At 67.0% G+C, this 57671-nt stretch carries 49 protein-coding genes (2 of these 49 cut by a window edge); 7 read left to right on the forward strand and 42 right to left on the reverse strand.

Features of this window, described 5'->3' with window-relative positions; translation table 11 throughout:
* A protein-coding gene (locus tag SMAL_RS09365; RefSeq protein ID WP_012510940.1) for a response regulator crosses the window boundary here: on the forward strand, window positions 1–2621 show its 3' portion. It extends 103 nt beyond the left edge of the window; the window shows 2621 of its 2724 coding nt (coding positions 104–2724); its start codon lies beyond the left edge, outside the window; the stop codon is at window positions 2619–2621.
* A 12-nt stretch (window positions 2622–2633) separates the two neighbouring features.
* Here the strand turns inward: SMAL_RS09365 and rpfF are convergent, their stop codons facing one another.
* The 5 genes from rpfF to betI form a co-directional block, all read right to left on the reverse strand.
* Window positions 2634–3503 (reverse strand): diffusible signal factor synthase RpfF, encoded by an 870-nt coding sequence (gene rpfF, locus SMAL_RS09370; RefSeq protein WP_006364532.1) that lies wholly within the window; start codon window positions 3501–3503, stop codon window positions 2634–2636.
* Between the two features lie 201 nt (window positions 3504–3704).
* Entirely contained in the window at window positions 3705–5381 is a 1677-nt protein-coding gene (locus SMAL_RS09375) for a long-chain fatty acid--CoA ligase (RefSeq protein WP_012510941.1), read from the reverse strand.
* Window positions 5382–5603: 222 nt separating this feature from the next.
* Window positions 5604–7286 carry a choline dehydrogenase gene (gene betA / locus SMAL_RS09380; RefSeq protein WP_012510942.1) on the reverse strand — a complete coding sequence of 561 codons (1683 nt, stop codon included), beginning with the start codon at window positions 7284–7286 and terminating at the stop codon, window positions 5604–5606.
* A 102-nt stretch (window positions 7287–7388) separates the two neighbouring features.
* Entirely contained in the window at window positions 7389–8861 is a 1473-nt protein-coding gene (gene betB / locus SMAL_RS09385; RefSeq protein WP_012510943.1) for a betaine-aldehyde dehydrogenase, read from the reverse strand.
* A gap of 38 nt (window positions 8862–8899) precedes the next feature.
* Entirely contained in the window at window positions 8900–9490 is a 591-nt protein-coding gene (gene betI, locus SMAL_RS09390) for a transcriptional regulator BetI (RefSeq protein WP_012510944.1), read from the reverse strand.
* 170 nt (window positions 9491–9660) lie between these two features.
* On the opposite strand from betI, the gene SMAL_RS09395 reads away from it, so the two are divergent.
* Window positions 9661–11211 (forward strand): BCCT family transporter, encoded by a 1551-nt coding sequence (locus SMAL_RS09395; protein WP_012510945.1) that lies wholly within the window; start codon window positions 9661–9663, stop codon window positions 11209–11211.
* Window positions 11212–11321: 110 nt separating this feature from the next.
* Here the strand turns inward: SMAL_RS09395 and acnA are convergent, their stop codons facing one another.
* Window positions 11322–14075: an aconitate hydratase AcnA gene (gene acnA / locus SMAL_RS09400; protein WP_012510946.1), complete on the reverse strand. Its 2754-nt coding sequence runs from the start codon at window positions 14073–14075 to the stop codon at window positions 11322–11324.
* 301 nt (window positions 14076–14376) lie between these two features.
* Here acnA and SMAL_RS09405 point away from each other — a divergent pair, with 301 nt between their 5' ends.
* The 5 genes from SMAL_RS09405 (at window position 14377) to SMAL_RS20605 (ending at window position 18672) form a co-directional block, all read left to right on the forward strand.
* Complete coding sequence (locus SMAL_RS09405; protein ID WP_006364928.1) at window positions 14377–14601, forward strand: AbrB/MazE/SpoVT family DNA-binding domain-containing protein; 225 nt, start codon at window positions 14377–14379, stop codon at window positions 14599–14601.
* 6 nt (window positions 14602–14607) lie between these two features.
* Window positions 14608–15006 carry a type II toxin-antitoxin system VapC family toxin gene (locus tag SMAL_RS09410; RefSeq protein ID WP_008267153.1) on the forward strand — a complete coding sequence of 133 codons (399 nt, stop codon included), beginning with the start codon at window positions 14608–14610 and terminating at the stop codon, window positions 15004–15006.
* 39 nt (window positions 15007–15045) lie between these two features.
* Window positions 15046–17637, forward strand: a complete 2592-nt coding sequence (acnB, locus tag SMAL_RS09415) for a bifunctional aconitate hydratase 2/2-methylisocitrate dehydratase (RefSeq protein ID WP_012510947.1) — start codon at window positions 15046–15048, stop codon at window positions 17635–17637.
* 193 nt (window positions 17638–17830) lie between these two features.
* Window positions 17831–18169 carry an energy transducer TonB gene (locus tag SMAL_RS09420; RefSeq protein ID WP_232274017.1) on the forward strand — a complete coding sequence of 113 codons (339 nt, stop codon included), beginning with the start codon at window positions 17831–17833 and terminating at the stop codon, window positions 18167–18169.
* Complete coding sequence (locus SMAL_RS20605) at window positions 18169–18672, forward strand: TonB family protein (RefSeq protein ID WP_012510949.1); 504 nt, start codon at window positions 18169–18171, stop codon at window positions 18670–18672. The genes SMAL_RS09420 and SMAL_RS20605 overlap by 1 nt, the downstream gene beginning before the upstream one ends.
* Window positions 18673–18725: 53 nt before the next feature.
* On the opposite strand, the gene SMAL_RS09430 is transcribed toward SMAL_RS20605, so the two are convergent.
* The 36 genes from SMAL_RS09430 to SMAL_RS09605 all read right to left on the reverse strand — a co-directional run.
* The gene (locus tag SMAL_RS09430; protein WP_012510950.1) at window positions 18726–19529 is read right to left on the reverse strand and encodes an alpha/beta fold hydrolase; all 804 of its coding nucleotides are present in this window, start codon (window positions 19527–19529) and stop codon (window positions 18726–18728) included.
* A 319-nt stretch (window positions 19530–19848) separates the two neighbouring features.
* Entirely contained in the window at window positions 19849–20922 is a 1074-nt protein-coding gene (locus SMAL_RS09435) for a protein-glutamate methylesterase/protein-glutamine glutaminase (RefSeq protein ID WP_012510951.1), read from the reverse strand.
* Entirely contained in the window at window positions 20919–21515 is a 597-nt protein-coding gene (gene cheD / locus SMAL_RS09440; protein WP_008264676.1) for a chemoreceptor glutamine deamidase CheD, read from the reverse strand. The genes SMAL_RS09435 and cheD overlap by 4 nt, the downstream gene beginning before the upstream one ends.
* On the reverse strand, window positions 21512–22381 hold the full coding sequence (locus SMAL_RS09445) for a CheR family methyltransferase (RefSeq protein ID WP_012510952.1): 870 nt from the start codon (window positions 22379–22381) through the stop codon (window positions 21512–21514). The genes cheD and SMAL_RS09445 overlap by 4 nt, the downstream gene beginning before the upstream one ends.
* 37 nt (window positions 22382–22418) lie before the next feature.
* Window positions 22419–24686, reverse strand: a complete 2268-nt coding sequence (locus tag SMAL_RS09450; RefSeq protein WP_012510953.1) for a methyl-accepting chemotaxis protein — start codon at window positions 24684–24686, stop codon at window positions 22419–22421.
* Window positions 24687–25416: 730 nt separating this feature from the next.
* Window positions 25417–27798 carry a methyl-accepting chemotaxis protein gene (locus SMAL_RS09455; RefSeq protein ID WP_006365151.1) on the reverse strand — a complete coding sequence of 794 codons (2382 nt, stop codon included), beginning with the start codon at window positions 27796–27798 and terminating at the stop codon, window positions 25417–25419.
* A gap of 101 nt (window positions 27799–27899) precedes the next feature.
* A complete protein-coding gene (locus tag SMAL_RS09460) occupies window positions 27900–28283 on the reverse strand; it encodes a hypothetical protein (protein ID WP_005409515.1) in 384 nt (127 codons plus the stop codon).
* A gap of 136 nt (window positions 28284–28419) precedes the next feature.
* Window positions 28420–28911, reverse strand: a complete 492-nt coding sequence (locus tag SMAL_RS09465) for a chemotaxis protein CheW (protein ID WP_006365152.1) — start codon at window positions 28909–28911, stop codon at window positions 28420–28422.
* Window positions 28912–29115: 204 nt separating this feature from the next.
* Entirely contained in the window at window positions 29116–29889 is a 774-nt protein-coding gene (locus SMAL_RS09470; protein WP_012510954.1) for a flagellar brake protein, read from the reverse strand.
* Window positions 29890–30041: 152 nt separating this feature from the next.
* On the reverse strand, window positions 30042–32279 hold the full coding sequence (locus SMAL_RS09475; protein WP_012510955.1) for a methyl-accepting chemotaxis protein: 2238 nt from the start codon (window positions 32277–32279) through the stop codon (window positions 30042–30044).
* Between the two features lie 392 nt (window positions 32280–32671).
* Window positions 32672–34666, reverse strand: coding sequence for a chemotaxis protein CheA (locus SMAL_RS09480; protein ID WP_012510956.1), 1995 nt, complete (start codon window positions 34664–34666; stop codon window positions 32672–32674).
* 45 nt (window positions 34667–34711) lie between these two features.
* Window positions 34712–35077: a response regulator gene (locus SMAL_RS09485; RefSeq protein WP_005409521.1), complete on the reverse strand. Its 366-nt coding sequence runs from the start codon at window positions 35075–35077 to the stop codon at window positions 34712–34714.
* Window positions 35074–35382 carry an STAS domain-containing protein gene (locus SMAL_RS09490; protein WP_006365253.1) on the reverse strand — a complete coding sequence of 103 codons (309 nt, stop codon included), beginning with the start codon at window positions 35380–35382 and terminating at the stop codon, window positions 35074–35076. The genes SMAL_RS09485 and SMAL_RS09490 overlap by 4 nt, the downstream gene beginning before the upstream one ends.
* A 285-nt stretch (window positions 35383–35667) precedes the next feature.
* The gene (locus tag SMAL_RS09495) at window positions 35668–36957 is read right to left on the reverse strand and encodes a chemotaxis protein CheW (RefSeq protein WP_012510957.1); all 1290 of its coding nucleotides are present in this window, start codon (window positions 36955–36957) and stop codon (window positions 35668–35670) included.
* Complete coding sequence (locus SMAL_RS09500; RefSeq protein ID WP_006365313.1) at window positions 36954–37736, reverse strand: ParA family protein; 783 nt, start codon at window positions 37734–37736, stop codon at window positions 36954–36956. Before SMAL_RS09500 ends, SMAL_RS09495 begins: the two co-directional genes overlap by 4 nt.
* A gap of 4 nt (window positions 37737–37740) precedes the next feature.
* Window positions 37741–38757 carry a flagellar motor protein MotD gene (gene motD, locus SMAL_RS09505; protein ID WP_006365315.1) on the reverse strand — a complete coding sequence of 339 codons (1017 nt, stop codon included), beginning with the start codon at window positions 38755–38757 and terminating at the stop codon, window positions 37741–37743.
* A gap of 1 nt (window position 38758) precedes the next feature.
* Entirely contained in the window at window positions 38759–39499 is a 741-nt protein-coding gene (locus SMAL_RS09510) for a flagellar motor protein (RefSeq protein WP_012510958.1), read from the reverse strand.
* 147 nt (window positions 39500–39646) lie between these two features.
* Entirely contained in the window at window positions 39647–41491 is a 1845-nt protein-coding gene (locus tag SMAL_RS09515; RefSeq protein WP_012510959.1) for a chemotaxis protein CheA, read from the reverse strand.
* A 2-nt stretch (window positions 41492–41493) separates the two neighbouring features.
* Window positions 41494–42099 carry a protein phosphatase CheZ gene (locus SMAL_RS09520; RefSeq protein WP_006365464.1) on the reverse strand — a complete coding sequence of 202 codons (606 nt, stop codon included), beginning with the start codon at window positions 42097–42099 and terminating at the stop codon, window positions 41494–41496.
* Window positions 42099–42491 carry a chemotaxis response regulator CheY gene (gene cheY, locus SMAL_RS09525; RefSeq protein ID WP_006365466.1) on the reverse strand — a complete coding sequence of 131 codons (393 nt, stop codon included), beginning with the start codon at window positions 42489–42491 and terminating at the stop codon, window positions 42099–42101. The genes SMAL_RS09520 and cheY overlap by 1 nt, the downstream gene beginning before the upstream one ends.
* Before the next feature lie 57 nt (window positions 42492–42548).
* Window positions 42549–43292 carry an RNA polymerase sigma factor FliA gene (locus SMAL_RS09530; protein WP_012510961.1) on the reverse strand — a complete coding sequence of 248 codons (744 nt, stop codon included), beginning with the start codon at window positions 43290–43292 and terminating at the stop codon, window positions 42549–42551.
* Window positions 43289–44176, reverse strand: coding sequence for a MinD/ParA family ATP-binding protein (locus SMAL_RS09535; protein WP_006365470.1), 888 nt, complete (start codon window positions 44174–44176; stop codon window positions 43289–43291). The genes SMAL_RS09530 and SMAL_RS09535 overlap by 4 nt, the downstream gene beginning before the upstream one ends.
* The gene (flhF, locus tag SMAL_RS09540; protein ID WP_006365472.1) at window positions 44163–45791 is read right to left on the reverse strand and encodes a flagellar biosynthesis GTPase FlhF; all 1629 of its coding nucleotides are present in this window, start codon (window positions 45789–45791) and stop codon (window positions 44163–44165) included. The genes SMAL_RS09535 and flhF overlap by 14 nt, the downstream gene beginning before the upstream one ends.
* A gap of 145 nt (window positions 45792–45936) precedes the next feature.
* Window positions 45937–47997: a flagellar biosynthesis protein FlhA gene (flhA, locus tag SMAL_RS09545; RefSeq protein ID WP_174238327.1), complete on the reverse strand. Its 2061-nt coding sequence runs from the start codon at window positions 47995–47997 to the stop codon at window positions 45937–45939.
* A 44-nt stretch (window positions 47998–48041) separates the two neighbouring features.
* A complete protein-coding gene (gene flhB, locus SMAL_RS09550) occupies window positions 48042–49172 on the reverse strand; it encodes a flagellar biosynthesis protein FlhB (protein ID WP_006365554.1) in 1131 nt (376 codons plus the stop codon).
* A gap of 118 nt (window positions 49173–49290) precedes the next feature.
* Complete coding sequence (locus tag SMAL_RS09555) at window positions 49291–51423, reverse strand: putative bifunctional diguanylate cyclase/phosphodiesterase (protein ID WP_012510963.1); 2133 nt, start codon at window positions 51421–51423, stop codon at window positions 49291–49293.
* Between the two features lie 164 nt (window positions 51424–51587).
* Window positions 51588–52379: a flagellar biosynthetic protein FliR gene (gene fliR, locus SMAL_RS09560; protein WP_012510964.1), complete on the reverse strand. Its 792-nt coding sequence runs from the start codon at window positions 52377–52379 to the stop codon at window positions 51588–51590.
* A gap of 13 nt (window positions 52380–52392) precedes the next feature.
* Window positions 52393–52662: a flagellar biosynthetic protein FliQ gene (locus SMAL_RS09565; protein ID WP_012510965.1), complete on the reverse strand. Its 270-nt coding sequence runs from the start codon at window positions 52660–52662 to the stop codon at window positions 52393–52395.
* An 82-nt stretch (window positions 52663–52744) separates the two neighbouring features.
* Window positions 52745–53524, reverse strand: a complete 780-nt coding sequence (gene fliP / locus SMAL_RS09570) for a flagellar type III secretion system pore protein FliP (protein WP_005409541.1) — start codon at window positions 53522–53524, stop codon at window positions 52745–52747.
* Between the two features lies 1 nt (window position 53525).
* Window positions 53526–53945, reverse strand: coding sequence for a flagellar biosynthetic protein FliO (gene fliO / locus SMAL_RS09575; protein WP_012510966.1), 420 nt, complete (start codon window positions 53943–53945; stop codon window positions 53526–53528).
* Window positions 53942–54277 (reverse strand): flagellar motor switch protein FliN, encoded by a 336-nt coding sequence (fliN, locus tag SMAL_RS09580; RefSeq protein ID WP_012510967.1) that lies wholly within the window; start codon window positions 54275–54277, stop codon window positions 53942–53944. Before fliN ends, fliO begins: the two co-directional genes overlap by 4 nt.
* Window positions 54274–55278, reverse strand: coding sequence for a flagellar motor switch protein FliM (gene fliM / locus SMAL_RS09585; RefSeq protein ID WP_012510968.1), 1005 nt, complete (start codon window positions 55276–55278; stop codon window positions 54274–54276). Before fliM ends, fliN begins: the two co-directional genes overlap by 4 nt.
* A 10-nt stretch (window positions 55279–55288) precedes the next feature.
* Window positions 55289–55804: a flagellar basal body-associated FliL family protein gene (locus SMAL_RS09590; RefSeq protein ID WP_012510969.1), complete on the reverse strand. Its 516-nt coding sequence runs from the start codon at window positions 55802–55804 to the stop codon at window positions 55289–55291.
* A 172-nt stretch (window positions 55805–55976) separates the two neighbouring features.
* Window positions 55977–57146, reverse strand: coding sequence for a flagellar hook-length control protein FliK (locus SMAL_RS09595; protein WP_012510970.1), 1170 nt, complete (start codon window positions 57144–57146; stop codon window positions 55977–55979).
* Entirely contained in the window at window positions 57146–57613 is a 468-nt protein-coding gene (gene fliJ / locus SMAL_RS09600) for a flagellar export protein FliJ (RefSeq protein ID WP_006365719.1), read from the reverse strand. Before fliJ ends, SMAL_RS09595 begins: the two co-directional genes overlap by 1 nt.
* Window positions 57614–57616: 3 nt before the next feature.
* Window positions 57617–57671, reverse strand: partial view of a FliI/YscN family ATPase gene (locus SMAL_RS09605; RefSeq protein WP_006365721.1) — the 3' portion only. It continues 1331 nt past the right edge of the window; 55 of the gene's 1386 nt are visible here — the last part of the coding sequence; its start codon lies off the right edge, out of view; the stop codon is at window positions 57617–57619.

Genomic DNA, 57671 nt, shown 5'->3' on the forward strand with positions numbered 1-57671 from the left:
TCTATGTGCTGCTGTCCGGAGCACGCCTCCACCGTCTGGAGCAGTACCAGGGCGTGCTGGCGACGGTGCTGACCGGATTGGGGCTTTCGCTGCTGCTGTTCGGTTGGCTGCTGTGGAAGCCGGAGCGCTCCGATCCGCGCCGGGTCGCCGGGATGCTGGCCGACTACGGCTTGATCGCCATCGGCATGATCCAGATGGGCGAGCCGCTGGCCTGGGTGTATGCGGTGGTGATGTGGGTGACGGTCGGCAATGGCCTGCGGTTCGGCTCGCGCTACCTGGCTGCGGCCATCGTGCTGGCGATGGCCAGTTTCGGTACGACCGTGTTGATGACCCCTTACTGGCAGGCCAACCTGGGCCTGGCCTTTTCCCTGTGGCTGGGACTGCTGGCGGTGCCGTTGTGCTGCTCGTCCCTGCTGCGCCGAAGGATGCGACATCCGACCATGGATACGACCCCCGCCGCTGCCTCCCCCAACCGCTCGTTGCTGGCCCGCTTCAAGCAGCGCCTGTCCGGGCGCGAGGACAGCGAGCACGCGCAGAACCTGATCCGCATCGTCATCACCGCGCTGTTCATCAGCTACCTGGGCTGGCGTTCGCTGAGCGGCGGTGGCGAAGCGCTGACCACGACCTGGTTGATCCTGGCCTTCGAGCTGACCATTTCCGCCGGCCTGCTGGCGGCGATCCTGGTCAATCCCGGCGCGTCGCATGTGCGCCGGGTGATCGGCATGCTGACCGATTACACCTGCATGGCCTGGATCATGACCATCCAGGGCGAACCGGCCGCGCCGCTGTACGCGGTGATGCTGTGGGTGACCATCGGCAACGGCATGCGCTACGGCAGTACCTATCTGCGCGTGGCCACCGCCATGGGCTGCCTGGCGTTCCTGTGTACGGTGATGCTGTCGCCCTACTGGCGTGGGCACGACTATCTGGGCTGGGGCCTGCTGCTGGGCCTGGGCGCGATCCCGCTGTACTTCGATTCGCTGCTGCATGCGCTCACCCGTGCAGTGGCCGAGGCGCGCCAGGCCAACGAAGCCAAGAGCCGCTTCCTGGCCAACATGAGCCATGAGTTCCGCACGCCGTTGAACGGGCTGGCCGGCATGACCGAAGTGCTGGCCACCACCCGCCTGGACGATGAGCAGCGCGAGTGCCTGAACACCATCCAGGCTTCCACCCGCAGCCTGCTGGCGCTGGTGGAGGAGGTGCTGGACATCTCCGCGATCGAGGCGGGCAAGGTGCGGGTGGAGTGGCACGAGTTCGCGCTGGCCGATGTGCTGCAGGCGATCAACCTGATCCTGACCCCGCAGACCCGCTCCAAGTCGCTGGATTACCGCGTGCATGTGGACGACAACGTGCCGCCGCGCCTGCTTGGCGATGCCGGTCATCTGCAGCAGATCCTGCTCAATCTGATGGGCAATGCGGTCAAGTTCACCGACAGCGGCTACGTGCATCTGCGTGTTTCCAGCCTGGACGCAGCGGGCAGCGAGCGGGCGCGCCTGCGTTTCGAGATTGTCGACAGCGGCATCGGCGTGCCGGTGGCGCTGCGCGGTCGGCTGTTCAATGCCTTCGAGCAGGGCGATGTCGGCCTGGCCCGTCGTCATGAAGGCACTGGCCTGGGCACGGCCATTGCCAAGGGCCTGGTCGAATCGATGGGCGGGCAGGTCGGTTATGCGCCGAACAGCCCGCGCGGCAGCGTGTTCTGGGTTGAGATCACGCTGGACGTGGCAGAGGCCTCATCAGCCCCGGCGGTTCCGTCCGAGGTTGCTGAAGCCGGCAATGTCATCGCATTTTCCAACCCCTTCCTGCGCCATCGTGCCCGGGTGCGCAGCCTGCGCGTGCTGGTGGCCGACGACCACGAGGCCAACCGCATGGTGCTGCAGCGGTTGCTGGAGAAGGCCGGCCACAAGGTCACCTGCGTCAATGGCGGCGCCGAAGTGCTCGATGCATTGGAGCAGGCCAGTTACGACGCAGCGATCGTCGATCTGCACATGCCGGGCATGAGCGGACTGGACCTGCTCAAGCAGCTGCGGGTGATGCAGGCCAGCGGCATGCCCTATGTGCCGGTGATGGTCCTCAGTGCCGATGTCACCCCCGATTCGATCCTGCGCTGCGAACAGGCCGGCGCACGCGCCTTTCTGGCCAAGCCGGTAGTGGCAACCCGATTGCTGGAAGTATTGGCCGATGTTGCTGCCAACATCCGCCCGGAATCCGGCATCCAGTCGGTTCCCGCACTTCCGGTGGGCGATGGCGTGCTTGATACGGCAGTGCTGGATGAACTGGCGTCGCTGGGCATGGGCGACGGCTTCGAGCGCAAGTTCATCGACCAGTGCCTGGTGGATGTCGATGCCAGCATGGGCCAGCTGCAGGCCTGCGGCGAACGCCAGGCCTGGGAGGATTTCCGCGAGCACGCCCACGCCCTGCGCGGGGTGGCGAGCAACCTGGGGCTGGTCCAGGTTGCTGCCTCCAGCGGCGAGATCATGCGCATGGCGGACTGGCAGTTGAAGGGCGAGTGGGTGGCCCGCCTTGGCAGTCTTGCCGCCGCCCTGCGCCTCGGCAGGAATGCACTGGTCGCCCGCAGCGCGGACATCGCGCGCCGTGACGACAGCGAGCGCAGCCCGTCCTGAACCGCCGCGCTGTCAGGCCGGGTCGCCATTGCGCCGGGCCTGTGCCCGCACCAACCGGTCCATGGTACGCAGGGACTTCTCGCCGAGCTGCATGGCGGTATCCACCCAGATCTCGGTGATCCGCATCATTTCGTGCAACGGCACCATGCTGGCGATCTCGTTGACCTCGCGCATCGCGGCCCAGGCATGCGGAATCCGCTTGCTGTCCTTGATCACCTGTTCGACGGCGGCAACGCCTTCGCCGACCGGCACCACGATGTCGACCAGCCCCATTTCCTTGAGCTGGCTGGCGGTGTAGAGGTTGCCCTCCAGCATGATCTTCTCGGCCAGGCGCGGGCTGATGCGCTGGCACAGGAAGGAGTAGGCGCCCATGCCGGGGAACAGGTCGAACAGCACCTCCGGCAGGCCCATCAGCACGCCTTCCTCGGCGACGATGGTGTGGCAACTCAGCGCAGCTTCGAAGCCGCCGCCCAGTGCATTGCCCTGGACCAGGGCGATGCTGTGCGCACGTGCGCCGAGCCCGGCATGGAAGGCGTGCACGCCGCGTACGCAGCGCTGGGCATAGTCGAGCAGGCGGGCGCGGTCGCCTTCGCGGATCAGCCGGCAGAACAGCTCGAGGTCACCACCCAGGTTGAACACGTCACTGTCCGAGGCCAAGACGACATGGGGTGACAGGACGTGCGAGGCGCTGAGGCGTTCGCCCAGTTCGCGCTGGTAGTCGACGATGTCATCGACCAGGCGCGAGGCGAAGCAGGGCCGGCCCGGCTGGTTGACCAGGTTGGCATGCATGTGGATCCAGTAGACATCCCGCTCGGGCTCTTCGGTAATGCGCAGGGTAGGGTGCAGCGAGGGGCGGGTGATGATGGGGCGTACTGCAGACATGGGAGTTCTCCGTGTGACCGTCCGGCCAACCGCAGAGCGGACGGAGAGGAGTGAGGGGAGGCGAGCTGAACGTGCGGCGGCGACTGATTCTATGCACCCGTCGTGAACCGCCCGCAAGCGCTGTGCCGGCCATGTTCCGGTAATAAAAAGACCCCGCCGTTGCCGGCGGGGTCCCTGTTCTGCTCGCTTGCCCGGAAACCCTTACGGGGCGGGCGTATCACGCAGCTCGCGACGGAGAATCTTGCCGACGTTGGTCTTCGGCAGCTCTTTTCGGAATTCTACGATTCTGGGGTGCTTGTAACCGGTCAGGTTTGCCCGCGCATGTTCCTTGACCATTTCCGCGGTCAGGTTCGGGTCCTTCTTCACGATCACGACCTTCACCACCTCGCCGGATTTTTCATCCGGGACGCCGACCGCGGCCACTTCCAGCACGCCCGGCATCATCGCGATGACGTCCTCGACCTCGTTCGGGTACACGTTGAAGCCGGACACCAGGATCATGTCCTTCTTGCGGTCGACGATGTAGAAGAAGCCCTGCTCATCCATCCTGGCCATGTCGCCGGTGTGCAGCCAGCCGTCGGCATCGATGGCGGTGGCGGTTTCTTCCGGGCGCTGCCAGTAACCCTTCATCACCTGCGGGCCCTTGATGCACAGTTCGCCCACTTCACCCAGCGGCAGGATGTTGCCGTTGTCGTCCTTGATGCAGGCATCGGTTGACGGGATCGGCAGGCCGATCGAGCCATTGTATTCGGGCAGGGTGAGCGGGTTGATGCAGGCCGCCGGCGAGGTTTCGGTCAGGCCATAGGCCTCGACCAGGGTCACCCCGGTGGTCTTCTTCCAGCGTTCGGCCACGGCGCGCTGCACCGCCATGCCGCCACCCAGGGTGAACTTGACCGAGGAGAAGTCGATCTCGTCGAAGCCCGGGGTATTGAGCAGGCCGTTGAACAGCGTGTTGACGCCGGTGATGGCGGTGAAGCGGGTGCCCTTGAGCTCCTTGACGAAGCCCTTCATGTCGCGCGGGTTGGTGATCAGGTGGTTGCAGCCACCGAACTTCATGAAGACCAGGCCGTTCGCGGTCAACGCGAAGATGTGGTACAGCGGCAGGGCGGTGATGATCACTTCCTTGCCCGGCTCGATGCCCGAGGTGGACAGCCACGCAGACGCCTGCTGCATGTTGGCGATCAGGTTGCGGTTGGTCAGCATCGCGCCCTTGGCCACGCCGGTGGTGCCACCGGTGTACTGCAGGAAGGCGATGTCGTCGTGGTCGATCTCGACCGCCGGAAGCGTGTGCCGGCTGCCCAGCTTGAGCGCCTGCTTGAAGCGGACGGCGCCCTTGATGTGGTAGTTGGGCACCATCTTCTTGACGTACTTCAGCACGAAGTTGACGATCGCGCCCTTGGCGCCGAGCAGGTCGCCCAGGCCGGTGGTAATGACGTGCTTGACCGGCGTATCGGCGATGACCTGCTCGACGGTGTCGCCGAAGTTGTCGACCACCACCAGGGCACTGACGCCGGCATCAACCAGCTGGTGCTTGAGTTCGCGCGCGGTGTACAGCGGGTTGACGTTGACCACGGTCAGGCCGGCGCGCAGCACGCCGAAGGTGGCCACCGGGTACTGCAGGCAGTTGGGCATCATCAGGGCGACGCGGTCACCCTTCTTGAGCTTGAGCTCACCCAGCAGGTAGGCCGCGAACTGGTTGACCAGCGTATCGGTCTCGCCGTAGGTGATGACCTTGCCGAAGCTGGAGTAGGCGGGACGGTCGCGGAATTTCGCGACGGAGGCGTCGAAGACCGAGGCGACCGAATGGAATTCGTTGACGTCGATTTCGGCGGGAACGCCTTTCGGATAGCTCTGCAGCCAGGGACGATCCAGACTCATATTCCCCCTCCAGGAATCGTGATGATTTAGGTTACGGCCCTGAGCGTATCGACAATGGCCGTTCATTGCAGCATACCCCGCCGTAGGGAAAACGCGAAGAGGCCCCGAGGGGCCTCTTTGCTTGGTAGTGCCGGCCGCTGGCCGGCATCTGCGCTCGATCGGGATTCCGGTGGATGCCGGCCAGCGGCCGGCACTACCGTGGCCCCAAGCGGGGCGCTTGCGTCAGCCCTGCTTACGTACCGGTGCGCCGTTGGCCTTGTAGTACGGCGCGGTGCTGCGGGCCAGCGGGGTACGGCCGCGGATCACGTCGGCCAGCTTCTCGGCGATCATGATGGTCGGCGCGTTGAGATTGCCGGTCACCACCTGCGGCATGATCGAGGCATCGACGATGCGCAGGCCTTCCAGGCCGTGCACGCGGCCCTGGCCGTCAACCACCGCCATCGGATCATCGGCGTGGCCCATCTTGTTCGAGCACGACGGGTGGTAGGCGGTCTCGGCATGCTCGCGCACGAATGCATCGATCTGCGCGTCGGTCTGCAGTGCGCTGCCCGGCGAGATCTCGCGGCCGCTGTACGGCGCCAGCGCCGGCTGCGCGAAGATCTCGCGGGTGATCCGGATCGCGGCACGGAACTCGCGCCAGTCCTGGTCGTGCGACATGTAGTTGAACAGGATGCTCGGGTGTTCGCGCGGGTCCTTCGAACGCACGTGGATGCGGCCGCGGCTGGGCGAACGCATCGAACCGACGTGCATCTGGAAGCTGTGCGCCTTGATCGGGTTGGAGCCGTTGTAATTGATCGCCACCGGCAGGAAGTGGTACTGCAGGTTCGGCCAGTCGAACTCGGTATCGCTGCGGATGAAGCCACCGGCCTCGAACTGGTTGCTGGCGCCGATGCCGGTGCCAAGGAACAGCCACTCGGCGCCGATCGCCGGCTGGTTGTAGAGCTTCAGTGCCGGTGCCAGCGAGACCGGCTTCTTGCACTCGTACTGCAGGTACATCTCAAGGTGGTCCTGCAGGTTGGCGCCGACGCCCGGCAGGTGGTGCACCAGGTCGATGTCCAGGCTGCGCAGCAGGTCGGCCGGGCCGACGCCCGAGCGCTGCAGGATCTGCGGCGAAGCGATGGCGCCGCCGCACAGCAGCACTTCGCGGCGGGCGGTGGCACGCTGCGGCTGGTCGTTGTGCAGCCACTGCACGCCCACCGCACGCTTGCCCGAGAACAGGATGCGGTCGGTCAGCGCGTGGGTGACGATGGTCAGGTTCGGGCGCGGCTTGGCCAGGTCCAGGTAGCCACGGGCGGTGCTGGAACGACGGCCCTTCGGGGTCACCGTGCGGTCCATCGGGCCGAAGCCTTCCTGCTGGTAGCCGTTGAGGTCGTCGGTGCGCGGGTAGCCGGCCTGCACGCCGGCCTCGACCATCGCAGCGAACAGCTCGTTGTTGCCGGCCTTGGGCGTGGTCACGCGCAGCGGGCCTTCGCCACCGTGGTAGTCGTTGGGGCCGATGTCACGGGTTTCGGCCTTGCGGAAGTACGGCAGGCAGTCCAGGTAGGTCCAGTCTTCCAGGCCCGGCATGCTGGCCCAGTTGTCGTAGTCCATCGCGTTGCCGCGGATGTAGCACATGCCGTTGATCAGCGACGAGCCACCCAGCCCCTTGCCACGGCCGCAGTCCATGCGGCGGTTGTTCATGAAGGGCTCGGGATCGGTCTTGTACGCCCAGTTGTAGCGCTTGCCCTGCAGCGGGAAGGCCAGTGCCGCCGGCATCTGGGTACGGAAGTCGAGCCGGTAGTCCGGGCCACCGGCTTCCAGCAGCAGCACGCTGACATCGGCATCTTCGGTGAGGCGGGTGGCCAGCACGTTGCCGGCCGAACCGGCGCCGATGATGATGTAGTCGTACTCGTTATGGGTGCTCATGGTTGCTCTCCTGCAGGCCGGGGCGCGCTGCATGCAGGCGTCCCGGCGGAATGTCGGATCGGCACGATGGCCGGACGTGGGGCGCGCCCGGAGGCGCGCCGGTCAGAACACGCTGGCGTAGTCGCCCAGTTCCACCTGCACCGACTTGATGCGGGTGTAGTGGCCGAGGGTGGAGAGGCCGTTCTCACGGCCGACGCCGGATTCCTTGTAACCGCCAACCGGCATTTCGGCCGGCGATTCGCCCCAGGTGTTGATCCAGCAGATGCCGGCTTCCAGGCGGTGGATGATGCGGTGGGCGCGGCTGACGTCCTTGCTGACCACGCCGGCGGCGAGGCCGAAGGTGGTGTCGTTGGCACGACGCACCACTTCGTCTTCGTCGTCGTAGGCAAGGATGCTCATCACCGGCCCGAAGATCTCTTCCTTGACGATGGTCATGTCATCGCGGCAGTCGGAGAACACGGTCGGCAGCACGTAGGCACCGTTGGCCAGCGCGCCTTCGGTGGCACGGCCGCCGCCGGTCAGCAGGCGGGCGCCTTCGGCCTTGCCGCTTTCGATGTAGCGCAGCACGTTTTCCATGTGCGGGAAGCTGGTGAGCGGACCGAAGTTGGTCTCGGCGGCCATCGGGTCGCCGATGCGGATGCGCTTGACGCGCTCGACCACGGCGGCTTCGAACGCGGCCAGCATGCTGCGCGGCACGAACACGCGGGTGCCGTTGGTGCAGACCTGGCCGGAGCTGAAGAAATTGGCCATCACCGCGATGTCGGCGGCGCGGTCGAGGTCGGCGTCATCGCAGATCACCAGCGGCGACTTGCCGCCCAGCTCCATGGTCACTTCCTTCAGCGACGAGGACGCGGCGCTGGCCATGACCTTCTTGCCGGTGGCGACGCCGCCGGTGAAGGAGATCTTCTCGATCACCGGGTGCTCGGTCAGCCACTGGCCGATCTCGCGGCCCGGGCCCTGCACGACGTTGAACACGCCGGCCGGCACACCGGCTTCGGTGTAGATTTCGGCCAGTCGGATCGCGGTCAGCGGCGTCACTTCGGACGGCTTGAACACCATCGCGTTGCCGGCGGCCAGCGCCGGTGCCGACTTCCACATGGCGATCTGGATCGGGTAGTTCCAGGCGCCGATGCCGGCGACCACGCCCAGCGGCTCGCGGCGGGTGTAGAAGAAGCTCGATTCGCGCAGCGGCAGCTGGATGCCTTCGATGGCGGTGGCCAGGCCGGCGTAGTACTCGACCACGTCGGCACCGGTGACGATGTCCACGGTGGTGGTTTCGGCCAGCGCCTTGCCAGTGTCCAGGGTTTCCAGGTGGGCCAGTTCGTCGTTGCGCTCGCGCAGGATCTCGACCGCGCGGCGCAGGATGCGCGAACGCTCCATGGCGGTCATCGCGGCCCACACCTTCTGGCCTTCGGCCGCGCTCTGCACGGCCCGTTCGACGTCGGCCTGGCTGGCGACCTGCACTTCAGCGATCACGTCACCGGTGGCCGGGTTGACGGTCCTGAAGGTCTTGCCGCTGGTGGCATCGACGCGCTGGCCGTGGATGTAGAGCTGTTGGACGGGCAGGGTGGTCATGGGGCGTACTCCTTGGAAGGGGGCGGGTGCTGCAACGCTTATAGCGCGGCAGCCTGCAACTGGAAGTCGATGTAGCCGTAAGCGATGCGCCGGGACTTCTCGGCATTGAACTGGCCGCCGACCAGGCTGCCGCGCAGCCACAGGCCGTCGATCATCGCGGCCAGGCCACGGGCGGCCAGGCGGGCCTGCGGGTGGGGCAGCAGGCGGTTGAACTGATGGCACAGGTTGGAGAACAGGCGCTGGTCGTTGGCGCGCTGCAGGCGGGCCAGTTCCGGCTGGTGCATGCTGGCGGCCCAGAAGGTCAGCCAGACGCGCATCGCGGTGCCGTTGATCTGGCTGTCGTCGAAGTTGCCGTCGACGATGGCGCGCAGCTGGTCGCGCGGGTCGTCGCCGGCGTCGGCGCGGTAGCGGGCGACCGCCTCCTTCAGTTCGCGCAGGATCTGCCGCATTGCAGCATTGAGCAGGCCGTCCTTGTCGCCGAAGTAGTGGGCGACGATGCCGCTGGACAGCCCGGCCTTCTTCGCGATGGTGGCGACGGTCGCATCGGCCATGCCGATCTCGTCGATGGTCTGGAAAGTGGCCCGGATCAGCTGCTCGCGCCGTACCGGTTCCACGCCTTTCTTCGGCATTGTCTCTCCACGGATTGCGACCCGAAGGATCGGGCTGCCGACCATTATGCTTTTTATTGATTGAACGTTCAATCAATAAACCCTAGGATGCGCTCGCGCCCCACGCCATGGGCCCGGTTTACCGGTCCGGCCCCGCCCATGTGCTCCCTCGGACTTGATGAGACGACCCCATGTCTTCCCTGGCTCATCCCAAGCGTTCGCCCCTGCGCTTGAACCGTTTTGTCTTCTTCAGTTCCTCGGTGTCGATCGGCATCCTCGGGCTGCTCACCGTTCTCTATCCCGAAGGCAGCGAGCACTGGCTGCAATGGGCGCAGGCCGAGGTCTCGGCGGCGTTCGGCTGGTGGTACATGCTGCTGATCGTGCTGTGCCTGGGCTTCGTGCTGTGGCTGGCGTTCTCGCCCTACGGCCGCATCCGCCTGGGCCATAACGAGGAATCGCCGGCCTTCGGCTACGTCGCCTGGGTGTCGATGTTGTTCTCGGCAGGCATCGGCATCGCGCTGCTGTACTACGGCGCCTACGAGCCGCTGGACCATTTCCTCAATCCGCCCGGGCAGCCCGGCGGAACGGTGGCAGCGGGCCGCGAGGCGATGGTGCTGACCTTCCTGCACTGGGGCCTGCACGGCTGGGCGCTGTACGCCCTGGTCGGCGTGGCGCTGGGCTATTTCGCCTACCGCCGGAACCTGCCGCTGGCGCTGCGCTCGGCGCTGTACCCGATCTTCGGTGAGCGCATCCACGGCCGCATCGGTGACATGGTCGATGGCTTCGGCATCCTTGCCACGCTGATCTCGATGGTGACCAACCTCGGCATTGGCGCGCTGGTGGTGCAGTCCGGCCTGGTCTACCTGTTCCACATCCCGGATACGCCGCAGGTGCTGGTGGCGATCGTGCTGGTGATGATGGTGGTGGCCACCATCGGCGTGGTGGCCGGTGTGGAGAAGGGCATTGCCTGGCTGTCCAACCTCAACGTGCGCCTGCTGTGCGGCCTGCTGCTGTTCGTGCTGGTCACCGGCCCGACCCTGCACCTGTTCGACGGCCTGATCCAGAACACCGGCGATTACCTCGGCGCGTTCGTGCGCAAGAGCTTCGACATGTACCTCAACGACCCGAAGGGCCGTGAGTGGATGGGCTCGTGGACGCTCTTCTACTGGGCCTGGTGGATCGCCTGGGCGCCGTTCGTGGGTCTTTTCGTGGCACGCATCTCGCGTGGCCGCACCATTCGTGAAGTGATCATGGGCGTGCTGCTGATCCCGCTCGGCTTCACCCTGGCCTGGCTGTCGATCTTCGGCAACACCGCCATCGACCTGGTGCTGAACCACGGCCAGGCGGTTCTTGGCGAGGTAGCCCAGCACGATGCGGCGATGACGCTGTTCAAGCTGCTGGAATACCTGCCCGGCGCGCCGTACGTGGCCGGTGCCGCGGTGGTGATCGGCTTCGTGCTGTTCCTGACCCCGGTCGATTCGGGCACGCTGATGATCGCCAACCTGTGCACCCGTCGCGTTGACGATGGCGTGGAAGACGGCCATGACGCGCCGATCTGGCTGCGCGTGTTCTGGGCGGCCGGCATCACCGTGGCCAGCGTCGGCCTGCTGCTGGCCGGCAACTTCAGTGCGATGCAGACGGCGGTGGTGCTGTGCGGCCTGCCGTTCTCGTTCACCCTGGCGTTCTACATGTGGGGCCTGCTGAAGGCACTGCGCACCGACCCGGACGCACCGCGTCGGTAGATAGCGCCGGGCCCTGCCCGGCAAACGCGAAAGCAAAGGGCCGGATCTGTGAGGATCCGGCCCTTTGCGTTTGCTTCCGGGATCCGCCGGGCATGGCCCGGCGCTACCAGTTACTTGGCTGCCAGCTGGCGCAGCACGTACTGCAGCAGGCCACCATGACGGAAGTACTCCACTTCCTTCGGGGTCAGCAGCATCACCGAAACCTCGAAGGTCTTCCTGGTGCCATCGGCCTTGGTCGCGGTGACGGTGGCACGCTTGCTGGCACCGTCCTGCAGGCCGGTGATGTCGATCACTTCCGAACCGTCCAGTCCCAGGCTCTGTGCGTTCTCGCCGTTGCGGAACTGCAGCGGCAGCACGCCCATGCCGACCAGGTTGGAGCGGTGGATGCGCTCGAAGCTTTCGGCGATGACCGCCTTCACCCCCAGCAGCAGGGTGCCCTTGGCCGCCCAGTCACGCGACGAGCCGGTGCCGTATTCCTTGCCGGCCAGCACCACCAGCGGCACCTTGTCGGCCTTGTACTTCATGGCCGCATCGTAGATCGCCAGCTTCTCCGGCTGGCCGCCGCCGGCCGGGTAGTACAGGGTGTTGCCGCCTTCCTCGCCACCGAACATCAGGTTCTTGATGCGGATGTTGGCGAACGTGCCGCGGACCATCACGTCATCGTTGCCGCGGCGGCTGCCGTAGCTGTTGAAGTCGGCCGGCTGCACGCCGCGCTCCTGCAGGAAGCGGCCTGCCGGCGAGTCCTTCTTGATGTTGCCGGCCGGGGAGATGTGGTCGGTGGTGATCGAATCGCCGAACAGGCCCATCACGCGCGCGCCGTGCACGTCGTCGATGCTGCCGGTCTGCATGGTCATGCCATCGAAGTACGGCGGGTTCTTGATGTAGGTGGAGGCATCGCTCCACTCGTACAGGTTGCCGTCCGGAGAAGCGATGGTGTTCCAGCGGGTATCACCCTTGAACACATCGGCGTAGTTCTGCTTGAACATCTCCGGGCCGATGGTGGCGGCGATGACGTCGCCGATTTCCTTGTTGCTCGGCCAGATGTCGCGCAGGAACACCGGCTGGCCGTCGCTGCCGGTACCCAGCGGCTGGGTGGTCAGGTCGATGTCGGTGGTACCGGCGATGGCGTAGGCCACCACCAGCGGCGGACTGGCCAGGTAGTTCATCTTCACTTCGGGGTGCACGCGGCCCTCGAAGTTGCGGTTGCCGGACAGCACCGAGGTGACCACCAGATCGCCGGTGGCGATGCCGGCGCTGACTTCGGTCGGCAGCGGGCCGGAGTTGCCGATGCAGGTGGTGCAGCCGTAGCCGACCACGTAGAAGCCGATCTTCTCCAGCTCCTTCAGCACGCCGGCCTTTTCCAGGTAATCGGTGACCACGCGCGAACCTGGGCCGAGCGAGGTCTTCACCCACGGCTGGCGGTTCAGGCCCTTGGTGGCCGCGTTGCGGGCCAACAGGCCGGCACCGATCATCACCGCCGGGTTGGAGGTGTTGGTACACGAGGTGATGGCAGCGATGACCACTGCACCATCCTTCAGGCGGACCTTGCGGCCTTCGGTCTCGATATCGGCAAAGCCCTTGGCCAGCTGCTCGTTGCCAACCGCAGCGCCGCCGCCTTCGTTGACGAAGGTGGAGACATCCTCGCTGCGCTTGTCGCGGTTGGCGGTCATGCCGACCAGTGCCTCGCGGTAGTTCTTCTGCACGTCTTCCAGCAGCACGCGGTCCTGCGGACGCTTCGGGCCGGCCAGCGACGGCTTCACCGTGCCCATGTCCAGTTCCAGCGTGGTGCTGTACTGCGCATGCGGACTGCTGGCGTCGTGCCACAGGCCCTGGGCCTTGGCGTAGGCTTCGACCAGGTCGATCTGCTCTTCGCTGCGGCCGGACAGGCGCAGGTAGTTCAGTGATTCGTGATCGATCGGGAAGATGCCGCAGGTGGCGCCGTATTCGGGGGCCATGTTGCCGATGGTGGCACGGTCGGCCAGCGGCAGGTGCTGCAGGCCCTCGCCGAAGAATTCCACGAACTTGCCGACCACGCCGAGCTTGCGCAGCATCTGGGTGACGGTCAGCACCAGGTCGGTGGCGGTGGCGCCCTCGGGCAGCTTGCCGGTCAGCTTGAAGCCGACCACCTGCGGGATCAGCATCGAGGACGGCTGGCCGAGCATGGCCGCCTCCGCTTCGATGCCGCCCACGCCCCAGCCGAGCACACCGATGCCGTTGATCATGGTGGTGTGGCTGTCGGTGCCGAACACGGTATCCGGGTAGGCCACCGCCTTGCCATCCTTGTCCGCGGTCATGACCACGCGGGCCAGGTTCTCCAGGTTCACCTGGTGGACAATGCCGGTGTTCGGCGGCACCACCTTGAAGTTGTCGAAGGCCTTCTGGCCCCAGCGCAGGAAGCCGTAGCGTTCCTGGTTGCGCTGGAATTCGATCCTGCCGTTGAGGTCCAGCGCATCGGGCTTGCCGAACACATCGACCTGCACCGAGTGGTCGATGACCAGTTCGGAGGGAATCTGCGGGTTGATCTGCTCCGGCGAGCCGCCGAGCTTGACCACCGCGTCACGCATCGCGGCCAGGTCGACCACGCAGGGCACGCCGGTGAAGTCCTGCAGGACCACGCGCGCCGGCATGAAGGCGATCTCGGTGTCCGGCTCGGCCGCCGGGTTCCAGCGGGCCACGGCTTCGATGTGGTCCTTGCCGACGGTGACGCCGCCATCCTCGTGCCGGAGCAGGTTCTCCAGCAGGATCTTCATCGAGTAGGGCAGGTGGGAGATATCGAAGCGCTGGCCCAGCGTGGGCAGGCTGAAGTAGTCGTAGGTCTTGCCGCCGACGTTCAGCTGGCTGCGGGTGGAGAACGAATCGCTCATGCGGGGTAACTCCTTCTTGCGGATGGCTTGCTCTGGCCCGTGCGTGGACGGGCCTGCTTGCGGTCGCCGCGGGCCTGGTGGCCCCGGTCCTCCCAGTATGAACCCCAGACTGAATGGATTCATCCGGGCCGGGTCCGGCCTGCGGCATCGGTTCCAGACTACAGGGGAAGGTGTATGGCGTATGTCACGTTTGTGGCCGATCCATTGCGAGGCAAGGGCTGGCGGGGTGCCGGTCCTGTTCAGGGTGGAAGTATGCCCGGGGAAGTATGTATAATTTGTGCATACTCTGGAGGGCCTACCGATGGAAGCCACTGTTGCAGAACGCGGACAGATCACCCTGCCCAAGGCGGTGCGTGATGCCCTCGGCCTGACCAAGGGCACGCTGCTGAAGGTCGAACTGGATGGCAGCCGCATCATCCTGCGCAAGAGTGTTGACGATGCCATTTCACGGGCGCGCGGCAAGTTCGCGCTGGACGGCTTCGAATCGTCCGACGCCGCCGTGCGTTCGGTGCGCGACGAGGAATAAGCCGTGATGATCGCCGTTGATTCACCGGTGCTGGTCGAGCTGCTCAGCAATGGTCCGCAGGCCGATGCCGTGGAAGCCATCCTCAGGCAGAGCCTGGTCGGTGGCCGCGTGGTGGTCTGTGGCGCGACCCTGGCCGAGGTCTGCGCATCGCTGCGCGGCGGCGCCGAGGTGCTCGAAGCGCTGGAAGAAATGGGCGTTCACTTCAACCCGATGGAAGCCAAGTCGGCGCTGCGCGCCGGCGAGATGCACCGCCGTCACCGCCAGCGCAGCGGCAGCCGCCGGAGCCTGGATGAATTCATGGTCGGCGCCCACGCACTGCTGCAGTGCGATGGCCTGATCACCTGGAACGATACGTTTTACCGCGACTACTTCAAGGGCCTGAAGCTGATCGTGCCGCAAGCCTGAGCCCACTTTTTTCAACCTACGCATTACCCGGGAGTTGTCATGTTGGAAGCCTACCGCCACCACGTCGCCGAGCGCGCTGCGCTTGGCATCCCGCCGCTGCCGCTGAGCGCGCAGCAGACGGCCGATGTCATCGAACTGCTGAAGAATCCGCCGCAGGGCGAGGCCGAGTTCCTGCTCGACCTGCTGACCCACCGCGTGCCGGCCGGCGTCGATGACGCGGCCAAGGTCAAGGCCTCGTACCTGGCGGCAATCGCCCTGGGCAGCGAGCAGAACCCGCTGATCAGCCGTGAGCGCGCCACCGAACTGCTGGGCACCATGCTCGGCGGTTACAACGTTGCCCCGCTGGTACAGCTGCTGGACGACGCCAGCGTCGGCACCATCGCCGCCAACGGTCTGAAGAAGACCCTGCTGGTGTTCGATGCCTTCCATGACGTGCAGGAAAAGGCCAAGGCCGGCAATGCCAACGCCCAGGCCGTGCTGCAGAGCTGGGCCGATGCCGAGTGGTTCACCGGCAACCCGGAAGTGCCGCAGAGCCTGACCGTCACCGTGTTCAAGGTGCCGGGCGAAACCAACACCGACGACCTGTCGCCGGCACCGGACGCGACCACCCGCCCGGACATCCCGATGCACGCCCTGGCGATGCTGAAGAACAAGCGCGAAGATGCGCCGTTCACTCCGGAAGAGGACGGCAAGCGCGGCCCGATCCAGCAGATCCTCGACCTGAAGGACAAGGGCCACCTGGTCGCCTACGTCGGCGACGTGGTCGGCACCGGTTCCTCGCGCAAGTCGGCCACCAACAGCGTGCTGTGGTGGACCGGCGATGACATTCCGTTCATTCCGAACAAGCGCGCCGGTGGCGTCTGCCTGGGTTCGAAGATCGCCCCGATCTTCTACAACACCATGGAAGATGCCGGTGCACTGCCGATCGAGCTGGACGTGTCGAAGATGGAGCACGGCGATGTCGTCGAGCTGCGTCCGTACGAAGGCAAGGCGCTGAAGAACGGTGAAGTGATCGCCGAGTTCCAGGTCAAGTCCGAAGTGCTGTTCGACGAAGTGCGCGCCGGTGGCCGCATTCCGCTGATCATCGGCCGTGGCCTGACCGGCAAGGCGCGTGAAGCGCTGGGCCTGGCCCCGACCGATCTGTTCCGCCTGCCGGTGCAGCCGGTCGATACCGGCAAGGGCTTCTCGCTGGCGCAGAAGATGGTCGGCCGCGCCTGTGGCCTGCCGGAAGGCCAGGGCATGCGCCCGGGCACCTACTGCGAACCGAAGATGACCTCGGTCGGCTCGCAGGACACCACCGGCCCGATGACCCGTGACGAGCTGAAGGACCTGGCCTGCCTGGGCTTCTCGGCCGACCTGGTGATGCAGTCGTTCTGCCATACCGCCGCTTACCCGAAGCCGGTGGACGTGAAGACCCACCACACCCTGCCGGAGTTCATCTCCACCCGTGGCGGCGTCTCGCTGCGTCCGGGCGACGGCGTGATCCACAGCTGGCTCAACCGCATGCTGCTGCCGGACACCGTTGGTACCGGTGGTGACTCGCACACCCGTTTCCCGGTGGGCATTTCGTTCCCGGCCGGTTCGGGCCTGGTCGCCTTCGCCGCTGCCACCGGCGTGATGCCGCTGGACATGCCGGAATCGGTGCTGGTGCGCTTCAAGGGCAAGATGCAGCCGGGCGTGACCCTGCGTGACCTGGTCAACGCGATCCCGCTGTACGCGATCAAGTCGGGCCTGCTGACCGTGGCCAAGGCTGGCAAGAAGAACATCTTCTCTGGCCGCATCCTGGAAATCGAAGGCCTGCCGGAACTGAAGGTCGAGCAGGCGTTCGAACTGTCCGACGCCTCGGCCGAGCGTTCGGCGGCCGGTTGCTCGGTGCGCCTGAACAAGGAACCGATCATCGAGTACCTGACCAGCAACATCACCCTGCTGAAGTGGATGATTGCCGAGGGTTACCAGGATCCGCGTTCGTTGCAGCGCCGTATCGAGAAGATGGAAGCGTGGCTGGCCAACCCGGAGCTGCTGGAGCCGGATGCCGACGCCGAGTACGCCGCGGTCATCGAGATCGACTTGGCCGACATCCACGAGCCGATCGTGGCCTGCCCGAACGACCCGGACGACGTGAAGACCCTGTCCGAAGTGGCCGGCGCCAAGATCGACGAAGTGTTCATCGGTTCGTGCATGACCAACATCGGTCATTTCCGTGCAGCTGCGAAACTGCTGGAAGGCAAGCGCGACCTGCCGACCCGCCTGTGGGTGGCCCCGCCGACCAAGATGGATGCTTCGGAGCTGACCAAGGAAGGCGTGTACGGCACCTTCGGCGCCACCGGTGCACGCATGGAAATGCCGGGCTGCTCGCTGTGCATGGGCAACCAGGCGCAGATCCGTGAAGGCTCCACCGCGATGTCGACCTCGACCCGCAACTTCCCCAACCGTCTGGGCCGCAACACCAACGTGTACCTGGGTTCGGCCGAACTGGCCGCGATCTGCTCGCGTCTGGGCCGCATTCCGACCAAGGAAGAGTACATGGCCGATGTGGGCGTGATCGCCGCCAGCGGCGCGGAGATCTACCGCTACATGAACTTCGACCAGATCGAGGAATACCAGGACGTGGCCAAGACCGTCGCTGCCTGAGGGTAGTGCCGGTCGCTGGCCGGCACCCCGTTGAAACGAAGAACCCCCGGTGAAAGCCGGGGGTTTTTTGTTTGCGCCGCGCTAGACTTGCTGCTGGACTTGTTGGAGTACACGGATGTTGCAGAATCGATCGAAGGGGAGTCGCACGCGCTGCTGGCGCTGGTTCGGGCGTGCGGTCGTGTTGGCCACATTGATGCTGGCGCACGGCGCGATGGCGCAGAAGGCGGTTGTCGAAAGGGCTCGCCCCGCGCACGTACCGGCTTCGATCGTGATTGAGAGCAAGCACAACAATCCGCCGCGTTATCCATCGCAGGCCTTCCGCGATGAGAAGCAAGGTGAAACGATCCTGATGGTGCAGGTCACTGCCGAGGGGCAATGGGCCGGCGCCACCGTGCTACAGAGCAGCGGCTGGCCGGAGCTGGACGAGGCCGCGCAGGCGGCGACACGCAAGTGGCGGTACCTGCCGGCCAGCGAAGATGGTGTACCGGTACCCGGAGAGATCCGCGTGCCGGTGTCGTTCAAGCTGTGGTGATGCTGCGGGCAAGCGTGGGCCTGGGCCGTGTGGTGATGCTGCTGGCAGGTTCTGTACCGGCTTGGGCCGGTGAACCCGCGCCACCGGCACCCCAGGCGAGCGACGAGGGCGAGGCGAATACCCGGATGAGTGCCGCCGAACGCCGCGTATATCTATTGCAGGAGCAGGCCCACGCCATTGCCCTTGCCACGGCGGGACAGTCTCCCGACGCCCGGCTGGCGGAGACCTATGCGTCGGTCGATGCGGCGTCGCAGCGCCTGTATCCGGTTCAGCTGGATGATCGGCGCAGGCCGGAGCGCGGCGATGGCAGGGCCATCATCTTCGTACGCGTGGACGAACACGGAAACCATGACGGCGCGGAGCTGGCGCGTGGCAGTGGCTCGGCGGCGCTGGACGAGGCTGCGGTGCAGGCAACCACGCGATGGCGTTACACCGCGGCCAGCCGCGATGGCGTGCCGGTCCCTGGCATCGTGCGGATAGTGGTGTCGCTGGACGAGCTGTAGTGCCGGGTGGCATCCGCCAGGGATGCCACCCGACATTCACATTCAACAAGTTGCTAGCAGGCGGTGTGCAGCGATTGCTGCAACCATGCATCCAGCTGCACGCTGGTGAAGGCGGGATTCTCCAGTGTCGAGATATGCCCCGCGCCCGGTATCGACTGCAGGCGGCAACCGATCACCCTGGCCATCTGCTGCGCTTCGCTCAGGGGGCGTGGCAGATCCTGTTCGCCGCTCAGGATCAGCGTTGTTTCCGGGTCCAGATCCTTCAACGCCGACAAACGATCCGGGCGGCCGAAAATCAGGCGGCCCAGCGGCACCACCGCATTCAGCAGGCGCTTGCGGGGCCAGGACAGCAGTCGTTGCCGGAACATCACCCGGATCGGATCGTCGGTGGCGATGCCCGGGCGGAAGAACAGCGGCACGATCTGTTCCGCCATGGCTTCGGGGATGCAGCCCAGCTGTTCGATCATGTCGAGCATGCCGAAGTAGCGTTGCCGCGACGCTTCCGGTTCCGCACCGAGATAGGTGTCCATCAGGATCAGCGAACCGACCTGATCGGGACGTTGCAGCGCCAGTTCCGCCGCCCACATGCCGCCCACCGAGAGCCCGGCCACCGCGTACTGCCCGATACCCAGCGCATCCAGCAGGCGGCCTACTTCATGGGCGAGGCACGCCGGGGTAGTGAAGGCGGCTGACAGTGGCAGATCGTTGTCGTGTCCGGGCAGCTCTGGAACGATCAGGCGGTAGCGCCGCGACAGCAGCTGGATCTGCGGCGCCCACATATCGCGGCCCCAGAGATAGCTGCCGCCGAGGACAAGCGGAAAGCCAGTGCCGATATCGTGATGGGTGAGAAGAGGCAATGAGAGGCTCCGTGGAAGGGAGCCTTACGCTGCAGGGGCAGGGGAAGCACGTCCAATGTGGCGGATCGACCAGGATCCGCCCGCGGGCGCAAACGAGGTGATTACGTCACACATGTGCGTAAGCAGCACTAGTGAAATGCCAGTGTCCGACGGTATCGCCAGATCGAACGGGTTGAATGCGACGTCTGGTCGGTGTGTGTGGCCTGATGCTGAGCCGAGCATGGGTTATGCCGGGCGTCCTTGCCCGGCCCCCTGCGGGCCGTCGCAAGCGACGTTGGCAACGGCTCCTGCCGTTGCCTTCGGCTCTACAGCCATTCCATCAGCCACGGGCAAGCGAGAGCAACCGCTCGGCAATCCGCTCCAGCGGCACCTGCTCTTCGGCAGCGCCGAGCTTGAAGGCCGCACCGGGCATGCCCCACACCACGCTGGTGGCCTCGTCCTGCACCAGCGTCGGGGCGCCGGCCTGGCGCATCTCCAGCAGGCCACGGGCGCCGTCATCGCCCATGCCGGTGAGGATGGCGCCGATGGCGTTGCCGCCGGCGTTCTGCGCGACCGAGCGGAACAGCACATCCACCGCAGGCTTGTGCCGGTTCACTGCCGGGCCGTCGTCGACCCGGCAACGCCAGCGCGCACCATCGCGGATGATGCGCAGGTGCTTGCCACCCGGCGGCAGGTAGGCGTGGCCTGGCAGCACGGCCTCGCCGTCGCTGGCCTCGCGCACGGCCATCGCCGAGTGCCGGTCCAGGCGTTCGGCGAAGGCGCTGCTGAAGCTGGCCGGCAGGTGCTGGGTCATCACCACGGCGGGCGCGTCGGCCGGCATGCCTTCCAGCACCACACGCAGCGCTTCGGTGCCACCGGCCGACGAGCCGATCGCGATCAGGCGGTCGGTGGTGCGGAACTGCGGCGTGGCGGCACGCATCGCCGGGGCGGCGTCCAGTGTCAGTTTGGGCAGGGCCGTGCGCACCAGCGGGCGCACACGCGAACGCGCGGCCATCTTCACTTTGGCGATGATCTCGTCGGCGTAGCCCTGCAGGCCACGCGCCACGTCCAGTTTCGGCTTGGAGACGAAGTCCACCGCGCCCAGCGCCAGCGCCTGCAGGGTGGTGTCGGCGCCACGTTCGGTCAACGAGGAGATCATCACCACCGGCAGCGGGTGCAGGCGCATCAGGTTTTCCAGGAACGCCAGGCCGTCCATGCGCGGCATTTCCACGTCCAGGGTGATCACGTCGGGGGCCAGGCGCTTGATCTTCTCGCGTGCCAGCAGCGGGTCGGCGGCGGTGCCGACCACGTCGATGGACGGATCGCTGGACAGGATCTCGGTGAGCATCTGGCGCACGACGGCGGAGTCGTCGACGATCAGGACCCGGCAGGGGGCGTTGCCGGTCAGGGTCATTCGAACAGCTCCACGCCGCCGGTGACCGGGGCCTTGGACAGGCGTGCACGCACGGCCGATTCGGTCGCGGCCACTTCGGCTTCGTGTGCGTGCGGCAGGCGCTGCACCACCACGCGGCCGGTATCGGCGAAGAACCAGATCTTGCGCGGATGGATGCCGCACAGGTCCTCGGCGATGATCGGAATGTGCTCGGCCTGCAGGTACTGGCGCACGAACTCGGCGTTGCGGGTGCCGACCGGATTGCTGGTGAACCCCTTGAGCACGTTGGCGCCGCCGAACACCTTGGCCTCGATGCGCTTGCGGTGCGCGCCGCGCTTGAGCATGTCGTTGATCAGCAGTTCCATCGCGTAGCTGCCGTAGCGCGCGGGTGCGCCATCGCCGGCGTTGCCTTCGGGCAGCAGGAAGTGGTTCATGCCGCCGATCTTCAGCACCGGGTCGCGCAGGCAGGCGGCCACGCAGGAGCCGAGTGTAGTGGTCAGCGCGGTGGTGTCGTCGACCACCAGGTACTGGGTCGGCAGCAGCTTGGCCGCAATGGTCTTGAAGCGCGCGTCCTGGTAACGCATCACATCATCGGTACGCAGCGATGCGTTCATGCGCCTGCCTTTGCCGCACGGCGGTACAGGGTGCGTCCGCAGGGCTGGATCAGGTCGGCGGCGTGCAGGTAGTTCTCCGAGTGGCCGGTGTAGAGCAGGCCATCGTCGGACAGGTGCTGCACCAGCCGGCCCAGGATCGCGCGCTGGGTCGGCTTGTCGAAGTAGATCATCACGTTGCGGCAGAACAGCGCATCGAACGGGCCACCGACGTCGTAGCGCGGCGCGAGCAGGTTCAGTGGACGGAACTCGATCAGATCGCGCAGCGCCGGCAGCACGCGGCACTGGCCCTCGTTGGGGCCGCTGCCGCGCTGGAAGTAGCGGCGGCGCAGGTCCGGGTCGAGGCTCGCAACGCGATCGATGTTGTAGACGCCACGGCCGGCGGTGGCCAGCACCTGGGTGTCGACGTCGGTGGCGATGATGCGTACGGGCGGCTTCATTGTGCCGAAGGCCTCGCAGGCGGTGATCGCCATCGAATAGGGTTCTTCGCCGGTGGAGGCGGCGCAGGACCACAGCAGCAGCGGCGCACGGCTGGCGCGCTGCTGCAGTTCTTCGCGCAGCTTGTCGAAGTGGTGCGGTTCGCGGAAGAACGAGGTCAGGTTGGTGGTCAGGGCGTTGGTGAACGCCTGCCACTCGTCACCGTCCTCCTGCTCCAGATGGTCCAGATACTGCTGGAAGCTGCGCATGCCCAGCGTGCGCAGGCGGCGCGACAGGCGGCCATAGACCATGTCGCGCTTGGCCGGGGCAAGGGCAATGCCCACGCGCTGGTAGATCAGGTCGCAGACGCGGCGGAAATCACGGTCGGCGAACTCGAACTCGCGCGGGCCGGTGACGATGGGAGTAGGACTTTGCACGGGGGACGTGTCCATCGGCAGAGGCGGCGGCCGAAGCCGCCGCGGGTGGGTCTCAGAATTCCTGCCAGTCGCTGTCGCTGGCGACGAAGGTGCTGGCGTTGCTGCTGCGACGCAGTGGTGCCGGTGCGACCTGCGGACGCGGCGCAACCGCTGCGGTGGTGGCTGGCTCGACACGCGCGGCCACTGCCTTCATCGCGGCGGAGACCTGGTTGTCCAGGCGGAAGATCGCCACGGCGTCGGCCAGCTGGCCAGCTTGTTCTTCCATCGCACGTGCGGCGGCGGTGGCTTCTTCCACCAGCGCAGCATTCTGCTGGGTGGTTTCGTCCATCTGCACCACGGTCTGGTTGACCTGCTCGATGCCGGCCGACTGCTCCTGCGAGGCCGCGGAGATCTCGGCCATGATGTCGGTCACGCGCTGCACCGAGGCGACGATCTCGGCCATGGTGCTGCCGGCCTGGTGGACCAGGCTGGAGCCCTCGGCGACCTTGCCGACCGAGTCATCGATCAGGCCCTTGATCTCCTTGGCGGCGGCGGCCGAGCGCTGGGCGAGGGTGCGCACTTCGCTGGCGACCACGGCAAAGCCACGGCCCTGTTCGCCGGCACGTGCGGCTTCCACTGCGGCGTTCAGCGCCAGGATGTTGGTCTGGAAGGCGATGCCATCGATGACGCTGATGATCTCGGCGATCTTCTTCGACGAGGCTTCGATGGCCGACATGGTGTTGACCACCTGGCCGACCACGCTGCCACCCTGCGAGGCCACACCCTGCGCGCCGATGGCGAGCTGGTTGGCCTGGCGGGCATGCTCGGCGTTCTGGCGCACGGTGGAGGTCAGCTCCTCCATCGAGGCCGCGGTTTCTTCCAGATTGGCAGCCTGCTGCTCGGTACGGCGCGACAGGTCGCTGTTGCCCGACGCGATCTCACCAGCGGCGAGGGTGATGCTGGACGTGCTGGCCTGGATCTGGCCGACGATCTGGGTCAGCTGGGTGACGGTGGTGTTGGCATCGTCACGCATGCGCGCGAACACGCCCTGGTAATCGCCATGCATGCGTGCGGTCAGGTCGCCTTCGGCGATGGCCGACAGCAGCTGCGAGAGCTTGCCGAGGTTGTCATCGCTGACCGCCATCATCGCGTTGAGGTTTTCCAGCATCAGGCGGAAATCGTGGTCGAAGCCCTGCGCGTCGCCACGACGGCTGAAGTCGCCGGCGGCGGCGGAACTGGCCAACTGCTTGATCTCGGCGTTGATGCGGCCAAGGTTGGCCTTGACCGTATCGACGGTGGTGGTCATCACCGCCTTCTCGCCCGGGTAGCGTGCGATGTCACGGCTGAGGTCGCCGACTGCGTACTGCTGCACGACCTCCAGTACATCGTGCAGGGTCTGCACATGGCCACCGACCAGGGCGTTGGTTTCCTGCACCATCAGCCCGTATTCGCCGGGGAAGGCGCTGGCATCGATGCGGTAGCTCAGCTCGCCACCGTCGTGGCGGCGGGCCATTTCGCGCTGGCCGCCGATCACCGCGTGCAGCTGCTGCTGCATGCCGGCCATCGCCTCCAGCAGGCGGCCGGTTTCATCATGCGGCTGCGGGCCGATATGGCTGTCGAGCTTGCCGGCGGCGATACCTTCGGCGACGGCGGTGGCCTGCTTCAGCGGCACGGCGATGCGGTTGCCGATGACCCAGCTCAGGGCCAGCACGATCAGCACCAGCACGCCGCCGGAGAGGGCCATGATGGCGGTGAACACCAGCGCCTGCTTCTGAACGTCATCCATGTAGACGCCGCTGCTGATCACCCAGTTCCAGGGTGCGAACAGGCTGGCGTAGGCCACCTTCTCGACGTCGCCCTTGCTGCCCGGCTTGGCCCAGCGGTAGTTGACGAAGCCGCCGCCGGCCTTGGCCGCCTCGACCTGGTCGTAGTAGATGCGCACGCCGTCGTCGGTGCGGAAGTCCTTCATGTCCTTGCCGACCAGGTCCTTGCGGAACGGGTGCATCAACAGGCGATAGCCGGTGTCGTAGACGTTGTAGTAATAGGTGTCGTTCTCGGCGCGCATCACTTCCAGCGCCTGCAGGGCAGCGGTCTTGGCAGCCTCCTCGCTGAGCTCGCCGGTGCCGGCCAGGCGATGGTAGTGCTGGAGGATGCCATCGCTCAGTTCGACCTGGGTCTTCAGCGCGGTCTTGCGGGTCTCGGTCAGGTCCAGGTACTGCATGCGGGCGGCGATCACCGACAGCGCGATCACGCCGAGCGCGATGAGCAGCGTCAGCAGGTTGAGCTTGCGCCGGACGGAGAGGTTGCTGAAGTAGTGTTGCCAGCGATGCAGAAGATTCATCGAGCAGGACCAGGTTGAAGCAGGCGGGCGGCGCCGAGCCGGTCGCGGCGTGATACGCCGTGACAACCCCGTTATCGGCCGCGGGGGCGGGGGGTTGAGGCGCAGTGTCCGAACGTATTCAGGTTTCCTTGCAGCGGCGGCTGCGGCGTTGCCTGCGGCAGGCTTTTGAAGCAACAGCAACGGCAACGGCGGTTGGTCGGCTCTGAATTTTCAGTGGTTGGCTGGGTCGGGGGGGGGCTGGCGGGACACGCCGTAAACCCGTCCGTGGGGGCTCGATGGCGCCATCCATGGCGCCAACGGTCCCGCCAGCCCACCCCGACCCAGCCCTCTCGGCATTCCAGTGACGGACGGCAAGAGCGTTGGGTTTCCAAGTGGGAAGAGGGGTCAGATCCGTTTTCCTGCGGAAAACGGATCTGACCCCGGAAGTGACCTGGCTTTTGTTTTTTGCTCTTCTTTCTTCAATCCGGGGTGGACGCGCACGGAAAGTGTCCGTGGCCGGGAGGGTGGGTTGCGCAGGGGCGTAAGCGCCATGGATGGCGCGCCCGAGCCTACAAGGACGTATTCACGGCGTCCCCTGCGCAATCCACCCTCCCGGCCAAATCTCAGCAGCCCAGCTTTTCGACCGACCACCCCGAGGGGCTCCGCCGTTGGCTGATATCCAGATACCCCCGTAAACGAAAACGCCCCAGCGCAGGGCCAGGGCGTTCTCGTGCGTCAGGTCAGGCAGGAATCAGAACTCCTGCCAGTCTCCATCAGCCAGTTCGGTGGCCATCGGACGGCCGCCTGCAGTGCGTCGGGCCGGTGGGGCGACCGGAGCCGGTGCGACCGGTGCGGCGGCACGCGGTGCCGGCGCTGCGACTGCCTTGCGCGGAGCGGCCACGACCTCGGCTTCCTCGACCACGAAGATCGACACGGCCTCGCTGAGGTGCCCAGCCTGCTCTTCCATTGCACGTGCGGCGGCGGTGGCTTCTTCCACCAGCGCGGCGTTCTGCTGGGTGGTTTCGTCCATCTGCACCACGGTCTGGTTGACCTGTTCGATGCCGGCACTCTGTTCCTGCGAAGCCGCGGAGATCTCGGCCATGATGTCGGTCACGCGTTGCACCGAGGCGACGATCTCGCCCATGGTGGCGCCGGCCTTGTGCACCAGCGCCGAGCCGTCGTTGACCTTGCCGACCGAGTCGTCGATCAGGCCCTTGATTTCCTTGGCGGCGGCGGCCGAGCGCTGGGCGAGGGTACGCACCTCGCTGGCGACCACGGCAAAGCCACGACCCTGTTCGCCGGCACGTGCGGCTTCCACAGCGGCATTCAGCGCCAGGATGTTGGTCTGGAACGCGATGCCGTCGATGACCGAGATGATCTCGGCGATTTTCTTCGACGAGGCCTGGATGGCCGACATCGTGGTGACCACCTGGCCGACCACGTCGCCGCCCTGCGAGGCCACGCCATGTGCGCCGATGGCCAGCTGGTTGGCCTGGCGGGCATGCTCGGCGTTCTGGCGAACGGTCGAGGTCAGCTCCTCCATCGAGGCGGCGGTTTCTTCCAGGTTGGCGGCCTGCTGCTCGGTGCGGCGCGACAGGTCGCTGTTGCCCGAGGCGATTTCGCCGGCGGCCGAGCTGATCGCACGGCTGGACTGCTTGATACGGGTGACGATCTCGCTCAGCTGCGCGGCGGTGGCGTTGGCATCATCGCGCATGCGGGCGAACACGCCCTGGTAATCGCCGTGCATGCGCACGGTCAGATCACCCTGCGACAGCGCAGCGAGCAGGCCGGAGATCTGTTCGATGCTGCCGGCGTTGGCGTCGAGCAGGCCGTTGATCTGCTGGGCCAGCTGCAGGAAGAAGCCTTCCTTGTCGCTGGCGTCGATGCGGCCGGACAGGTCGCCGGCGGCAGCCTGGGCGATCACGCGCGCCACTTCGGCCTCGACCTGCGCTTCCTGGGTGCGGTCGCGCCATTCCACCACGTAGCCAACAGTGTCGCCGCCTTCGTTGCGGATGGTCGACACCACCTGGGCGAACTGGGCATCGCCGTACTGCATCGGACGACGGGCCACGCCGTGCGCCTTCAGGTTGCCGAGCAGGGTCTGGTCCATCTCGCCACGGTGCTCGAGCACGGTGACCGGCTTGCCGACCAGCGAGGCCTGCGCATCGAAGTCCGGCAGGTCGCGGCGAACCTCGTCCTGGTACTGGGTCAGGGTCTGCTGCAGGGCGCGATTGCTGTAGACGATGGTGTTGCTGGTGTCGGTCAGGTACACGCCGGTCGAGCTGTAGTCCAGCGCGGTGCGGATGCGCAGGTTCTCGCGGGCGATGGCCTGGTCGGTTTCGGTGCGCTCGCGCAGGTCGCGCTGCATGCGCTGCATGGCCTGCATCAGCTCACCGACTTCGTCCTTGCGGCTGACATCGATATGGCCATCAAGCTTGCCACCGGCCACATCGTTGGCAACCGAGACGGCGCCACGCACGCTGCCGACCAGGGCGCGTGCGAACAGCCAGACCAGCACCAGGCCGAGCGCGGCACCGCCCAGCAGGGCGATCACGGTCAGCACGGCCGAGGCGGCGTAGGTGGATTCGGCCTCTTCGCGCGAAGCGCGGGCGAGGCGATTGTCTTCGGCAATCAGGGCTTCCAGTGCGGCCCCGGCCTTGCGGTGCTTGGCGCGGGTCTCACCGACGAAGGTGTCGATCGCATCGTCGGGCAGGTCCAGCTCCAGCATCTCGGTGACGCTGTCGTAGGAGGCCAGTGCCTCCTTCCATTCCTTGGCGAAGGTATCGAACAGCTTCTTCTGCTGCGGATTGTCGACCAGCGCCGGATAGCCCTTGATCGACTTGTCCATGCTTTCGCGCAGTTCAGTGGACTGCTTGCGGGCGTCTGCCTTGACGTCGTCGCTTGCGCGGATCAACTGCTGGTAGGCGGCGTTGCGGTACTCACCGAGCATGCCGCGCATCTCGCCGGCCATGCGGATGCTCTCCATGCGTGAACCGGCCAACTCGGTGGTGACGTTGTTCAGCGAGTGCAGGCCACGGTAGGCGACGATGCCCTGCAGCAGCATCACCAGCAGGAGAACGCCGAAGGTCAGCATCAGCTTCGGCATCAGTTTCAGGTTGTTGATCCACGGCATGGGCGTTGCGATCTCCTAAGGCAGACGCGTCCGGGCGTCGGGCCCGGTTGCAGCAGCGACCACGCCGGTCCAAGGGCCGGCGTGGTCGGATGGACAGCGGATTACTTGATGTTGGCCAGCTTCAGGCCAGCCGGCGAGCTGACTTCGATTTCGGCGCGCGAGGCGTCGCGCTGGATCTTGCCGATGACGCACACGGTCTTGCCTTCCAGCGTTTCCAGCGGGAAGGAGAACTTGCCGCGGTTCTCACCGGCGATGCGGGCCGAGAAGGTGTGGCGCGGGAAGGCGCCGCCCATGTACAGGAAGGTCGGCTGGCCTTCGGAACCTTCCGCGTAGCGAGCCTTCTCGACCTTGCCACAGACCATGCCGTCCTTGCCGACCGAGCGCGGTGCCAGTTCCGGCGGGATCATGTCGGCCGCCTGGGCGAAAGCGGAGGACGCAGTGGTGGCCAGGACAGCGGCCGAAACGAACGCAAGCAGGGACTTCATCGAGGTGTATCTCCGGGGATGGTGATGGTCGTTCCGGTCCTGCGCGCTCCTGCGCGGCCGGCTTCTGTCCCCCTATCGGCACTGCCGGGGGGAACTGAAGGGTTTTGTGACCAGAACGTGAAGCAGGTCCGCTGGCTCAGGCGGCGGCGTCTTCGACGAGGCTGGCCTGGCCCATGTCCGCACTGTCGAGCAGGGTCTCGATGTCCAGCAGGATCAGCATGCGGTCGTCCTGGGTGCCGATGCCGGAAATGAAGCGGGTATCGACGGCAGCGCCGAATTCCGGAGTCGGGCGGATCTGCTCGGCCGACAGCGGGATCACGTCGGAGACGCTGTCCACGACGATGCCGACCACGCGGTCGTCGACATTCAGCACGATCATCACGGTGAAGGCGTCGTAGCGGGCATTGTCCAGGCGCAGCTTCAGGCGCAGATCGATGACGGGCACGATGGTGCCGCGCAGGTTGATCACACCCTTGATGTAGTCCGGTGCATCCGGCACGCGGGTGACCGCGTCGTAGCCGCGGATTTCCTGCACCTTGAGGATGTCCACGCCGTAGTGCTCGGCGCCGAGGGTGAAGCTGAGGAATTCGCCACCGGCGCTGGCGGTGGTGCTGGTCTTGTCGTTCATCGAGGGGTCCTGGTTCTGCCGGAAGTCCCGGTGTCAGGCTCGATATCGGCCCCTCGTCGGGGGACTTTAGGTGTGGCGCCGGGGCATCCACGCATGGTGTGGATCTACACGGGAGGCGGTAGTGCCGGCCGCTGGCCGGCAACCTGGCAACAATGTGGATACGGCCATTGCCGGCCAGCGGCCGGCACTACCTGTTGGACGGCCCTACAGCTCGCCGTTGCGACGCGCCTTGCGCTGGCGGTCGATGCGGAAGATGTAGCGCTGGATGGCACTGTCGCCGCCACGCGGCAGGATGTCGAAGCGCATGCCCACGCGCTTGATCTCGATGCCATTGGGTTGGCGCTGTGGCAGCAGGTTGCAGACAACCAGCTCGATCTCCAGGTCCGGGCCGTCGGGCAGCGACAGCACGGCCGGGTAGCGCTTCTGCAGGCTGAACACCGCGCAGTCGGTGGGCACCACCACGGCCAGGCCGCCGCCACTGATATCAACCACCCGCATCGACAGTGCCTCGCTACGGTCTTCGGCGGCCGGCAGCTGCAGCTGCGGCGAGTCGGTGACCGGGGTCTCCAGCCGGTACAGTTCACGCCGCTGCAGGTGCACCAGCTCGTCTGGCAGCGGGGCGCGGAAGGCGACGTGACCATCGTTGTCCACGCGCTGCAGTTCCTGCAGCCGGAAGCGCACCAGCACGCGTTCAAGCTGGGCGAAGCACAGCAGATGGTCGGCCTGCTCGGCGGCGCGGTTGGACGCTTCCTGGGGGCTGCCATCGAGCAGGAGGTAGTCTTCGTCCTCGTCGAGCTCAAGCAGCGCAGTCGGGAACGAACGGTCGCGGCCGTCGATATGTGCGTTGATCAGCGAACGCTGGTCGATCAGCGAACGCAGCAGCTGCCGCAGCTGGCGCGGGTTGCGGACCAGGAAGCGTTCGTCAGCGGCGTCGGCCGCGTGGACATCGTGCACTGCAGTGTCGTTGCCGTCGGACATGGAATCTACGGTCAGGGGCGGGCGCCAGCACGCGTTGGCGCATGGCTCGATGGGGATATCGGCCACTGTGCTGGATTATGAAGTGAGAATTGCATCACTTTCCATAAGGGGTCGGATCCCTTCCCCTCGGGAAGGGATCCGACCCCGCTACCTCAGAACTCCTGCCAGTCGCCCTCTGCGGCCAGCGCCGGCTGTGCCACCGACGCACGCAATGCGCGCTTGGCAGCCGGCGCAGCGGTCGCCACCTGGCGCGGAACCGGTGCCGCGGCCAGGCGCGTCGGCGCGGCCGTCGTACCCTGTGAGGCCAGGCGGAAGCGAGCTACTGCTTCGCCCAGCTGCACGGCCTGGTCTTCCATCGCGCGTGCGGCGGCGGTGGCTTCCTCTACCAGTGCGGCGTTCTGCTGGGTGGTCTCGTCCATCTGCACCACAGTCTGGTTGACCTGCTCGATGCCAGCGCTCTGTTCCTGCGAGGCCGCGGAGATCTCGGCCATGATGTCGGTCACGCGCTGCACCGAGGCGACGATCTCGCCCATGGTGCTGCCGGCCTGGTGCACGAGGCTGGAGCCTTCGGCGACCTTGCCGACCGAGTCATCGATCAGGCCCTTGATCTCCTTGGCGGCGGCGGCCGAGCGCTGGGCGAGGGTGCGCACCTCGCTGGCGACCACGGCGAAGCCGCGGCCCTGTTCGCCGGCACGTGCGGCTTCCACCGCGGCGTTCAGCGCCAGGATGTTGGTCTGGAACGAAATGCCGTCGATGACAGAGATGATCTCGGCGATCTTCTTCGAGGAGGCTTCGATGGCCGACATGGTGGTCACCACCTGGCCGACCACGTCGCCGCCCTGCGAGGCCACGCCGTGCGCACCGATCGCCAGCTGGTTGGCCTGGCGGGCATGCTCGGCGTTCTGGCGCACGGTCGAGGTCAGCTCCTCCATCGAGGCGGCGGTTTCTTCCAGGTTGGCTGCCTGCTGTTCGGTGCGGCGTGACAGGTCGCTGTTGCCCGACGCGATCTCGCCGGCGGCCAGGGTGATGCTGGAGGCACTGGCCTGGATCTGGCCGACGATCTGAGTCAGCTGCGCGACAGTGGTGTTGGCGTCGTCACGCATGCGTGCGAACACGCCATTGAACTGTCCATCCATGCGGGCGGTCAGGTCGCCGGCAGCGATCGACTGCAGCAGCTGCGACAACTGGCCCAGATTGCCGTCGGCCACCTGCATCATGGTGTTCAGCTGCTCGATCATGACCTTGAAATCATGCTGGAAACGCTGGGCATCGCCGCGCTGGCTGAAGTCGCCGGCCGCCGCTGCGGCGGCCAGCTGCTGGATCTGGGTGTTGATCGCCAGCAGGCTGGCCTTGGCGGCATCCATCGACTCGTGCAGGATCGCGCGGCTGCCCGGCAGGCGGCGTGCGTCCGGCGCAAGGTTGCCGATGGCGTACTGGTTGAGCACGTCGATGGCATCGCGGATCGCATCAAGGTGTTCGAAGATCACCGTGTTGATGCCGCCGGCCAGCTGGCCATACACGCCCGGGAAGTCCTCCGGGATACGGTGGCTGATATCCGGGCCGGCATGCATCTGCGCCATCAGCTGGGTCTGCTCGGAGAAGCGGCGCAGCATCGCGGTCATCTCGGCCGTGGCGGCCAGCATCTTGCCGGCTTCGTCCTTGCTGGTGGCCTGGGTGCTGACACTGAGGTCGCCACGGGCGACGGCCTGGATCGCGTGCACGGCCTTGCCCAGCGGACCGGTGACGGCGCGCGAGATGACCATGGCCAGCGCAGCGGCCACCAGCGACAGCAGCACGATGCAGCCGATGATGGCGAGCATGCTGGTGCGGTGGGTGGCGTTGGCATCGGCGATCTTGGCATCCATCAGGCCGCCGATGTGGGTGCCGAGGGTCTTCATCGCGGCGAACAGGTCGCGGCGTGCGGGCCGCGACTGTTCGTCGGAGATCTGCTGCGCCAGTGCGCCGTCACCGGCCGCGACGGCTTCGCGCATGGCCTTGTTGGCGGCAAAGTAGCGGTCCAGCTGCACGTTGGCCGCGCCATACAGTTCGCGCTCCTTGGCCAGTGCAGGCAGTGCCGAGTAGGCGGCCAGTTCGTCATGCACGGCCTTGGCGGTGTCGTCCATGCGCTTGTAGTAGTCGGCCACTTTGTCCGGCTGCTCGAGCATGCTCAGCAGCGCCAGCTCGTAGGTGCGGAACTCGCCCAGCTGCGAGCGTGCCTCGCCGAGGTGCTGTACCGAAGGAATATCGTTGCTGGCCATCTCGCCCAGTTGCTTGTTGGCCTCGTTGAGCCGCAGCAGCGCGAACGCGCCGAGGACGAGGGTCATCAAGGTGGTGAGGGTGAACCCCACGGCCAGCTTGCGGGCGATGGGCAGATCTTGGAACCACTTCATGCAGGGTGCTCCAGGTGGGCAGGATGCCGGCGTCGTTGCGTCGGCTGGGGGTGGTTGCAGAGCGAACGGTGGTGCCCGGTGGGGGTTCGGTGACGGCCGTCAAAGCGAGATAGCGGCGTGCTGCGGGCGGACTTTATGGACCCAGATCACATTCGGTTGCGTAGGGATGACGGCGCGAAAGTGCTGCAGTGGCGGGGCTTGCGCTTCGGCGGCGTGGTTGCGAACGAAACCAGTGCGGCGACGGAGTTCACGGAATGGATTCGGGAGCAGATTGGGGTCGGATCCCTTTTCAAAGAAAAGGGATCCGACCCCAGCCACACATGGCCGGAGCGCACGCAAACAAAAACCGCCGCCCCGAAGGGCGGCGGTTCAGTGCACGAACACAGTGTGGATCAGGCGGCCTGCGGCATCCGCAGCGAGCGCACCAGGCCACCGATGTCGACGATCAGCGCCACGCGGCCATCGCCGAGGATGGTGGCACCGGACACCCCGCCGATGCGGCGGTAGTTGTTCTCAATGTTCTTCACCACCACCTGCTGCTGGCCGACCAGCTCGTCGACTTCCAGTGCGATCTTCTGGCCATCGCCTTCGACCACCACCACCAGCGATTCGCTGCCGGGGGCGCGGTTACCGTAGCCGTAGTACTCGCTCAGCGACAGGATCGGCAGGTATTCGCCACGCACGCGCAGCACGCGGCCTTCGCCGGCCATGCTGCGGATGTCCTCGGGCTGCGGCTGCAGTGCCTCCAGCACGTAGGCCAGCGGCAGGATCAGGGTTTCGCCGGCCACCGCCACGGTCATGCCATCGAGGATGGCCAGGGTCAGCGGCAGGCGGATCAGCGTGCGCGTGCCGGTGCCGAGGCCGCTTTCGATCTGCACTTCGCCACCCAGTGCCTGGATGTTGCGGCGGACCACGTCCATGCCGACGCCGCGGCCGGACAGGTCGGTGACCGCGTCTGCAGTGGAGAAGCCGGGCTGGAAGATCAGGTCCCAGACCTGCGAATCGGTCGGGTTGTCCGGTACGGCCAGACCGCGCTCGCTGGCCTTGGCGAGGATCTTGGCACGGTCCAGGCCGCGGCCGTCGTCGCTGACTTCGATGACGATGTGGCCGCCCTGGTGCGATGCCGCCAGGGTGATCGTGCCGGTTTCATCCTTGCCCGCACCACGTCGCACGTCCGGCATTTCCAGGCCGTGGTCGATCGAGTTGCGCACCAGGTGGACCAGCGGATCGGCAATCTTCTCGATCAGGCCCTTGTCCAGCTCGGTGCCTTCGCCGACGGTGCGCAGACGGACCTGCTTGCCGAGACGGCCGGAGAGGTCGCGGACCAGGCGCGGGAAGCGGCGGAACACTGCATCGACCGGCAGCATGCGCACACCGATCACCGCTTCCTGCAGGTCGCGTGTATTGCGTTCAAGCTGGTCCAGGCCGGCAAACAGGCTCTCGGCGTGGACCGGGTCCAGCGCGTGCGAGACCTGCTTGAGCATGGCCTGGGTGATGACCAGTTCGCCGACCAGGTTGATCAGTGCATCGACCTTGTCGACGCTGACGCGGATCGAGGTCTCCGCCTCCTGGCTGCCACCACCGCTGGCGGCAGGAGCGGCGGCCGCAGCCGGTGCAGCAACAGGTGTGGAAAGGGCAGCAGCGGACGCAGCCGGGGCCTGCGTGGCCAGGCTCGGCGGTGCGGCCGGACGGATGTCCAGCTCGCAGTCGTCCAGTACCCAGGCGAAGGTGTCTTCAATCTTGCTGCGCGGCACCTTGCCGACCAGTCCCAGGTCCCACGCCAGGTGGGCCTCGAGCGGGTCGAGCTGGGCGAAGCCGGGCAGGCGTTCCATGCGCGCAGCCACCTGCAGCGAACCGAGGTGTTCCAGTTCGCGGATGATGCGCAGTGGATCGTTGCCGCTCATGAACAGCGACGGCGCCGGGGTGAAGCCGATCTGCCAGGCTTCCGGCGTGTCGTCCACCTTGGCAACCGGGGCGGCCGGTGCGCTTGATGCCGCCTGGCCGGACAGTACGGCTTCCAGGCGCGCCTTCACCGCGACGACGGCGGCCGGATCGGCGGCCTGGCCGTGCTCGGCTTCGCGCAGCAGGGCGCGCAGCACATCCACCGAAGACAGCATGGCGTCGACAGCGTGGCCTTCCAGTGCCCGCTTGCCTGCACGCAGCTCATCGAGCAGCGTTTCCAGCACGTGGGTCAGGCCGGCAATCGCATCGAAGCCGAAGGTGCCGGCGCCGCCCTTGATCGAGTGGGCGGCGCGGAACACCGAATTGATGATCTCCGCGTCCTGCTGCCCCGATTCCAGGGCCAGCAGGCCAGCCTCCATCGCGTCGAGGCCTTCGCGGCTCTCCTCGAAGAAGGTGGCGTGGAAGCGTTGCAGGTCCATGCTCATGGCAGTGGCGATCCGGAAGCGAAGAGGGGGAGCAGTGCGGGGCGATCAGCCCAGCACTTTCTGCACGGTGGCGACGAGCTGTTCGGGGTTGAACGGCTTGACCAGCCAGCCGGTGGCACCGGCGGCCTTGCCTTCGGACTTCTTGTCGGCGGCCGATTCGGTGGTCAGCATCAGCAGCGGGGTGAACTTGTAGTCCGGCAACTGGCGCAGTTCGCGGATCAGCGCGATGCCGTCCATGTTCGGCATGTTGACGTCGGTGACCACCGCATTGAAGCGCTGGCCCTTTGCGCGACCGAGCGCGACCGCGCCGTCTTCGGCTTCTTCGACGGCAAAACCGGCCGAGGTGAGGGCGAAGGAAACCATCTGGCGCATCGACGCCGAATCGTCCACCACCAAGATACGTGCGCTCATGCAGCGTTCTCCACAGATTTCAGGTTGTCATGGGTTACGTCCAGGCCCAGGGCCTGGGTGACGCCCAGCAGGCGTGCGGCGTCACGGAAGGTTGCGGTGCAACCGTGGAAGCCGGTGCCAAGGCCTGCCTCGCGGCGGGCCTGCACGAACGCACACAGCACCTGCACGGCGGCCGTGTGGATGCGGGTGACCTGGCTCGCATCCAGGGTCAGCTCGCCTGCCTCTGCCACCAGTGGCGAAAGGCGGTTCTTGAGCTCGGTGCTGCTCTCGATGCCGAGATCCTCACCCAGTTCGACAATGCTCATGCTTGCTCCGGACAAACGGTTCCGTGATCCATAACGGCACCCCAGCGGGGTTCTTTAGGGGAATCGGCGCGGGGCGTCGATGCGGTCGCTGTTGAAAAGGGGACGGAGGGGATTAAGTCGCAACTGGCTCGGCGCTTTGCGCCGATGCGGTGCCTGTCGGGGACGCAAGGAGTTGATCCGTTGGATCAACACCTTACGTCCCCACTGCGTGGTCGCCGTTGCCGAGGGTGGCTGCGGGAGAGCCTGGTCGATTGCGACTTAATCCCCTCCGTCCCCTTTTTCCGCTCAGCTCAACAGCTGTGTGGCATCGAGCAGGATCATCGGCCGCTGGCTGACCCGGGCCACGCCGCGGAACAGATCATTGGAAATCTGGCAGATGCGCGCCGTATCAGGCGGCTCGATCTGCGAATCGGTGAGGTTGGCGACGTCTTCCACGGCCGACACGCGCAGGCCGAGGGTCTCGCCGTTTTCCTCCAGCACCACGATGCGGGTCTGGGCGTCGTCCTCGGCAGCGGTGGCGCCCAGGTGCAGGCCCAGGTCCATCACCGGCACCACCTGGCCACGCAGGTTCATGATGCCGAGCATGGCCGGAGCGGTGCCGCGCAACGGCAGCAACGGTACCGGCAGGACCACCTCCTGCACCTTCAGCAGTTCCAGTGCATAGGCCTGGGCACCACAACGCAGGCGCAGCCAGCGCGAGGTGCGCTCGCCGGCGCGGCGGTTCTGCGGATGCGGGCTGCTGGCCGGGCGGTGTGCCTGCGCCTGCAGCTCCTGCCAGGTGCCAGGTCGGTTGCCGCTGGGTGCGTCCACGGCCACGCGCGGCGGCGGTGCTGCCGCAGCCGGTGCAGCGGTGGGGCGTGGTGCGGGCGCCAGTGCTGCAACCGCGGCGGGCGGCGGCGTGGGGACGTCTTCGCCACCGGCGGCCGCCTCGAATGCGGCCTGCAGGCCGGGGCTGTCGGTGTGGGCGAGACGATGGCTGTCGGCCGGATCGGTCTCGTAGATCACCTCATCCGGCAGATCGTCCCAGGTTGGCTCCGGGGCGGACGTTGCAGTGGCTGGGGTCGGCGCAGGAGCGGTCTCGTGGATCACCTCGTCCGGCAGGTCATCCCAGGTCGGTTCGCGTTCCGGTGCCGTTGTGCTCGCCGGGCGTGGCCCGGCGCTACCCGGTGCAGAGGCGGCCTCGAAGGTGGCTTCCAGCGCTGCATCGTCCACGGCGGGGGTAGCGGCGACGGTTTCGGTCTCGTAGATCACCTCGGCCGGCAGGTCGTCCCAGGTGGGCTCGCGTTCCGGTTCCGCTGCGCTCGCCGGGCGTGGCCCGGCGCTGCCCGGTGCAGATGCGGCCTCGAAGGCGGCTTCCAGCGCGGCGTCGTCCACGGCAGGCGCAGCGGCGACGGTTTCGGTTTCGTAGATCACTTCGGCCGGCAGGTCATCCCAGGTCGGCTCGCGTTCCGGTGCCGCTGTGCTCGCCGGGCGTGATCCGGTGCTGGCCAGCGGCGGCACGGCGGGTGATGCCACGGCGATCGCCTCGCCCAGCAGCTCGTCCAGATAGTCGTCCAGTACACCGGTGCTGTTCATGCGGCCTGCTCCAGGGCGCGAGCATCCTCGCCGAGGATCCAGTTCAGGGCGCGACGGTACGCAGCCAGGCCGCGGCCCGGGTAGTCCTCGCCGACGCTCGGCAGGGTCAGGCCGGCGGCATTGCTGATGCGCGTATCGATCGGAATCGCGTCTTCCCATACACGCGCGCCATGACGGTCCTGCATGGTGCGCAGCGACTCGTTGCCGGCGCGGGTGCGGCGATCGAACAGGGTCGGCAGGATCGAGATCGGCAACGGGCGGCGGCGCGAACGTTCGACCATCTCGCCGGTGCGGACCATGCCGTCCAGTCCATGCAGCGCCAGCGGTTCGGCCTGGGTCGGAATGATCAGGCGGTCGGCCGCGGCCAGTGCGTTGATCATCAGCAGGCCGAGGGTCGGCGCGCAGTCCAGCAGGATGTAGTCGTGCTGTCCCTGATGGCGGGCAAGCGCGTTCTGCAGGGCCAGGCCGAGGCCGGGCTGGTTGGCGCTCCGGCGCTCCAGCGTGGCCAGCGCCGACTGCGCACAGACGTAGTCCAGGCCATGGATGCTGCTGGCGTGGCACAAGCTGGACAGGTCGGCCGGAGGCGCACCGAACAGTTCCAGCACGCCGGCCGGCGGTGGATCCACCGGTACGCCGAAGGCGCGGCTGAGCGAGGCATGCGGATCGAGGTCGATCAGCAGCACGCGGTGGCCCATTGCAGCCAGGCCACGGCCGAGGGCGAGGGTGGTAGTGGTCTTGCCGACTCCGCCCTTCTGGTTGGCGACTGCCCAGATGCGCATCGGTTTACTCCTTCATTGCCGGGGGAACGGCGGCGCCGACACGGCTGCCAGCCGGCACCGGCGGCAACTTCACCGGTGCGATGGGGGAGGTGGGGGCGGTAGCCGGAGTTGCGGCGGCTTGTTCGGTGCCGGTGCTGTTGGCAGCACCGGTTGCGGCGTTCAGGCGCTGGCCCAGCGGATCGACCGCGTGGGTGGTATCGGCCAGGATGATGACCATCACCCGCCGGTTGCGGTTGCGGCCCTGCGCGCTGTCGTTCTCTTCGCGCGGGCGGAACTGGCCGTAGCCGACCATCGCCAGCCGCGAGGGCTGCACGCCCTGGTCGGCGAACAGATGCACCACGCTGGCTGCGCGTCCGGCCGACAGTTCCCAGTTCGACGGGAAGGTGGCGGTGGCGATCGGCACGTTGTCGGTGTGGCCTTCCACGCGCACGCTGTTGGGCACGTCGCGCAGCACCTCGGCCAGGCTGGCCAGGGTCTGCCGCGCGTGCACGTCCAGCGCGGCCGAGCCGGTCGGGAAGAGGATGTCGCTGTTGATCTCCACTTCGATCCACAGCTCGGTGCGGCGCACGCTGATCATGCCGCGGTCGATCAGCGGTGCCAGCGCGGCGGTCAGGCGGTCGGCGATGCTGCTGAGCTGGCGCTCGGCGCGCGCGATCTGTTCCTGGTTGTGCACCGATACCGGCATGCGCATCTGCGAAGCCATCGATGGCAGCAGCGTCGGATCGTGCGACGGCGCTGGTGCCGATGGGCCGACCTTGGTGCCGGACTTGATCACCGACGGGCTGTCCCAGCCGCCACCCTGCACCTGCTTGTTGCCGACCTGCACCGGATTGATGGTGCGCGGTGCGCCACCGAAGGCATCGGTGAGCGCGTCGGCCATGATCCGGTACTTGCCCTCGTTGACCGAGGAGATCGCGTACATGACCACGAAGAAGGCGAGCAGCAGCGTCATCAGGTCGGCATAGGGGATCGCCCATGCTTCATGGTTGGCGTGCTCTTCGTGGTGCTTGCGGCGGGCCATGTCAGTGCAGGAAGCCGGAGAGGTTGGTTTCGATGTTGCGCGGGTTCTCGCCCTGGGCGATGGAGATCAGGCCTTCGATGATCATTTCGCGGTCGCGGGTATTGTGCGAGATCACACTCTTGAGCTTGGCGGCGATCGGCAGGAACAGCAGGTTGGCCGAGGCGATGCCGTAGATGGTGGCGGTGAACGCGGCGGCGATGCCATGGCCGAGCTTGCTTGGGTCGGCGAGGTTCTTCATCACCGCGATCAGGCCGAGCACGGCACCGATGATGCCCAGCGTGGGCGCGTAGATGCCCATCGCCTCGAAGACCTTGGCGCCGGCCTGGTCCTGATGCTCCTGGCTGCCCAGTTCGATTTCCAGCATGTGCCGGATTGATTCGGGCTCGACGCCGTCCACCAGCAGCTGCAGGCCCTTGCGCAGGAATGGGTCCTGCTGTGCTTCCACCTGTGCTTCCAGGCCCAGCAGGCCCTGGCGGCGGGCGATGTTGCTCCATTCGACGATCTGCTGGATCAGTTCGCGGCGGTCGCTGTGCGGCGGGCGCACGACCCAGCGCACGATCTTGAAGGCGTGCTTGAACACCGCCGGCGAGGTGTGCAGCAGGATCGCGGCGACGGTACCGACGATGACGATCACGAACGCGGCAGGCGACCACAGCGACGCCAGGCCGGCGCCCTTGAGGATGCTGCCGCCGACCAGCGAGGCCAGGGCGAGAAAGAGTCCAATGAGGCTGAGTCTATCCATGGGTCCGGTATCGGCTTGTGTGAATGGGACTTGAGACACCGGGAAGTCGTGTACAGACGGTAGTCACAGTTTTTCGGGTCACCGGGCATGGCCCGGCGCTACCCTGGGCGGCCGCTTCCGGTAGCGCCGGGCCATGCCCGGCGGGGTTCAGCGCAGTCCGTCCACGTCCAGGATCAGGGCCATGCGACCATCGCCGATCAAGGTTGCACCGGCATAACCGGCCAGGCCACGCAGTGCCTTGGGCAATGGCTTGATGACCACTTCCTCGCGCCCTCGCACCTGGTCCACGACCAGGCCGAACCGGGCTTCACCGGCCTGCAGCACAACGATGGTCAGCAGCGGCGAGGCGGCCGGGGTCACATCCAGCCATTGGCGAAGATCGACCAGCGCCAGGGTGTGCGAGCGACGGTCGAGCACGGCACGTCCGTCGAACCAGCCCAGCGAGGTGCGCGGCGCGTGCAGCACTTCCATCACACGTGCCAGCGGCAAGGCGTAGACGTCTTCGCCGGCCTGCACCAGCAGGGTCGGCAGGATCGCCAAGGTCAGCGGTACGCGGATCAGGAAGCGGCTGCCGCGGCCGAGTTCCGACTGGATCTGGATCTGGCCGCTCAGTTCGCGGATGCGCGACTGCACCACGTCCATGCCGACACCACGGCCGGAGATATCCGTGACCTGCTGCTTGGTCGAGAAGCCGGGCAGGAACACCAGGTGCAGGCATTCCTCGCTGCTCAGGCGGGCCGCCGCTTCCGGGTCGATCAGGCCCTTCTCGCGTGCCTTCGCGCGCAGCTTTTCCGGATCGATGCCGGCGCCATCGTCCTGCACCTCGATGCTGACGTAGTCGCCTTCCTGCTGTGCCGACAGCCGCACGTGGCCCATCCGCGGCTTGCCCTGGGCTTCACGCAGCTCGGGCGTTTCCACGCCATGGTCAATGGCGTTGCGGACCAGATGCACCAGCGGGTCGGCCAGGGCTTCGACCAGGTTGCGGTCGAGCTCGGTCTCGGCGCCGATCAGCTCAAGGTCCACTTCCTTCTTCAGCGAGCGGGCAACGTCGCGGGCGACCTTGGGGAAGCGCGAGAACACCTTGCCCACCGGCTGCATGCGGGTACGCATCACCGCCGACTGCAGGCGTGCGGTGGCGATGTCCAGCGTGGACACGGCGCGGTCCAGCTCTTCGTCGCGCAGGCGCGCACGCAGGGTCTTCAACCGATTGCGTGACAGCACCAGTTCGCCGATCAGGTTGACGATCGCATCCAGGCGCTTGGTATCCACGCGCACGGTGTGCTCGGCTTCGGCCAGTGGCTTGGCGGGCGGCTTGGCGGGCGGCTTGGCCGCCGGCGCGGGTGCGGCCGGACGCGGTGCGGGCGTCGCTGCTGCCGCCGGCACTGCGGCGACCGGTTTGGTGCCGGGTGCGGCGCCACCGTGCAGCTGGTCGAGCAGGGCTTCGAATTCGTCCTCGCTGATCAGGCCGTCGTCGGCCTTCTTCGCGGGCGCGACCGCGGTCGGGGCGTTGCCACCGTGCAGCTGGTCGAGCAGGGCCTCGAACTCATCGTCGGTGATCAGGTCACTGCCACCGGTGGCGGGCGCAGCGGCGGCCGCCGGCGTGGCGGTGGCGCCACCGTGTACATCGAACTGCGCGATCAGCTCGGGTGGCGCGTAGCCCGGTTCGGTACCCGAGGACACCGCATCCAGCATCGACTGCAGGTAATCCAGCGATTGCTGGGCGGCATCGAAATGGTGGGCCTGCAGCACCGCCTGGCCGGCGCGTGCGGCGCCGAGGGCTTCTTCGGCGGCGTGGCACAGTTCAACCATGGCCGTCACGCCAAGGAAGCCGGCGCCACCCTTCAGCGTGTGGTAGCCGCGGAACACCGCATTGAGCTGGTCGCCGTCCTGGGGTGCCTGCTCCAGCGACACCAGCTGTTCGCCCAGGCGATCCAGGATTTCCTGCGCCTCGATGATGAAATCGGCAGTGATGTCGTCGGATACCGCGCTCATGCTTACAGCCCCAGATCCGACAACAGGTCGTCGGCGTCGTTCTGCGAGACCGCGTGGCGGTCCAGTCCCTTCAGTGCCGGCCCGGCCAGTTCCGGGTCGGTGCGATGCTGTTCCGGCGGCAGGCCGAGTGCGCCGAAGCCTTCGTGCACGCGGCGCACGATGCCGACCACGCGACGGATGATCTGCCCGGTCAGGTCCTGGTAGCTCTGGGTCAGAGCGATCTCGGTCAGGTTGTGGCGGATGCGCTCGAGCTGCGCGTCCTGGCCAGGCTGCAGGCCTTCGGCGCGCAGCTGTTCGGTCAGGCTGCGGCATTCCTCGGCCAGGTCCAGGGTGCGGTGGGTGGCCTGTTCGGTCATCGCCACCACGTGGTCCAGGCGCGCGCAGGCGTCGTCCAGTTCGCCGGCTTCGTCAGGCACGGTCGGCAGCTCACCCAGCGCCTGTCCCAGCTCGCGGGCCAGCCGCGAAAGGCCGCTCATCATCGGCTGCGTGCGCAGTGCGACCAGCCCGTCGATGCGCTGCCGCCACGCGGCTTCGTCACCGGACTCGAGTGCGTCCAGGGCTTCCTGCAGGCGCAGGGCGAGGGCGTTCCTGTCGACCGTGGTATCCATCAGGCGCTGGCCGCCAGGCGTTCGAAGATCTTGCCGAGCTTCTCTTCCAGGGTCTGCGCGGTGAACGGCTTGATGATGTAGCCGTTCACGCCGCTCTGGGCGGCTTCGATGATCTGCTCGCGCTTGGCTTCGGCCGTCACCATCAGCACCGGCAGTGTCTTCAGCTTGGCATCGGCGCGGATCGCCTTGAGCAGTTCGATGCCGGTCATCACCGGCATGTTCCAGTCGGTGACCACGAAATCGAACGGCTGGCTCTGCAGCAGCGACAGCGCGGCATGCCCGTCCTCGGCTTCGGCGGTATTGGTGAAGCCCAGATCGCCCAGCAGGTTCTTGACGATCCGACGCATGGTCGAGAAGTCGTCGACGATCAGGATGCGCATGTTCTTGTTCAAAGCAGAGTTCCTTTGTTGTTCAGTCCGGGCGGCCGGGGGCAGCCGCCTCGGGCATGTTCATTCTTCCAGGCCGGCGTCCGCCGCCTCGAAATTCTTCAGTCGACCACGCAGGCGCAGCACTGCCTGGCCGTGGATCTGGCAGACCCGCGATTCACTCACGCCAAGCACCGCGCCGATCTCCTTCAGGTTCAGCTCCTGCTCGTAGTAGAGCGACAGCACCAGCTGCTCGCGCTCGGGCAGGTGGCCGATCGCCTTGCCCAGCTCGCGGCCGAACTCGCCGCGCTCCAGCACCTGCTGCGGGGTCGGGCCACCCTGGGTGACCGTGTCCAGCTCGCCCTGGTCTTCGATGCGCGACTCCAGGCTCAGCACCTGGCCACGTGCGGCGTCTTCCATCAGCCTCAGGTATTCGGGCAGCGGCATTTCCATCGCCGCGGCCACTTCGGTGGCACTGGCGGCGCGGCCGCTGCTCTGCTCCAGGCGGCGGATGGTGGCGGCGGCATCACGAGCGCGGCGGTGCACCGAGCGGGGCACCCAGTCGCCACGGCGGATCTCGTCGATCATCGAGCCGCGGATGCGGATCGACGCGTAGGTCTCGAACGAGGCGCCCTGGTCCGCGTCGTAGCTGCGCGAGGCTTCGATCAGGCCCATCATTCCGGCCTGGATCAGGTCGTCGACCTCGACGCTGGCTGGCAGGCGCGCGGCCAGGTGGTGGGCGATGCGCCGCACCAGGTCCGAATGCTGGGCGATGACTTCGTTCGCCGCCGAGCGCTGCACTTCCCTGTACTGGGCTGCGCCTTTCATGCCGTCACCCCACGCTGCTTGAGGATGCGTTCGAGGAAGAACTCGACGCCGCCACGCGGTTCGGTCGGCGCCTGCCAGCGCGCGGTACGGCGCGCGATCTCGGTGATCGCCAGCGCGGCCGGGCTGGACGGATAGGCCTTCACCACCGGCTGCTGGCGCTGCACCGACAGGCGCAGCCAATCGTCCTGCGGAACGCAGCCGAGGTAGTTCAGCGAGACATCGGCGAGGAACTTCTCGCAGACACGGGTCAGCTTTTCGTACAGCACGCGGCCCTCGTTGGGGTCGCGCACCATGTTGGCCACCACCTGGACGCGGTCCACGCCACGCTCGCGCGACAGCACCTTGATCAGTGCGTAGGCGTCGGTGATCGAGGCCGGCTCGTCACAGACCACCACCACGGTGTCCTGTGCGGCCTGGCAGAAGGTCAGTACGCCATCGTTGATGCCGGCGGCGGTGTCCACCACCATGATGTCCAGCTCGCGTTCCAGCTCGGAGAACACGTTGACCAGGCCGACGTGCTCGGCCGGGGCCAGCTCGGCCATGTGGCGGCGGCCTGACGCGGCAGGGACCACCAGCACGCCGTTCGGGCCTTCGACGATGACGTCATCCAGCGAGCAGCGGCCGGCGACCAGGTCGGCCAGCGTGAAGGTGGGGTTCAGGCCCAGGATCACGTCGATGTTGGCCAGGCCGAGGTCGGCGTCCAGCAGCAGCGTGCGCTTGCCCATGCCGGCCAGCGCCACGGCCAGGTTGGCGGACACATTCGTCTTGCCCACGCCGCCCTTGCCGCCAGTGACTGCAATGGTGCGCACAGGGCCGAGCGGCTCGCTGCGGGTGGCCGACAGCGGGAAGGTCTTGGTCAGCTTGGCGTACTCACGCGACGGCATGGTTCAACTCCGGGTTGCAGGGCATATCGGCCGCGCGGCGCAAATCTTCAAGGCGAAGTACGAGATTGGCTGCACTGGCCCGGTGCAGGTCCTCCGGAACGTCCTGGCCGTCGGTCACCCAGGTGATCGGCAGGGCGTGGTCCACGGCTACCGACAGGGCGTTGCCGAAGCGGCCGGTCTCGTCCAGCTTGCTCAGCACCAGGCCCTGCAGGTTGGCCGCGCCGAAGCGGCGGACCACCTCGTCCATGTCGCCGAAGCTGGTGTTGGCCGGCAGCACCAGCAGGGTGCGGACCTGGCGGGCGGCACGCAGCCACTGCAGCTGGGCGGCCAGTGCGCGGTCGCGCGGGCCCAGGCCGGCGGTGTCGATCAGCACCAGCTTGTAGTCCTTCAAGCGTTCCAGCAGCTGGTCCAGGTCGGTGCCGCTGTTGGCCTCGTGCACCGCGATGCCGAGCTGGCGGCCGTAACCGTACAGCTGCTCACGCGCACCGATGCGGGTGGTGTCGGTGGTGACCAGGGCGACATCGCGCGGTGCGTGCTTCTCGGCGAAGCGCGAGGCCAGCTTGGCGATGGTGGTGGTCTTGCCGGCGCCGGTCGGGCCGACCAGGGCGATCACGCCGCCTTCCTCCAGCGGGTCGACCGGGGCGATCGGTAGCTTGCGCGAGATCAGCCCCAGCATCAGGCCGCGGCCGCGGTGGGCATCGGTCTCCAGCGGGATCTGCATGGCCACGTCGCGGGCCAGGCCGGCGTCGAAGCCGTACTCGTCCATCAGGTCCAGTGCAGTGGCGCGCACCGGGCAGCCACGCAGGCGCTCGTCGGTGAAGCGGTTCATCTCGCGCTCGATCACCTGGCGCATGCCGGCCACTTCCTGGCGCAGCTGTCGGATCTCGGCATCGTCCTGGGCGACCACGGTCAGCACCGGGGCCGGTGCAAGGGTCGGTTCCGGGGCGGCGTCGACGGTTGCGTCCGCCAGCGACGGTTCGTCGGCGAAGGTCTGCGACTGCGCGTCGGCCACAACGCTGGTCGGCAGCGGCGGCGGCTGCACGGCCGGGGCCGGGCCTTGCTGGTGCTCGGCATGCGGCGGATCGATCTGGAAGCGGGCACGGTTGGCCGTCGCGATCGCGGCGGGTGTGGCGGCAGCGTCGGCGACGGCATCCGCGAACGGGCCGAAGGCCTGTTCCGCACGCGCCGGTTCGTTGACGGCAGCGCGGGCCAGGGTTGCGGCGAAGCCGGTGCTGCCGCGGGTCGGCACGATCTCGTCGGCGCTGTCCAGGGTGCGGCCGGTGGCACCGACGGCAGCGCGGGCCAGCGCGGCAACGGCCGAGGTGGTCGCAGCCACCGGCTCTGGTGCCGGGGTGGCACTGCGGCGACGGGTCACAGCAGCGATCACCGCATCGGCAGCGTTGCGCGGCTTCGGTGCCGGCGGCGGGGCGATGTCACGACGCGAGGCTTCCAGTGCACGCTGCACGGCGCTCTCGTCGTAGTTGGCGGCGGCGACGATCTCGATGCCTTCCTCGATCCGGCGGTTGGACAGGATCACGGCGTCAGGACCATGTTCCTTGCGCACCAGGTTCATGGCCGAGCGCATGTCGGCGGCGACGAATCGTTTGATTTTCATGCTGTGGTCACGGGACGAAGACGGCGGGGTGGCGGTCGGAGAACTCGGGTGGTCGGTGGTCTGCACGGTGCGGGTTCCCCTTGGTATCTGTCTGTTGCGTTGGTTCGAAAGTGGTGTCTGTTTTCTGGCGCATCGGAGGGCGGCGTCAGCTGATCGTTCCGACCAGCTTCAGGCGCTTGTCCTCCGGCACCTCGCTGTAGGCCAGGACCGACAGCGACGGAACGCTGTGGCGGACCAGGCGGGCCAGCGCGGCGCGCACCGGGCCAGGTACCAGCACGACCGCGGGCTCGTTGCGCGCTTCCTGCTTGCTGACACATTCGGCCAGGCTCTGGTGCAGTCGCTCAGCGAGTCCGGGTTCCAGCGCGGCGCCGTTGCCCTGCGTGGACTCCTGCAAGACACGTTCCAATTGTGGGTTGAGCGTGAACACCGGCAGCTCCGCCGACATTCCGGCGATCTCCTGCACGATGAAGCGGCCCAGTGCGGTGCGCACGGCGGCAGTCAGCACGGCCGGGTCCTGGCTGCTGGGCGCGTGTTCAACCAGCGCTTCGGCGATCTTGCGCAGCTGGCGGATTGGAATGCGCTCGACCAGCAGGTTCTGCAGCACGCGCACCACCGCCGACAGGGGCAGTGCCTTCGGCGTCAGATCTTCGACGAGCTTGGGCGCGCTCTTGGCCAGGTTGGCCAGCAAGTGCTGCACTTCTTCGTGGCCGAGCAGTTCCGGCGCGTGTTCGCGGATGAGGTGCGAGAGGTGGGTGGCGACCACGGTGGCCGGATCGACCACGGTGTAGCCCAGCGTCTCGGCCTGGGCGCGCTGGTGCGGCTGGATCCAGGTGGCATCCAGGCCAAAGGCCGGGTCCTTGCCAGCGATGCCTTCCAGCGCGCCGAGCGCGCTGCCCGGGTCCAGCGCCAGCTCACGGTCCGGATGGATCTCGGCGGTGGCCACCGGCACGCCGTGCACCAGCACGCGGTAGCCATTGGCCGGCAGTTCCAGGTTGTCACGGATGTGCACCGACGGGATCAGGAAGCCGACGTCCTGGGTCAGCTTGCGGCGCACGCCCTTGATCCGCGCCATCAGTTCGCCGCCCTGGTTGCTGTCCACCAGCGGGATCAAGCGATAGCCGACCTCCAGGCCCAGCGGATCGACCGGGCGCAGCTCGTCCCAGCTCAGTTCGGCGGTGGCCGCGGGTGCGGCCGGACGGCCCAGCGCAGTGAGTGCGGCGGCGTCACTGCTGCCGGCGGTGGCATCGGCAGCCGGCAGCTTGCTCTTCCGGTACAGCTTCCAGGCGATGAAGCCCAGAATCGCGGCCAGCGTCAGGAAAGCGACGTTGGGCATGCCCGGCACCAGGCCGACCACGCCGAGGATGCCGGCGGTGATCGCCAGCGCACGGTACTGGCCGAACACCTGGCCGCTCATCGCCTGGGCCATGTCCTGCGAGCGCGAGGCGCGGGTGACCAGCATCGCCACCGCACTGGAGACCAGCAGCGCCGGCAGCTGCGCCACCAGGCCGTCACCGATGGACAGCAGTGTGTAGGTCGCAGCGGCATCGCCGAACGGCATGCCATGCTGCAGCACACCGACGGCCAGGCCTCCCAGCATGTTGATGAACAGGATCAGGATGCCGGCGATGGCATCACCACGGATGAACTTGCTGGCACCGTCCATCGCGCCGTAGAAGTCGGCTTCCTCGCGCACTTCCTCGCGGCGCAGCTTGGCTTCTTCACGCGTCAGCAAACCGGCGTTGAGGTCGGCGTCGATCGCCATCTGCTTGCCGGGCATGGCGTCCAGAATGAAGCGCGCGGTCACTTCCGAGACGCGGCCGGCACCCTTGGTGATGACCACGAAGTTGATGATGGTCAGGATCGCGAACACCACGATGCCGACCGCGTAGTTGCCACCGATCACGAACTCACCGAAGGCGGCGATGACCTTGCCGGCCGCGTCATGGCCGTTCTGGCCGTTGAGCAGGATCACGCGGGTGGAGGCCACGTTCAGCGCCAGCCGCAGCATGGTGGTGACCAGCAGCACGATCGGGAAGATGGTGAAGTCCAGCGGGCGCTTCACGTAGACCACCGCCAGCAGCACCATCAGCGAGATGGCGATGTTGAAGGTGAACAGCGCATCGAGCACCGGCGCGGCCAGCGGCACCACGACCATGGCCAGCAGTGCCAGCACGATCAGCGGCGCGCCAAGGCCCTGGCGGATCATTTCCAGGGCGCGGCGGGTGTTGAAGCCGGGGGAGGGCTGGGCGCTCACGGGCGGCCTCCCTTGCCGAATTCATCCACCTGGATGTGCGGGCTGTCCGGCATCGGGCCAGTGCGCCAGGCGCGCAGCTGGTAGACGTAGGACAGGACCTGGGCCACGGCCGAATACAGTCTCACGGGGATTTCCTTTCCGAGTTGGCCTTCCCGATACAAGGCGCGTGCCAAAGGCGGCGCCGAGACGATGGCGACCTTGTTGCCATCGGCCACTTCACGGATGCGCAGGGCGGTCTCGTCCACGCCCAGGGCGACCACTTTGGGAGCGTTCATGGCACCGCCCTCGTACTTCAGGGCCACCGCATAGTGGGTCGGATTGACCACCACCACATCGGCAGTGGGGACCGCCTCCATCATCCGGCGGTTGGCCATCTGCTGCTGCAACTGGCGGATGCGGCCCTTTACCTCCGGGCTGCCCTCGCTTTCCTTCATTTCCCGGCGCAGCTCTTCACGCGTCATCTTCAGCTTGCGCATCCAGTTCCAGCGCTGGTACGGGGCGTCGATGGCCGCCAGCACCAGCATCGCGCCGGCGGTGGCCAGCAGCAGGCGCAGGGTGAAGCTGAGGCCGTCGGTGATGGCGGTCTCCAGCGGGTGGTGGATCAGGCCGCGCAGGGTGTCGAAGCCGGTCCATACCACCAGCCCGGCGGCAACGCCGACAAAAGCCACGCGCAACAACGACTTGGTGAATTCGGCGATGGCTTCCGGGCCGTACAGGCGCTTGAGCCCGCTCATCGGGTTCATGCGGTTGATGTCCGGCAGCATCGCCTTCTGCGACCAGCGCAGGCCACCCATCAGCAGTGGCGCGACGAAGCTGGCCAGCAGGCAGACCAGCACCAGCGGCGCGATCACCAGCATGAACTGCAGCAGCAGGTCGCCGAAGTGGCCGAACAGTTCCTTCGGGTTCTGCCGCAGGCTCTGTTCGGGGCTGAGCGCGTGCTTCATCCAGGCGCTGGCGCCGCGGCCGATCGAACCGCTCATGGCCATCACCGCCAGTACGCCAGCGCCGAACACGGCGGCCGTGCCGAGCTCGCGCGAGCGCGGCAGGTTGCCCTGTTCACGGGCATCGCGCAGGCGTTTTTCGGTAGGTTGTTCGGTCTTTTCGCCGGCGGATTCGTCTTCGGACATCACGGGCACTGCGGCAGGAGGTGCCGGGGCGCGTGCAAGAAGTGTTCCGTGATGGGTTCATGTGCCAACCAAGGTTGGCATCTACCAGAGCAAGTGCAGGTGGGAGCGCAGCCTGGATTTACCCCGGCGGGTGCTGCGTCGGCGGGCTCTGCGCCAGCTCCACCCGAGGCCGGGGCAGGTCGTGCAGCTGCATGAAGCGGGCGGCATCGACCGGGCGACCGAGCAGATAGCCCTGCAGGTAGTCGCAGCCCAGCCGCTCCAGGTAGGCGCGCTGGGCGGCGGTTTCCACGCCTTCGGCGACGATGTCCATGTCCAGCGCGTGGCCCAGCGCCACGATTGCCGAGACGATCACCACGTCCTCGGCGCTGTGCTCCAGGTCGCGCACGAAGGCGTGGTCGATCTTGATTTCGGTGGCCGGCAGCCGCTTCAGGTACAGCAGGCTGGAGTAGCCGGTGCCGAAGTCATCGATGGAGATGCCCACGCCCAGTGCCGAAAGCGCCTGCAGCAGGCGCAGGCTGGTATCGGTATCGCGCATCACCGTGCTTTCGGTGATCTCCAGCACAAGGTGGCGCGGGGCAATGTTGTAGCGTTCGATCACTTCACGCACATCCTGCAGCAGGTGCGGTGAGCTGAACTGCACCGGCGACAGGTTCACCGACATCGACCAGCCTTCGTGACCGGCATCGTGCCAGCGACGCAACTGCAGGCAGGCTTGGTCCAGCGCCCAGCGGCCGATGTCGTTGATCGCGCCGCTGCGCTCGGCCAGGCGGATGAACCGATCCGGCGGGATCAGGCCATGTTCTGGGTGCCGCCAACGGATCAGTGCCTCGGCGCCGGCCACCTTCTGCGTGGCCACGCGGATCTTGGGTTGGTAGTTGAGGAACAGCTGCTCGCTGCCGATGGCCCGGCGCAGGTCGGCAAGCAATCGGAACTGTTGTTCGGCGCTGTCATTCATCCAGTCGGCGAACAGCACGAAAGCGTTGCGTCCGGATTCCTTGGCCTGGTACATCGCTGCATCGGCAAAGGCCATCAGCTGCCGCTCGCTGGCAGCGTGATCCGGACAGATCGCCACGCCGATGCTGGCGGTCACCTGCAGTTCGTTGTCGGCCAGCAACGGCCCGCTGCCGACCGCCTGCAGGATGCGCCGGGCCAGAGTCGGCAGGTCCTCGTCGTGCTCGATGCGCACCACCAGCACGAATTCGTCACCGCCCAGACGGGCCAGCATGTCGTTGGGCCGAAGCAGCTGGCGCGTGCGTTCGGCCACCGCAACCAACAGTGCATCGCCGGCCTGGTGGCCGTAGGCATCGTTGACCTGCTTGAAGCCATCCAGGTCCATGAACATCACCGCGAAGCGGCTGCCGCCCTGTTCGGCCTCGGCCAGCGCCTGCACGATCCGACGCTGCAGCAGCAGGCGGTTGGGCAGGCGGGTAAGCGGGTCGTGCAGTGCGGCCTGGGTCAGTTCCTGCTGTGCGTCGGTCAGTGAGGTACTCAACAGGGAATTGCGCAGGCGCAGCAGCTGCGCTTCCACCCGCTGGTCCAGCCAGGAGACCACCAGCACCACGGCCAGGATGGCGACGGTCAGCACCACCACCAGCATGGCCAGCCATTCGCTCTGCAGCCCATCGCCGACGGCTGCGCCGCAGATGCTGCCTTCCGGAAAGCGCGCGGCGGCCATGCCGGTGTAGTGCATGCCGACGATGGCCAGCCCGAGCAGGCCGGCAGCCGCGAGCCGGTCGCCGACACGGGTGCGCTGCGCGCGCAGGCGGAACGCCACGTACAGCGCCGTCCACGAGGCGGCCACAGCCACCATCAGCGAGAACAGCAGCCAGCCCGGGTCGTAGTCGATGCCCGGCTGCATGCGCATTGCGGCCATGCCAACGTAATGCATGCCGGCAATGCCGGTGCCCATCAGCAGCGCGCCACCGGCCAACCGCGGGTGGGGCAGGGTACGCAGCGAAACCAGCCATAGCGCGAACACCGATGAGGCGATCGCCAATGCGAGGGAAAGCAGGGTGATGGGCAGGTCGTAGCCGAGCGGAATGGGCAGGTCGAAGGCGAGCATGCCGATGAAGTGCATCGACCAGATGCCCAGGCCCATGGCGAAGCCACCACCGAGGCGCCACCACCACGCCGCGCCCTTGCCGGGTGCAGTGACCGTGCGCCCGGCCATCGCCAGCGCGGTGTACGAAGCCATCACGGCAACCAGCAGCGAGATCGCCACCAGCCACGGGTTGTACGTGCCTACCAGCATTCGTCAGTCTCCCGGACCTGCCTGTCGACGGAAACCACGGTGGGGCATGCATGAGGCAGGCCGACGCACGGCGCCGGCCACGTGCGGCATCCCCCCGGTTGCCGCGTATTCACTCTAACGCGCAGACCCGGGGGAAGGGCAAGCAGTGAAACGTGATGATCCGGTCAGTGTGTGACCGTGTCCGCAGCCTGGAAGGCGGCATCGAACAGGCGCTGTACCGGCGGACCCATTTCCCCGGCCAGCAGCGCCAGCAGGAACAGGCCCAGCAGCAGCGACACTGGCAGGCCGAGCTGGATCGGGTTCAGCGCTGGGGCCGCACGGGCCAGGACGCCGAACGCCAGGTTCACCGCCAGCATTGCCACAGTCAGCGGGATCGCCAGGGTCAATGCGCCGCGCAGTACGGTCAGCAGGAAGGTCGGGGCGATGCTGAAGAAGGCGTGCGGGTCCGGCAGCGGGGCGCCGATCGGCAGCGCCCGGTAGCTGTCCACCACCAGCGAGATCAGCGCCAGGTGCCCGTTGGCGGTGAAGAACAGCAGGCCGAACAGCAGATAGAACCACTGGCCGATCACGCCGGAGGTGCCGCCACGCAGTGGGTCACTCATCTGCGCGAAGGCCAGGCCGGTGCCCTGGGCGATCAGTTCGCCGGCCATCGCGCCGGCCTCGAACACCAGCCGCAGCAGGAAGCCGATGGATACGCCGATGGCCAGTTCACGGGCGATGGTCAGCACCGTGGCAGCATCGAAACCGGTCCAGTCCGGAACCGGCGGCAGCAGCGGCGCCAGCGCGATGGCCAGGGTGCCAGCCAGCACCACGCGCACCCGCGCGGGTACGGCACGGGTACCGACCATCGGCATGGCCATGGCCACTGCGCCGATGCGCAGCATGGTCCACAGCACGGTGCCGATCATGCCGAAGGCCTGCAGGCCGTCGGCAGCCATCTGGGTGGCGGCGTCCATCGAAGCGCGTGTCCTAGCCGATCAGGTGTGGAATGCGCTGGAACAGCAGCGTGGTGAACTCCACCAGGTGGCCGATCAGCAGGCTGCCCAGCGCGAACAGCACCGCGGTCAGCGCCGCCGCCTTGGCAACGAAGGCGATGGTCGGCTCATTGAGCTGGGTCGCGGCCTGCACCACGCCCACCACCACACCGACCACCAGCACGGTGAGCAGCAGCGGGCCGGCCACCCACAACACGGTGATCAGGCCGCCACGCAGTTCGGTCAGGGCAAGTTCGGGAGTCATTCGGGTTCCATCTGCTCATGTAGCGTCGAGCCGCGCTCGACTGTGCTTCTGTAGAGTCGAGTCATGCTCGACTGCCTCTCGATCACGCCGGATTGAAGCTCGCCGCCAAGGTACCGACGGTCAGCACCCAGCCATCCACCAGCACGAACAGCAGGATCTTGAACGGTGCCGACACCAGCATCGGCGACAGCATCATCATGCCCATCGACATCAGCACGCTGGCCACGACCAGGTCGATGATCACGAACGGAATGAAGATCAGGAAGCCGATCTCGAAGGCGGTCTTCAGCTCGCTGGTGACGAACGAGGCGACCAGAACCGGGAACGGGATCGCATCGGGGCTGGCGTAGGTGCCATGCCCGGCGATGCCGGCAAAGGTCATCAGGTCGGTCTCGCGGATCTGCGCCAGCATGAAGCCGCGCAGCGGCGTGGTGGTCAGCGTCCAGGCGGTCTGGAAGTCGATCTCGCCGTTGAGGTACGGCGCCATGCCGGTGCTCCAGGCCTTGTCCCAGGTCGGCATCATCACCATCGCGGTGAGGAACAGGGCCAGGCCCAGCAGCACCTGGTTGGACGGCGTCTGCCCGGTACCCAGCGCCTGGCGCAGCAGGCCCAGCACGATGATGATGCGGGTGAACGAGGTCAGCACCAGCAGCATCGACGGGATCAGGGTGATCGCCGTCATCAGCAGCAGGGTCTGCAGCGGCAGGCTGACCGGTGCACCGCCGATCTTGCCGACATTGATGTCCGGCAGCGGCGTGGTCGGGGCACCGGGTGCGGCGAATGCCAGCGCCGGCAACAGGCACAGGGCGAGCATCAGCAGCCACGGCATCAGGGTGGCAAGACGGGTACGGGTGACACGCATGTCAGGGATCCTTGCGCAGCCGCTGCTGCAGCAACTGGGCGAAATTCGGCAGGTTCTTGAAGTCCGGCACGCGCATCGGCGCGGGCGGCGGCAGCGGTTCGGGCAGGGTGTGCAGGGTGTTGATGCCGCCAGCGGTGACGCCCAGCAGCAGCTGCTGGCCGTTGACCTCGACCACCACCACGCGCTCCTTGGCACCGACACTCAGGCTGGCCACCACCTTCATGCCGTCGGCCGGGCGGAAGCCGCTGCCGGGCAGGCGCTTGAGCAGCCAGCCGAGGCCGATGACCAGCGCCAGCACTGCCAGCAGCGCCAGCACCGCGCCGAACAGGCTCGGTGCGGCGGCTGCGTGCTGGTCGATCTGCGGGCCGACCGGAGCGGCGGTCTTGCCGACCGCCAGCAGGGTGGAGGCCAGCAGGCTCAACGCAGTCTCCTGATCCGCTCGCTCGGGCTGACCACGTCGGTCAGGCGAACGCCGAAGCGGTCGTTGATCACCACCACCTCGCCGTGGGCGATCAAAGTGCCGTTGACGAACACATCCAGCGATTCGCCGGCGCCGCGTTCCAGTTCCACCACCGAGCCCTGGTTGAGCTGCAGCAGGTTGCGGATCGGCAGGCGGGCGCGACCGACTTCCAGCGACAGGGTCACCGGCACGTCGAGGATCACGTCCAGATTGAGGTCGGCGCCGGCCCCTTCTTCGGCCTGCAGGGTGCCGAACTGGGCCGGGGTCGGTTCGAGGGCGTCGATATCGTTCATTGCGGGTCTTCCTGGATGACGGGTGCGCGCGGGCGGGTGCCCGGCGGATGGGTAGCGGTGATCTTCACGGCGTTCATGCCGTTGGCGATGCCGAACTCGCCGGTGAACACCGGGATGTTCTCCACGCACAGCGGCACCTGCGGGCTGAGCTCGATCGGCAGGATGTCGCCGACCTTCAGCTGGGTCAGGTCACGCAGGGTCATGCGCTTGCTGGCCAGTACGCTGGACAGGGTCACCTCGGCGATGTTGAGCTGTTCGCGCAGGGTCTGGCCCCAGCTCTCGTCGCGGTCGTTGCGGTCGCTCTGGATGCCAGCGTCGAGCAGCTCGCGGATCGGCTCCAGCATCGAATACGGCAGGGTGACGTGGATGTCGCCACCACCGCCGTCGAGCTCGACATGCAGGCGGCACACCACCACGTACTCGCGCGGCGTCACGATGTTGGCGAAGTGTGGGTTGATCTCCGAGTTGATGTACTCGAAGTCGACATCCATCACCGGTGCCCAGGCCTCGCGCAGGTCGGCGAAGGTCTGCTTCAGCAGCAGGTGGATCACCCGCATTTCGGTGGCGGTGAACTCGCGGCCTTCGATACGGGTCGGGTAGCGCCCGTCGCCGCCGAAGAAGTTGTCGACGATGGCGAACACCAGGGTCGGCTCGAACACGATCAGGCCGGTGCCACGCAGCGGCTTGAAGCGGATCAGGTTCAGGTTGGTCGGCACATACAGCGAGTGCATGTAGTCGTTGAACTTGATCAGTTCGATGCCGCGCACCGACAGCTCGGCCGAGCGCCGGATCAGGTTGAACAGGCCGATCCGCCACAGGCGCGCGAAGCGCTCGTGGACCATTTCCAGGGTCGGCATGCGACCGCGGATGATCCGGTCCTGGCTTGCGAAGTCGTACGAACGTGCTTCGCCCGTAGGCGGTTCCGCATCGGTCTCGACTGCACCATTGTCCACGCCGTGGAGCAGGGCATCGATCTCGTCCTGGGACAGCAGATCATTCATCGGTGGGCCCTTACTGGGTCACGAAGCTGGTGAACAACAGATCGTCGGCACCGTTGCTGCCGGTCTCCGCCTTGAGCACTTTCTGCACTTCGGCCAGCGAGGTGGCCTGCAGCTTCTGCTTGCCGGCGATGTCGGCGATCTGGTCCGGGCTGACCTGCGAGAACAGCATCAGCAGGCGGGCGCGGATGGCGGGGGCATGGGTCTTGATCGCTTCCAGCGCGGCCGGGTCGCGGGTCATCAGCTGCACTTCCAGCTGCAGGTAGCGCGGGCCATCGACCGGTCCGTTGAGATTGACCACGAAGGCCGGATCCAATGCGAAGTACTGCGCCGGCGCCGGAGCAGCGGCCTTCTTCGGCGCCGGTGCGGCCTTGTCTTCTTGCTTGGACTGGCTGAAGAACCACACGCCGCCACCGGCGGCAGCGGCGGCCAGTACGGCCACCAGTGCGGTGATCAGGATCGGACTACGCGGCTTGGCGGCCTTGTCCTTCTCGGCGGTCTTCTTGGTTTTGTCAGCGGCTGCGGCCACGGGGTGAAGCTCCTGAGGGTTGCTTCACCGGGATATGCAAGGGGCGTGCCGGAGCCGGGGCAGAGGGGTGCGACGGAATTCCGTCGGAGGCCTGCATCGGTAGCGCCGGGCCATGCCCGGCGGAAGATATCCGCGCTTCGCGCTCGCCGGGCATGGCCCGGCGCCACCGCGGTCAGGCGTACGCGTCCAGCAGCCCGCGCTGGCGGATCAGCTGGGCGGACGACATGCTGGCGTCGCCCGGCGACGGTTCTCCGTCACCCGCCATGCTGCCGCTACCGACCTGGCCCGACGCATTGCCGTCACCGCCGGGGGCCTGATGACCAACATCGGCGTGCGCCAGCTGGAAACCCTGCTCGCCCAGCAGTTCACGCAGGCGCGGCAGGCTGCTTTCCAGCGCCTGGCGCACATCCACGTGCGGGCTGCTGAAGCTGGCGTGCACCTTGTCGCCGTTCAACTGCAGGCGTACATCGACCGGGCCCATGTTATCCGGGCTCAGTCGGATGTGGGCGTGGCCGATCTTCTGGTCGGCCAGCCAGCCCAGGCGCGCGCCGATGGCCTGGTCGAAGCCATCGTCACCGAGCACCGGCTTCGGCGTCGGTTCGCCGTTGAAGATGGCATTGCCGGTGGCCAGCGCGGCCTTCAGATCCTGCACGGCAGCAGTTGCCGGTGCATGCAGCAGGGGGACAGGGGTACGGTCACCGATGGCGGCCAGATCGCTGCCTTCGCCGCGGTCACCGCGCTTGCCCGCCGGCAGGATCATCTCCGGCAGGGGCAGGGTGGTGGCGTCGTCGGCGCTGGCCGCCAGAGGCTTGCCGTCGGGCGCTGCCGTGGCGATGGCGCTGGATGCCGTTGCCGCAGCCGTCGGCAACGCCGCGCCGGCTGCGGCGGGCAGGGCGCCAGCGTCGTCGCCAAGCACAGGCGTGGCCGTTGTTGGCAGCGTTGCAGGCGGGTCGGCCAGCGTCGGCACCGCCAGCACCAGCCCGGCCAGGCCCAGCGGTGGCCACGGCGCATCCTCGGTCGTGGCCGCTTTGTCCTTGTCGGTGCCGGCAATGGCAGGCGCTGCGGGTGCCGTTGCCGTGGCGTCTTCGGTTGCAGCGTCGCTGCCCGCCTTGCGTTCGGCGGGCGTCCGCCCGTCGGCATCCGCGGTCGCAGACGGCGTGGGCGTTGGTGTTGTCGACGATGGCGATGAGGTACTGGCGGCCGCGGGCGTGTCCGGGCCCGGCGTGCCACCCTGCAGCAGCTGGCCGAAGTCCTTGCCGCTGTCACTGCGCGGCGCGCGCGCGCTGCCATTGCCGGTGTTCTGTGCCTGCGCGTTGGCGCTGCTGGCGAGCGGTGCGGGCATCACGTGCGGCCTCCCTGCTCACCGTCTTCGTGGTCCTCGGCCTGCGCCAGGCGTGCACGGCGTGCGCCGATGTCGTCCATCTCGCGCTGGTCGCGGCGGTCGGTCACCACCTTCTCCTGCGCGCGGTAGCTGGCCGCCAGCTGTTCCAGCACGGCCTTGTCCCGGCTGGCCAGGATCAACCGGGCGCGCTCGGCTTCCACTTTTTCGCGGTTGCCGTTGACCGTTGCCTGCTGCTGTTCGACCGCGCTGTCCAGGCGATCGAGGAAGGCGCGACGGTTCAGCAGCTGTGCCGGGCTGGTGGCCGCCATCTGCGCGTTCGCATACTCCTCGGCATAGCGGCGCAGTTCATCCAGGCGCGAAAGATGGGTGTCGAGCACGGTCTGGCGTTCGGCCAGATCGCGAGCGACGGCATCCTCGTGTTCCTGGGCCCGCTTGAGCAGGGGATCGATGCGCTTGGACTGGTTCATGGCTTAACTCTCTTGTTCCACCAGGCGCTGCAGCGCCGCCTGGCTGTGCGGGAGATCT

Source organism: Stenotrophomonas maltophilia R551-3 (genome assembly GCF_000020665.1).
Lineage (GTDB): Bacteria > Pseudomonadota > Gammaproteobacteria > Xanthomonadales > Xanthomonadaceae > Stenotrophomonas > Stenotrophomonas maltophilia_L.

What these genes read in the sequence shown, in the direction of transcription:
- flhA (WP_174238327.1), bottom strand. Translation starts at nt 47,997, where the DNA reads ATGATCCGCCAGGGCCTTGGCGCGCCGCTGATCGTGCTGGCACTGCTG.
- SMAL_RS09515 (WP_012510959.1), bottom strand. Translation starts at nt 41,491, where the DNA reads ATGAGCGCGGTATCCGACGACATCACTGCCGATTTCATCATCGAGGCG.
- flhF (WP_006365472.1), bottom strand. Translation starts at nt 45,791, where the DNA reads ATGAAAATCAAACGATTCGTCGCCGCCGACATGCGCTCGGCCATGAAC.
- SMAL_RS09470 (WP_012510954.1), bottom strand. Translation starts at nt 29,889, where the DNA reads ATGTCCGACGGCAACGACACTGCAGTGCACGATGTCCACGCGGCCGAC.
- cheD (WP_008264676.1), bottom strand. Translation starts at nt 21,515, where the DNA reads ATGAACGCATCGCTGCGTACCGATGATGTGATGCGTTACCAGGACGCG.
- SMAL_RS09410 (WP_008267153.1), top strand. Translation starts at nt 14,608, where the DNA reads ATGATCGCCGTTGATTCACCGGTGCTGGTCGAGCTGCTCAGCAATGGT.
- flhB (WP_006365554.1), bottom strand. Translation starts at nt 49,172, where the DNA reads ATGTCCGAAGACGAATCCGCCGGCGAAAAGACCGAACAACCTACCGAA.
- SMAL_RS09465 (WP_006365152.1), bottom strand. Translation starts at nt 28,911, where the DNA reads ATGAACGACAAGACCAGCACCACCGCCAGCGCCGGTGGCGAATTCCTC.
- SMAL_RS09535 (WP_006365470.1), bottom strand. Translation starts at nt 44,176, where the DNA reads ATGCCGTCGCGTGAGTACGCCAAGCTGACCAAGACCTTCCCGCTGTCG.
- SMAL_RS09595 (WP_012510970.1), bottom strand. Translation starts at nt 57,146, where the DNA reads ATGCCCGCACCGCTCGCCAGCAGCGCCAACGCGCAGGCACAGAACACC.
- SMAL_RS09435 (WP_012510951.1), bottom strand. Translation starts at nt 20,922, where the DNA reads ATGACCCTGACCGGCAACGCCCCCTGCCGGGTCCTGATCGTCGACGAC.
- fliR (WP_012510964.1), bottom strand. Translation starts at nt 52,379, where the DNA reads ATGGACGCCGCCACCCAGATGGCTGCCGACGGCCTGCAGGCCTTCGGC.
- SMAL_RS09460 (WP_005409515.1), bottom strand. Translation starts at nt 28,283, where the DNA reads ATGAAGTCCCTGCTTGCGTTCGTTTCGGCCGCTGTCCTGGCCACCACT.
- fliN (WP_012510967.1), bottom strand. Translation starts at nt 54,277, where the DNA reads ATGAACGATATCGACGCCCTCGAACCGACCCCGGCCCAGTTCGGCACC.
- SMAL_RS09445 (WP_012510952.1), bottom strand. Translation starts at nt 22,381, where the DNA reads ATGGACACGTCCCCCGTGCAAAGTCCTACTCCCATCGTCACCGGCCCG.
- betA (WP_012510942.1), bottom strand. Translation starts at nt 7,286, where the DNA reads ATGAGCACCCATAACGAGTACGACTACATCATCATCGGCGCCGGTTCG.
- SMAL_RS09455 (WP_006365151.1), bottom strand. Translation starts at nt 27,798, where the DNA reads ATGCCGTGGATCAACAACCTGAAACTGATGCCGAAGCTGATGCTGACC.
- SMAL_RS09480 (WP_012510956.1), bottom strand. Translation starts at nt 34,666, where the DNA reads ATGAGCATGGACCTGCAACGCTTCCACGCCACCTTCTTCGAGGAGAGC.
- fliP (WP_005409541.1), bottom strand. Translation starts at nt 53,524, where the DNA reads ATGCGTGTCACCCGTACCCGTCTTGCCACCCTGATGCCGTGGCTGCTG.
- SMAL_RS09500 (WP_006365313.1), bottom strand. Translation starts at nt 37,736, where the DNA reads ATGCGCATCTGGGCAGTCGCCAACCAGAAGGGCGGAGTCGGCAAGACC.
- SMAL_RS09510 (WP_012510958.1), bottom strand. Translation starts at nt 39,499, where the DNA reads ATGGATAGACTCAGCCTCATTGGACTCTTTCTCGCCCTGGCCTCGCTG.
- SMAL_RS09375 (WP_012510941.1), bottom strand. Translation starts at nt 5,381, where the DNA reads ATGAGTCTGGATCGTCCCTGGCTGCAGAGCTATCCGAAAGGCGTTCCC.
- fliJ (WP_006365719.1), bottom strand. Translation starts at nt 57,613, where the DNA reads ATGAACCAGTCCAAGCGCATCGATCCCCTGCTCAAGCGGGCCCAGGAA.
- SMAL_RS09565 (WP_012510965.1), bottom strand. Translation starts at nt 52,662, where the DNA reads ATGACTCCCGAACTTGCCCTGACCGAACTGCGTGGCGGCCTGATCACC.
- SMAL_RS20605 (WP_012510949.1), top strand. Translation starts at nt 18,169, where the DNA reads ATGCTGCGGGCAAGCGTGGGCCTGGGCCGTGTGGTGATGCTGCTGGCA.
- SMAL_RS09495 (WP_012510957.1), bottom strand. Translation starts at nt 36,957, where the DNA reads ATGAACAGCACCGGTGTACTGGACGACTATCTGGACGAGCTGCTGGGC.
- SMAL_RS09530 (WP_012510961.1), bottom strand. Translation starts at nt 43,292, where the DNA reads ATGAAAGGCGCAGCCCAGTACAGGGAAGTGCAGCGCTCGGCGGCGAAC.
- SMAL_RS09405 (WP_006364928.1), top strand. Translation starts at nt 14,377, where the DNA reads ATGGAAGCCACTGTTGCAGAACGCGGACAGATCACCCTGCCCAAGGCG.
- SMAL_RS09555 (WP_012510963.1), bottom strand. Translation starts at nt 51,423, where the DNA reads ATGCTGGTAGGCACGTACAACCCGTGGCTGGTGGCGATCTCGCTGCTG.
- motD (WP_006365315.1), bottom strand. Translation starts at nt 38,757, where the DNA reads ATGGCCCGCCGCAAGCACCACGAAGAGCACGCCAACCATGAAGCATGG.
- SMAL_RS09450 (WP_012510953.1), bottom strand. Translation starts at nt 24,686, where the DNA reads ATGAATCTTCTGCATCGCTGGCAACACTACTTCAGCAACCTCTCCGTC.
- acnB (WP_012510947.1), top strand. Translation starts at nt 15,046, where the DNA reads ATGTTGGAAGCCTACCGCCACCACGTCGCCGAGCGCGCTGCGCTTGGC.
- betB (WP_012510943.1), bottom strand. Translation starts at nt 8,861, where the DNA reads ATGACCACCCTGCCCGTCCAACAGCTCTACATCCACGGCCAGCGCGTC.
- SMAL_RS09490 (WP_006365253.1), bottom strand. Translation starts at nt 35,382, where the DNA reads ATGAGCATTGTCGAACTGGGTGAGGATCTCGGCATCGAGAGCAGCACC.
- SMAL_RS09475 (WP_012510955.1), bottom strand. Translation starts at nt 32,279, where the DNA reads ATGAAGTGGTTCCAAGATCTGCCCATCGCCCGCAAGCTGGCCGTGGGG.
- SMAL_RS09520 (WP_006365464.1), bottom strand. Translation starts at nt 42,099, where the DNA reads ATGGATACCACGGTCGACAGGAACGCCCTCGCCCTGCGCCTGCAGGAA.
- rpfF (WP_006364532.1), bottom strand. Translation starts at nt 3,503, where the DNA reads ATGTCTGCAGTACGCCCCATCATCACCCGCCCCTCGCTGCACCCTACC.
- SMAL_RS09485 (WP_005409521.1), bottom strand. Translation starts at nt 35,077, where the DNA reads ATGAGCGCACGTATCTTGGTGGTGGACGATTCGGCGTCGATGCGCCAG.
- betI (WP_012510944.1), bottom strand. Translation starts at nt 9,490, where the DNA reads ATGCCGAAGAAAGGCGTGGAACCGGTACGGCGCGAGCAGCTGATCCGG.
- SMAL_RS09395 (WP_012510945.1), top strand. Translation starts at nt 9,661, where the DNA reads ATGTCTTCCCTGGCTCATCCCAAGCGTTCGCCCCTGCGCTTGAACCGT.
- acnA (WP_012510946.1), bottom strand. Translation starts at nt 14,075, where the DNA reads ATGAGCGATTCGTTCTCCACCCGCAGCCAGCTGAACGTCGGCGGCAAG.
- SMAL_RS09420 (WP_232274017.1), top strand. Translation starts at nt 17,831, where the DNA reads ATGCTGGCGCACGGCGCGATGGCGCAGAAGGCGGTTGTCGAAAGGGCT.
- fliM (WP_012510968.1), bottom strand. Translation starts at nt 55,278, where the DNA reads ATGAATGATCTGCTGTCCCAGGACGAGATCGATGCCCTGCTCCACGGC.